Origin of the sequence: Corynebacterium occultum, assembly GCF_009734425.1 — a bacterium.
GTDB lineage: Bacteria > Actinomycetota > Actinomycetes > Mycobacteriales > Mycobacteriaceae > Corynebacterium > Corynebacterium occultum.
Genome location: NZ_CP046455.1, coordinates 686,766 through 743,700, shown reverse-complemented (window position 1 = coordinate 743,700; position 56,935 = coordinate 686,766). Strand labels below are relative to the sequence as shown.

Below are 56,935 nucleotides of genomic sequence, written 5' to 3'. Positions count from 1 at the left end.
GGCCGACCAGGAAGACGGCGTCCCATTCCAGGCCTTTGGCGGCGTGGAGGGAGGCCAGGGTGACGCCTTCCACGGTGGGTGGGTGTTTGGCGTCGGCTCTTTCGCGTAGTTGTTTGAGCAGCATGTTCAGGTTCAGGTCGGGGCTGGCCTGGCCGAGTTCTTCCACGAGTTCAACCAGGGCGTTGAGGGATTGCCAGCGTTCCCGGGCCTGGGCGCCCTCGGGTTCGGTGGGGGTCAGTCCCATGGGGGCGAGTATCGCCCGGACCAGGCGGTGCAGTTGGGGGCCCACGGCTTCCTGGGGCAGGTCGTCGCGGGCGGCGGCGCGTACCAGTTCGCTGATGGCCTGTTTGACTTCATTCCGGTTGAAGAAGCCTTCTCCGCCGCGGACCTGGAAGGTGATCCCGGCATCGGCGAGGGCTTGTTCGAAGACGGCGGATTGGGCGTTGATGCGGTAGAGCACGGCAATTTCGGAGGCTGGTGTCCCCTGGTCCAGGAGGTTGAGGATCTGCCCGGCCACTTCGCGGGCTTCGGTGGGTTCATCATCGTAGGCGTTGAAGGTCGGCTGGGGTCCGGGTGGGCGCATGCCGATGAGTTCGAGGCGGGTGCCGGCCACCCTGCCGGTGGCTTTGCCGATGACGGTGTTGGCCAGGTCGGTGATCTGTGGGGTGGAGCGGTAGTCGCGCTGCAGCTTGACGACGGTCGCGTTCTCGTAGGTACGGGAGAAGTTCAGCAGGTGGTCGGGGCTGGCGCCGGTGAAGGAGTAGATCGTCTGGTTGGCGTCCCCGACCACGGTGAGGTCATCACGTTCCCCCAGCCAGGCCTGGAGTACCCGCTGCTGCAGCGGGGTGACGTCCTGGTACTCATCGACGACGAAGGTGCGGTACTGTTCGCGGAATTCCTCGGCGACCGCCGGGGAGTGTTCCAGGGCACCGGCGGTGTGGATGAGCAGGTCATCGAAGTCGAGCATCATGCCGTCCGGGGTGGTTTTGGCCTGCTCATAACGACGGTAGACCTCGGCGACCTTCTCGGCTGGCACGGGTGGGGTCCGGTCGGTCCGAATGATCGCCTCGGGGTACTGGTCGGCGGAGATCAGGGAGGCCTTGGCCCATTCGATTTCGCTGAGCAGGTCCCGGATATTTTCCGTTTCACTGCCCACTCCCACGGCCCGGGCGGCCCGGCCGATGAGCGGGAATTTATTGTCCAGCAGTCGCCAGGGCAGATCCCCGGCCACCTGGGGCCAGAAGTAGCGAAGTTGGCGGCGGGCGGCGGCGTGGAAGGTACGGGCCTGTACTCCCCCGACCCCCATGAGGTTGAGGCGGTGGCGCATCTCCCCGGCCGCCCGGGAGGTGAAGGTGACGGCCAGTACCCGGTTGGGGCTGACGAAGCCCTGCTCGATGAGGTGGGCGATGCGGTAGGTGATGGTGCGGGTTTTGCCGGTTCCCGCGCCGGCGAGAATGCACACCGGGCCGCGCGGTGCGGTGGCCGCGACGCGCTGGTCGGAGTCCAGGTCCTCGAGGTTGAGCATGTGGTCCTTTCTAGTGACGGCCAAGCCAGTCGGTGATCATGTGGTGGGCAATGGAACCGGCGCTCGGCAGTGGCAGCTTCGCAATGTCCGACGGCCCCGCCCAGATGATCTCGGCGAGTTCCCCGTCGGTGGGTGCGGTGGCCTCAATGTCTGTGGTGGTGGCGTGGAAGCCGATCATCAGTGATCCGCTCGGGGGCCAGGGTTGGCTCCCCCAGTACTGGATCTTTTCCGCCCGCCGGCCGGTTTCCTCCATCACCTCGCGGGCAAAGGCCTGCTCGAGGCTCTCGCCGGGGTCGACGTAGCCGGCGATCAGGGAGAAAAAATCATGATGGACATTGCGCCCCAGCAGGATCTGGTTCTCCCCGGCCAATTCGACGATGCCGATCACGGCCGGATCAATGCGGGGGAAGAGCAGCTTGGTGGCCCCACCCCGGGCGACCACCCCATCCTCGTCATAGGTCAGTGGGGTGCCGTCGGCCGGGTCGAAGCGGAAATTATCGCGGTGCCGCAGGATCGCCGCCGCCCGGGCCAGTTTGGGGTTCCCGATGAATTCCAGCCCGTCGGCGATCTCCCCGCCGAATTCCTCGGCCTGGTGGTCGATGAAGCCTGGGCCGACCCGCACCGCCCAGGTCTCGGCGTCGATACGCACCGCCTCCCCACCGTGGGGGCGGCTGACCAGCAGGGGCGCACCCCCGGTGAGGACATAGCGGTTCCGGGCGTCGAGGCACAGGTAGCCGCTCATGACTGCCCCCCGCTGACCCGCCGGATATAGAGCAGCCGGTCCCCGGGTTCCACGCTTTCCGCCTCGGGGGAGTCAATACGGTAGAGCTCCCCGGAGCGGACCACGCCGAGCACGATATCGGCCAGGTGGCGGGGGTTGGCACCCACCTCATCCTCACCGATGGGGCGCTCCGCCACGGAGAAACCGTCATCCGGGGAAAGCAGGTCCTCCATCATCTCCACCACGGTGGGTGCCACGGTGGCCAGGCCCAGCAGGCGGCCGGCGGTCTCCGAGGAGATCACCACCGAATCCGCACCGGACTGTTCCAGCAGATGCTGGTTCTCGGATTCACGCACACTGGCCACAATCATTGCGGAGGGTGCCAATTCGCGTACCGAGAGGGTGACCAGGACGGCGGTGTCATCGAGGTTGGGGGCCACCACCACGGCACGTGCCCGGTTCACCCCGGCGATCTTGAGCACATCAGCTTTGGTGGCGGACCCCTGGACGGTGACCAGGCCCTGGTGTTCGGCGCGGGCGAGCACCGACCGGTCCTCGTCGATGACGACGATATTGCCGGGTTTCACGCCGTCGGCAAGCAACGCGGAGACCGCGGAGCGTCCCTTGGTGCCGTAGCCGACGACGATGGTGTGGTTGCGCACTTTCTTCCTCCAGCGCTGGATCTGCAGTGAGCGTCGGGATTCCTCGGTCAGCACCGCCAGGGTGGTGCCGACCAGCAGAACCACGAAGGCGATGCGGATCGGGGTGACGATGATGATGTTGATCAGCCGGGCTGATTGGGTGACCGGGGTGATGTCGCCATAACCGGTGGTGGACAGGGACACCGCCGAATAGTAGAGCGCATCAATGAAGGTCAGTTCCTCAGAGTAGCCCGCCTGGTCGACATAGACGATGATGGCGACGGCGAGCAGCAAGCCCAGGGCATAACCCAGCCGACGCAGGATCAGCCACCAGGGGCCGATCCGTCGGGGACCGGGAATCCGGATGACCTCCAGCAGGGCATGGTCCGGCAGGTCACTGAGTTCCCCTTCGCTGCGGAACCGTTCCCGGATTCTGGAACGCATCTTTAAGTTCTCCTTCTCGCCGGTTGCCCCTAAACTCTAGTGCTCCCCTGTTCGATCAGTGCCGCCAACTCGGCCGCATCCGGAATGACATCTGGTTCAAAGGTGTGGTTCTGCCCCACATAGTGGAAGGCGGCCCGCACCTGAGGCGCAGGTTCCCCCTCCCGGGTGCGCAGCTGCGCCCAGGCCAGACGGTAGACCGCCAGCTGGATGATCGCCGCCCGCATCTCCGGCCCGCTCGGGGGCTGACCGGTCTTCCAGTCCACCACCAGCCACTCATCACCCTGCCGGAAGACGGCATCCATCCGGCCCCGCACCACACGATCCCCGATGGACACCTCGAAGGGCTGCTCCACGAACTCCGGGGTGCGTTCCGCCCACTGGCTGTCCAGGAAGGCATCCTTGAGGTGCACCAGTTCCGCGGAACTGACCTCCTCCTCCCCCAGGCCCGGCAGCTGGTCCTCATCCAGCAGGGCGGTGGCCCCGAAACGGTCCTCCAGCCACTGGTGGAAGGCGGTACCCCGCTTGGCGTAGGTGTTGGGTTTGAAGGGCACCGGGCGGCGCATCCGCTTGGCGAACTGCTCCGGGTTATTCTTCAACGCCACCAGGTCCGTGGCCGTCAGCTCCCTGGTCAGCGGCACCTTGACCTCAGCGGCGGACAAGGCCTCATACTCCTCGATCAGGGCGCTGGTCTCCCGCTCCCAGAGGTCGAAGAGCCCCCCGTCACTGGTGTGCCGGGGAATATCACGCAAGGCCTCATGAACCAGCTCCGCACCCTCCGCCACCCCCGGGGACACCTCCAGGTCGGGGAAATAACCTTCCGCCGGGGCAGGCAACTGCGGTGCCTCCCCCTCAGCATCTGTCCCCTCCCCGAACCAGGTGGCGGGCGGCACGATCTGGCGCAGGATCTCCAGGTTCTCATAGGGGTGGCAGGTGGTGCCGGTGTCACTGAGCTCGGAGGCGGACACCATCAGGGCCGACTCCGCCCGGGTGATCGCGACATAGAAAAGACGGGTATTCTCCTCCGCCTGTGCCTGGCGCACCTGCCCCAGATACTCCTTGCAGGCGAGCTCAAATTCCTTCCGGTTCTCCGCCCCACCCTCCAGCTGCGGGGAGGAGTCCGCATCACCACGCAGGGCCGCGGGGATCTCCTCCACCCGGGTCAACCAGGTCTCCGCCTTCGCCGAATAGGTGCGGTCATCGGCGTGCATCACCGCGACATGCCCCCACTCCAGGCCCTTGGCCTTGTGGACGGTCATGATCTGCACGCGGTCACTACGCACCGTGACCTCACCCGGATCCAGCCCCTTGTCACTGGCCTTGGCCTGCTCGAAATAGGTGAGCAGGCCGCGCAGGGTCGCCCCGGGGATCATGCCGAAAGCGGCGACCTCCTCCGCCAGACGATCCAGGTGGGTGGTGCTCACCGCCCCGTCACTGCCCGGTTCCTGGCGGGCCAGAACCTCGGTACGCACCCCGATCACATCCTCAATCTCCGCGAAGAGATCAGAGAGCGAATGGGAGAGATTACGGGTACGCAGGTGACGCAGCTCCGCGGCCAGCTGACGGAGCCGGAAATAACCGACGGGACTATAACGTTCCGGCTCCCCCAGGTCAGCGACGGCATCGGCTAAGCCGACCACCTCCTCCGGGTCGGCGGGAAGCGTCTCGGCGATGACATCCGCCAGCAGCTCGAGGGGATCCTCGGAGGAGGTGCGTTCCAGCGGCTCCCGGGTGGCCCGCCCCGCCAGGTTCGCGGCGCGCCGGGAAAGCGCGAGGATGTCCTTGGCACCGAGCCCCACATGCGGCCCGGCGAGGATACGCAGTGCGGCGCTGGTGTCCTGGGGTTTGACCAGCATGGTGGCCACCGCCACCACATCCGCCACCTCCGGCACATAGAGCAGGCCGGACAGGCCGACGATCTCATTGGGGATGCCGAGTTTGGTGAGCTCCTCGGCGATCAGCGGGGAGGAGGCGTTCTTGCGCACCAGCACCGCGCCGGTGAACTTCTTCCCGGCCGACTGTTGGGCGTGGAAATGCTCCGCCAACCAGTCAGCCACCGATTCCCTTTCCTTCACGGCGGTGTCATGGAATTCCAGGCGCACCTCACCGGCATCTGCCCCCGGGCGGGGTTCCAGGGGTTGGACGGTCCGCTTCTCGCCTTCCCCCAGCACCTCCCGGGACACCGCATTGGCCAGCTCCAGCACCTCCGGGGGGTTACGCCAGGAGATGGTCAGTTCCTTCTTCGGGGAGGGTGAGCCATCCGGCAGCGGGAAATCATGGACGAAGGCCTCCAGGTTCGCGGAGGTGGCACCACGCCAGCCGTAGATGGACTGCATGGGATCCCCCACCGCGGTGACCGTGAGACCCTCCTCCCCCGTGCCGAAGAGGCTACGCAGCAGCACCCGCTGGGAATGTCCGGTGTCCTGGTACTCATCGAGCATGATCACCCGGAAGCGACGACGCTGGGAGGCACCGACCTGGGGGTGGTTTTCCGCCAACCCGGCGGCCAGGCTCATCTGTTCCCCGAAGGTGATGACATTGCGGGCCTTGAGTTCCTGCTTCAGCTCCCTGACCAGGGGCAGGAAATCCAGGCGGTGCTGCTGGACATCCAGGTAACTCTGCATTTTCTGGGTCGGTTTATCAGCCTGGCGCGGCGCCTTGGGAAGATTCAGGAAATTATCCGTGAAGGCCAGGGATTCCTCCCCCAGTTCCTCCCAGTCGACCATGTGGTTGTCCAGCTCCCCGCTGAACTGCAGGAGCTTATCGATGACCGTGGCCTCGGTGTTGCCGAGATCCAGGCGACCGCGGTACTCCCGGACCAGGCCGGCGGCGATCTGGTACTGCTCGGTGGCGGTGATCAGCCGGGCGGAGGGCTCCACCTGGGCGAGCAGACCATATTCCCGGATCAGTCTTCCGGCATAGGAGTCATAGGTGGACACCGTCGGGGTGATGGCCTGCAGATCGCGGGTGAGTTTGCCGCTGGGATCCAGGTCCCGAAGCTTGGGGATGCCGGCGAGCACCTCCAGGCGTTTGCGGATGCGCTGGCTCAGCCCCTGGGCTGCCTTTCTGGTGAAGGTCAGGCCAAGGATCTGGTCCGGGGTGGCAAAACCATTGGCCACCAGCCACACCACCCGGGCCGCCATGGTCTCGGTCTTGCCTGCCCCCGCCCCGGCGACCACCAGCAGGGGTCCCGGTTCAGCACCGATGATCTCCGCCTGCTGCGGGGTGGGGGCATGCTCCTGTCCCAGATACTTCGACAGCAGGACCGGGGAAATTAGCTCAGACATCGGTGCTCATCTTTCCTTCGCTCTGCACCGGGCAGATCGGTTTGAGGGGACAGTTCGGACAATTCGGGTTGATCCGGGCCAGCAACCGGGGTCCGCGGAGCTGATCCGCCAGGGCGGGCAGGGAGTCCGCAAGTTCCGCCAGTTCTTCCCTGGTCTTGGGGGCTTGTTGGCGCACCCCGGCTTTGCCATAGGCCGGGGCGGCGGGGAACACCAGCTCTGCCCCACCCACCGTTGCGGTGTCCTGGCCTGGGGCCGGGGCGGTGACACGGCCGTCGTTAAGCGCGCCCCGGCTCAGTGCCAGCTGGTAGACCGCCAGCTGGGCGTGATCCGCCATGGCCTTGTCGGAGGGTTTGTTCTTGCCGGTCTTGAAGTCGACGATGTGCAGCTCCCCGGCGGGATCCCGGTCGAGGCGGTCCATCCGCCCCCTGATCCTGACCTCATCGCTGATGGGCACATCCACCTCCACCTCCACCCCGAGGAGTTCATACCCCCCGGCGCGGGCCGCCACCCAGCGGGCGGTGGTGTCGATGAGCTGCTGCCAGGCCGCCAGTTCAAGTTCGCGTTGCCAGGCGGGCACCCGGATGAGGTTTTCATAGGCGGTGCTGACCAGTTCGGCGGCCCGATCCTGATCAGCTCCCCGTGCCAGGGCTTCCGCGAAGGCGTGGACGAGGCTGCCCTTGAGCATGTGGATGGGGGTTTCCTCCTCTTCCTCCACCCGGCTGAGCACGGCGTTGAGGGGGCAGTTCTGCAGTGCCTCTACCTTGGAGGGGGACAGTGGGATCTGTTCCCGGGTGTCCAGGAGTTCGTGTTCGGAGACCTCGGTGGTGGACCACCAGTGTTCGGGGGTGGCTCCCGGTACCCCGGCCGCAGCCAGGCGTGCCAGTTGGCGGGCGGCCTGGGAGCGGAAATCCTCACGCAGGTCGGGGTTGCTGACCGCGCGGCGGAGTTCCGCGATGAGCGAGGAGGTGGAGAGCACCCGCACCGCCGCGGAAATCTCATCATCGTCGGCGTTTTCCTCCGCCACGAGGGAGATGTGGTGGTGTTCCTCGGGTGGTTCAATCTCATCGAGGAAGCGGGAAGGTTCCAGCTCGGTGTCGGAGTCACTGGATTCCACGGCGGTGATCAGCAGTTCCCCGGTGGCCCGGGTGGCGGACATGTGGAAGAGGCGTCGTTCCTCCGCCAGCCGGTCCGCGGCGTGGGAGATGGGCAGGCCGGGGTCAATGTCGAGGTCGGCCAGGTCCACCAGTTCCTCCTGCCCGAAAAGGCTGCCGGTCTCCCCCAGTGAGGGCCAGGTGCCCTCCTGCACTCCGGCGATGACCACGGTGTGCCATTCCTGGCCGCCGGCCCCGTGGGCGGTCAGCAGATTCACCGCATCAGGTTCCACGCCGCGACGGTCCCGCACACCGGTGGGCAGTTCCTGCTCGGCGATGTGCCGGATGAAGGAGTCGATGCCGGCGGTGGGGCGGCGTTCGGCGTAGTCGCCGGCGGCGTCGAAAAGCGTCATCATGGCGTCCAGGTCACGGTCCGCCTGGGAGCCGGCGGCGCCCCCGCGCAGGCTGGCGGCCATGAGGCGGTCCGACAGGCCGGTGGCATCCCACAATGCCCAGAGCACCTCCTCCACCGACTGTCCCTCCGCCCGGGCGTGGTGTCCGGCCTGGAGGACCGTGCGGATCCGCTCCAGGATGTCCAGTTCACGTTCGGTGAGTTTCCCGCCCAGCTCACCCCGGTCGAAGGGGTAGTCCACGGCGATCATCTCCCGCAGCACATCAATGGCACGGCGGGAGAAGTCGAATTGGCGCAGGCCACGCAGGAGGCGACGCAGGGTGACCGGGTCGGCACCACCGATGGGGCCCAGCAGCAGGGATTCCAGGTCGGCAGCCGAAAGCTCGGTGGACAGGGCCCGGACACCCAGAATCATGCCGGCGACAATGGGTTGTTCCGAGAGCACCACATCGGTGGGGTTGAGGTGCACCGGTACCCCGGCGTTGAGCAGGGCGCGGCGGACCGGGCCGATCATGCCGGAGGAGCGCACGATCACCGCGATATCGCACCACTCCACGCCCTCCAGCAGGTGGGCGCGGCGGATGGTGTCAGCCACCAGGGCCTGCTGGCTGGCGCTGGTGTCGGTGATGGCGATTTTCCGGGTGGGCTCCCGGAAGGACTCCGCCAGCACCACCTCATGATCCACCGGAAATTTCTGCAGGAACTCAGGGTTCGCCCCGCGGAAGTGGAAGACGGACTGGGCGGGATCCCCACCGATGATGCTGAGCTGGGTCTGTTCCATCAGTCGGGCCAGCAGCTCCGCGGATTTGGGGTCCAGGTGTTGGGCATCATCAATGATCAGGGCCTTGATGCCCAGGTCCTGGGCCGGCAGTCGGAGGGCCGCGGTCACCAGTTCGGAAGCGCTGTAGCTCTGGGTGCCGGCCAGGGAGCTGACCTGCTCATACTCGCGGAGGAAATCCCCGGCCGCCGCCCAGACGGGACGGTCGAAACGCCGCCCCCACTCAATGAGCTCCTCAGGTCCCAGGCCGCGTTCAATGGAACGCAAGAGAAAGTCACGCAACTGGCGGGCGAAACCCACCATCTTCAACGCCGGGCGGTGCTCAGGGGGCCAGGTACCCCGCCCCTCCTCAGCATGCCCCTCCAGCAGTTCCCGGATCACCGCATCCTGCTCCGCGCCGGTGATCAGGCGGGCGGGGCGGTCCTGCCGCAGGAGGGCGAAAGCCAGGGAGTGGATGGAACGCACCAGGGAACCCTCGGACACATAATTGCCGTCCAACTGGGCGATCAGTTCGCGGCGCAGCCGAGAGGCGGACTCCTTGGCCGGGGTGATCACCATGATCTCAGCGGGATCCATCCCATCCCGGATCAGCTGGACCGTGGTGTCCACCAGCAGGCTGGACACCCCGGCACCCGCCACCCCGGTGACCCGCCACTTCCCGCGGGGTCCATCCAGGAGTGCCGCGGCGGGGCCGGACCATTCCCGCACCTTGGGTTGCTCAACCGTGGAAACCAGCCTGACCTGTAGTTTCGGTGGCGGGGCAAATCTTTCAGAAGGTGCGAAATCACTCATGCCCTACATTGTGGCAGACACCCGGGACATGAGAATCTCCGCGACCCGCGTCAGATCCGCAGACATGTTCGGTACCGCCTCCGGGTGGTACTCATGCACCAGCACCCGGTAGGTCAGGGCCCGCAGCAACAGTTGATCCAGGGCCGGGAGATGATCAAAACGGTCGATGATCCCACCATCCACCGCGCCGGCCAACAGACCGTCCACCATCACCAGGGCCGCGGAATAACCATGGGGGTGCGCCACCGCCACCAGATCAGTCACCGCCGGGGCCTGATAACCGGAGAAAATCGTGGTGGCCAGCAGATCAGCATGACAGACCTGGTCAGGGGCATCCACCGGATCCATCAGGGAGATCAACCGGGAGGCCAGATCATTGGGCCCGGGATACATGGCCCAGGCCTCCCGATCCGCCCGGGTGAAGGGATCCGTGCCACCACCCCGGGTGAAAGCCGGAATCTCCACCTCACTGAGCGCATCATCAAGCCGCAGGGCAGCATGAACCACCTCATCCACCCGGCGCGCCGGGGCACCGTCGATGTGGTTGGAGGCCCGCCAACCGGAGATCACATAGCGACCGTCGGTGGCGCGGATGGGGCGGGCCACCCGAAGTCCGGGGATCCGGAGTTTCTCCCGGGTCTTGGCGGACCAGGCGGCGGCATCAGCGGAGACGGCCCGGGAGAAAACGACATTTCCCACCAGCCAACCGTGATCCCAGGGGGCGCCGGCGGGATGGGGTGTTTCGGGCTCCACGTGGAAGCCCGACTGCACATGATCGGGCAGCTGCGGATTTTCACTCATGGCACCAGATTAGGGTAAGGCCAGGCATTCGCGATACAGCTCTGCCCATCATCCGGATAAACCTCCCCGGAATCCACCGCGAAAAGCTCCGAGTTATTCAGGCTCAGGGTCTGCTGCATCATGATCGGGGCAAGCTCCCCATCCGCACTGCAGGGCTCATGCCCGTAATAGCCCAGGCCGTGACCGACCTCATGGTTGATCAGGTACTGGCGGTAGGTGCCCAGATCCCCTTCAAAAGGTGCGGCACCCCGAACCCAACGGGACTCGTTGATCACCACCCGCTCACCGAAGGAGGTGTAGCAGCTGGTCTCCATGGCCAGGTCATGGCCACAGAGTTCATGGGTGGTGCCCACCGAAGTCAACTGGATCCTCATGGTGGGGTCCTGATCGGGTGCGACATGCTCGAAACGATAACGCGGATCAGCGGCCCAACCCATCGGATGGGCAAGCGTCGCATCGATGATGGCGGCCAACGCGTCATCACCGCCGATACCGGCGGTGTCCACCCCGTCCTCCACCTCGATGACGAAACGAACCACCTTCTCACTGCCTTCCCCCGCCACCATTCCCGGGTTACCGATCAGCCGGTAGGTGCCCGCACCTTCTTCGGTGAAGGAGCCACCCGGCGGCAACTCGGTGGGAGCAACCACCGGGGGATCACTCTCCGCCGGATCGGGCCCCTTCAACCGGGTCTCCGAAACACCCACCGGGTTCTTGTCCTCGGCGGAAGGGGTGACATCGGGGGTGCTGAAAATGTCGATCAACACCCAGACGGTGATCACCGCCAGGATCGGAATGGCGTAAGCCCGCCACCCCAGTTCACGGGTGTAGCGGACCCACAGGGCTTCTTCTGCCATCGCTAATTAAGACACCCTCAGTTTAAGCGCCGGCGAAGCCGACGGTGCGCGGAGTGGTGGTACCCACCTCGACATGGGCGATCTGGCCGACGTTGATGACGAACTTCGAGCCGTTGGTGTCCTCCAGCTCCAGGATGCCTTCCTCGGAAGCGAGGGCTGCCTTGACCTTCGAGGTCACCGCGTCCTGGGTCTCCTGGGTGCTGATGACCAGTTCGCGGGGGGACTGGGTGAAGCTGATCTTGATGTCCACGGGTATTCCTCTTTCACTATCGGTTAAGGGGGCGGCACCCATCATAGTGCCGAGCGGTTAGTATCAAGGTTGTGTCTGTACAAAGCTCTGGTCCCACCTTCGCTGAACTGGGGGTCGCCGTCGAGATCACCGAGGCGCTCGCGGATGTCGGCATCACCCATACCTTCGCCATTCAGGAGCTCACGCTCCCGATCGCCCTGGACGGAAAAGACCTGATCGGTCAGGCCCGCACCGGCATGGGAAAAACCCTCGGGTTCGGGGTGCCACTGCTGGACCGCGTCTTCGATGCGGCGGATGTCGCCGAACTCGACGGCACCCCACGCGCCCTGGTGATCGTCCCCACCCGCGAACTGGCGGTGCAGGTCGGCGAGGACCTCAGCATCGCAGCCAAGCAGCTGGCGGTCCGGATCACCACCATCTACGGCGGCCGCCCCTATGAGGAACAGATCAACGCCCTCGAAACCGGGGTCGACGTGGTCGTGGGAACCCCAGGGCGCCTGATCGACCTGCACCAACGGGGTGCCCTCCAACTCGACCAGGTCGCCGTCCTCGTCCTCGATGAGGCCGATGAAATGCTGGACCTGGGTTTCCTGCCCGACATCGAGAAATTGATGAAGGCCCTGACCCACAAACACCAGACCATGCTCTTCTCCGCGACGATGCCCGGGCCGATCCTGACCCTGGCACGCAGCTTCCTGGACAAACCGGTGCACATCCGCGCCGAGGCCGTCGGCTCCAACCAGACCCACGCCACCACCCGCCAGGTCGTCTTCCAGGCGCACCGCATGGACAAGTCAGCCATCACCGCCCGCATCCTCCAGGCCGCAGGCCGCGGCAAGACCATCGTCTTCGCCCGCACCAAACGCACCGCCGCAGAGGTCGCCGATGACCTGGCCGCCCGGGGCTTCGCAGTCGGCGCAGTCCACGGCGACATGGGGCAACCCGCCCGGGAAAAGTCCCTGCACTCCTTCCGCAGCGGACTGGTGGACATCCTGGTGGCCACCGATGTCGCCGCCCGCGGCATCGACATCGACGATGTCACCCACGTGATCAACTACCAGACCCCCGATGAACCCATGACCTATGTGCACCGCATCGGACGCACCGGGCGCGCCGGGCACACCGGCACCGCCGTCACCCTGGTCGGTTATGATGAGCTGCTGAAATGGCAGTCGATCAATGAGGAGCTGGGGTTGGAGCAGCCGAACCCGCCGCAGTGGTTCTCCACCTCCCCGGAGCTTTTCGACGCCCTCGCCATCCCGGCCGGTGCTGGGGACACCGTCGGCACACCCCGCAAGGTCGCGGGCAAGCCGCTGCCCGGAAGGAGACGCACCCGTTGAGTGCACCGCTTCAACGCACCCCGAGGGATCTGATCGCCACCGGGGTGGTTTCCGCGGTTTCTCTGCTGGCCGTCGTCGGGGTGTGGGCCACCGCCCCGATCCGCAGCGCCGAGCTGACTCCCGCGGCTGAGGAGGTCAGCGTGGATGAGCAGTTGCTTGAGGTTCCGGCTGGCCTGGTCAAATCCTTCACCCTGGACAGCAGCACGTTGCCGGGGCAGCACCGCCCCCTGGTTGCCGGTGGGTTGCTCATCAGCAATGACGGCCACAATGTCTTCGCCCATGATCCGGCCGGGGAAGAAGTCTGGCGTTATGAACGGGATCGTGAGATCTGCGGGATCGGCACCGCCTGGCAGGCGGTGACCATCGCCTACCGCAATAATGCGGGTTGTGGGGATGCTGTCTCGATCACGGCGAGCAGCGGTGAGTACAAATCCACCCGCAGTGCCCCCGCCCCGGATGAAGTGGTGATGACCACGTCCAATGACCGGGTGGGTATCGCCAATGAGGAGCGGGTGGAGCTCTGGCGTTCGGATCTGGTGCGCACCGTCGAGTACGGCGATGTGCCGGCCCCTCAGGAGGCCGATCAGCAGCCCCATGCGGACTGCACCATCACCTCAGCGTTGACCCGCACCGAGCTGTTGGCGGTGACTGAGCAATGCCCGGACGGGACCTGGCTGCGTCTGCAGGACACCACCCCGGAAGATGCCCGGAAGCCGGAGATCACCCAGAATATTCAGCTTGAAGATCCCGCGTCCCGACTGGTGGCCATCGGACAGTCGGATGTTGCGGTGCACACCGGCTCCCAGATCCTCGCCATCAACGGGGAGGGTGAGACCACCCAGCGACTGATCTCCCCGAAGCTGGATGTGGCGGGCTTCTACTCCCCCGCCACTGCGGATCTGCCGAACCACATGAGCTGGTTTGAGGGGAACCGGCTCTACCTCTTCGACCCGGCCGGGTTGAAGGTGACCCAGGTGTTCATGGACGCCATCGGCACCGGAATTGTCGTGGGGGACAAACTTCTCTATCCGGTGGAAAACGGCATCTCGGTGACTGACCCGATTTCCGGGGTGCAGGAAAAAATCCTCCCGGTGCAGCGGGGGGCGCACACCGGGGAGGTGTCGCTGGCACTGGCGGGAGGAACGATCGTCGAGAAGCGGGGCGAGCAGCTGGTGGGCCTGGTTCAGGCCCCGTAGCGCTGGGAGGCCCAGCTGGTTGAGGTGGGGTTGAAGAGCAGGATCAGGCCGAGCAGCGCGGAGACCGCGGTGGCCACGGCAAAGAAGTAGAGTCCGCCCTGGAACATGTAGAAGGCGACGGGCAGCAGGAACATCTGCAGCATCGCCACCGGGCCACGGCCCCACCGCCCACCCCGGAGGGTGATGATGGCGCCGGCGAGCACGGTGCCGAAGATGATGAGGAAGAAAACCGCGGTGCCGATGCCCACCCACTCCATGTTGGCCTGGGTCGTCACCACCGAGGGATCTTCATATCCGATGATGTTTCGGACGATCAGCAGGCCTGCGTAGCCGATGCCGATCGCTGATTGGAGGATGGCGATGATGCCGGCCCACATTACGGGGGCAGGGGGTCGGTTGTCAGTCACAGCTTGCCATTCTAGATGATTGAGTCCAAGGGTGTGCTGGGGGTTTAGTGGTCATAGGCGATCAGTGATCGCAGGGCAGGTTGGCCGGTGGCGTGGTTATGCCAGATCGCTGCGGTTAATGCCAGCAGGCGTTTAACGACCTGGCAGACCAACCCACCGGCAGTGCGGCTGCCGTGTTGTTCAAGATGGAGCTGGCTTTTCATCGTGTTGAACACCGACTCGATAGTCTGCCGCAATGGTTTCAAGAATTGTTTTCCTGGCCTGGGTTTTTCCCCTTTCCGGGCCGGGCGAAGCAACTCAACACCACCAGTTGTCAGCTCGTCTTCCAGCCAGGCACCGTTATAGCCCTTATCCGCCATGATGACCTGCCCGGTCGGCACAATCACCGGAACTGTCTCCAGTATCGCCAGCAGTGTGGCGCGTTCATCGGCTTTGGCACCAGTGAGTGCGTAGCCAACCGGCAGCCCATGCAAAGTACTAATCAGGTGGAGTCGGCATCCCCAGAAAAACCGGGAATGCGAGGCGCAGTAACCGTACTCGGCGTAGCCGGCCAGGTCGGATCGTTTCACTGTTTCCCGGGACCGGCCACATTCAACCGGAGTGGAGTCCACGACCCAGACATCATCATTGAGCAGGCCAGTCGAGGTGGCCAGGTGGGTCATCACGTGCTGCATCACGGTGGTGAGTTTCCGGAGTCGTTTGTTGTAACCGGATTGCTGTGGGATGTAGGGAAATGTGCTGGTGAAGCGTTTTCTGGTGTGGCGGATGAAGTGGCGTTGGGAGGTGTATCCCTGAAGGGATTCCATCACGGCCAGGGTGATGATTTCAGCATCGGTGATCTGTGGTTGGATCCCGATTTTCGGGCGTGGTGGGAGGAGTTCGAGATGGGCGTTGAGGTAGTCATCGCAGGTGGTATAAAGTGCTGTTGCGAGAGTGTCTATGTTGTTTTCCACAAATTCAATCATGGGCACTCTCGCCCTTTTTTAGCGGTAGCCACGCACCGGGGACCCCTTGGACTCAATCACCTAGTCATGGGCTCGGCGACACCCCCCTCTGGCATATGATTTGACCTCATGCTTTCTGTCTTGCTCATCACATTTTTCCATTTCCGCAGGTGAGAGCATCGCACATTCTGAATGAAATGTGACGGACCATACATTTCGCCCTTGCTAACTTTTTAAATTCTGTGATACTCATCACAATTTCCACTGCAACCCTAGCCAACATTTGGAATACGTGTCATTATCTTCAGGTAGCAAAAACGACCAGCGCATGACCTGGTTGAGAACTCTGGAACATCGAAGAGTTAACGCCAGATGAACCGTGGCCCAGTTTAAAGACTCGCCCAGTTCCCATGGCGCTCATGCATTTAAACCGCAGCCGAAACTCATACCGACTTCGGCATGCCAACTTTCACGTAATGACTTTTACTATCTAAAGGAGAATTAATCATGGATTGGCGCGACGAAGCTGTTTGCCGTAACGAAGACCCCGAGCTGTTCTTCCCGGTCGGTAACTCCGGCCCCGCACTTGCCCAGATCGCAAAGGCCAAGGTTGTCTGCAACCGCTGCCCCGTCACCTCCATGTGCCTGAAGTGGGCCCTGGAATCCGGTCAGGATGCCGGCGTCTGGGGTGGCATGAGCGAGGACGAGCGCCGCGCACTCAAGCGCCGCAAGAACCGCGGTCGTGGCCGCGCCCGCGTCGTCACCGCCTAAGCCACACCCCTTCTGCAACCAGAAGCGGCAACCCTGATTTCCTCCCTTCCAAAGTCAAGCGCTACAGTTGTCCCGAGTATCTACAACTGCCAGCAACAAGGAGAACACCATGAGCAAGCGTGGTCGTAAGCGTAAGGATCGCCGCAAGAAGGGCGCCAACCACGGTAAGCGCCCCAACTCTTAAGTCATTTAAGAGCTGAGCACGTCCGGAGCCCCCAGGGAATCATTCCCTGGGGGCTCCGGACTTTTCTGCCTCAGGCCAGCTAACCCCGCTCAATGCGGATGCTGAGGCTGATCCGCTCCACCAGGGTGGGGGGCGCCTGATCCTGGCAGCACTTCTTCACCAGGGCGCGGATCTTCTGCTCTGCGGTGAGCCTGCTGTAACACTCAGGGCAATCCTTGATGTGCTCGCGGAGGGCATCGCACTCACCCGGAGACAATTCATCATCGAGTAGGGCGAAGAGTGACTGATACTTCTCATCACACCCGCAGCCGCAGGGATCGTAGTTGTAGGTCATCGTCGGGTCACCTTTTCGAGCTTGTCTGTGCCGGGTTCTTCTCATTGTCAGGGTGGTCAAGACCAATTCCCTGCTCATGTGCCACTTCCTTCAACATGGAACGCAGCTGTTTTCTTCCCCGGTGCAGCCGGGACATCACGGTACCCAAGGGGGTTCCCATGATTTCGGCGATTTCCTTGTAGGCCAGACCCTCCACATCGGCGTAGTAGACCACCATGCGGTAGTCCTCGCTGAGGTGGTTCATGGCGTCCACGATCTTGCCGTTGGGCAGCCGCTCCAGAGCCTGCACCTCCGCGGACTGCAGACCGGTGGAGTCATGTGAGGAGGTGGTGTAGAGCTGCCGGTCGGTGACATCCTCCGCGGAGGTCTGCAAGGGCTGACGCTGCCGCTTGCGGTAGACGTTGATGTAGGTGTTCGTCATGATGCGGTACAGCCAGGCCTTGAGATTCGTGCCCGGCTTGAAACTGTCGAAGGCCTGGTAGGCCTTCATGTACGTCTCCTGCACCAGGTCTTCCGCATCCGTGGGGTTGCGTGTCATACGCAGCGCTCCGCCGTAGAGCTGATCTATCAACGGCATCGCTTCTTCCTCGAAGCGCTTCGTGAGCTCTTCTTCAACCATGAGGGCCCAACCCTTTCTGTGGTGCCATTCACCTCATTGTAGAAGCCCCGGGCCTTTCGGGGATAATGCTGCCATGGCGAAGGCACCCACCAGGGCGGTACAGACACTCATCGACGCAGCTCTCCCCCACGCACTGCAACGCTTCCAGGCTTCCCGTGAACATTTCGGCGAGCATGCCGCGGCAGAACTCGGCGTGGACCCCGACCTGATACTCAAGACCCTGGTGATCAGCACCGATCAGGGGCTGGCGGTCTGCTGCGTCCCGGTCAGCGCCCAGTTGAACCTGAAGAAGGCGGCGGCCGCCCTGGGCGCCCGGAAAGCGGGGATGGCAGACCCCCGACAGGCCGAGCGCGCCACCGGCTATGTCACCGGCGGGATCTCGCCCCTCGGGCAGAAAACCCCGCTGCCCACCCTGATCGACGCCACGGTGGAGCATGCCGCACAGATCTATGTCTCCGGGGGCCGCCGGGGCCTGGACATCCGGCTCTCCCCCACCCACCTCGCCCAACTCTGTGGGGCCCGCTTCACTGATCTGCGGCGATGAGCTCCGGGTAGTCATTGCGGACATTACCCACCTCCCGGGCTGCCGGCCGGACCACGAAACGGGAGAGCAGCTCCGGTGGGGTCAGGGAACCCGCCATATCCTCCCCTGCCAGCCAGGCCGGGATCTCCTCATCGCTGAGGAAGCGCGGCATCCGGTCATGGAGCCACTCAATGGGCGGAGCCGAGTCGGTGGTGAGCATCGTCGCCGAAAGTTTGCCCAGCCCGGTGGCATATAACCCGGCCGCCCACATGAGCTCGCTGTCATCCCCACCGAGGGAGACGAACTGAGGTTTCTTCTCATGCCACTCGTAATAGCCGTTCATGGGGATGAGACAGCGGTGATGGCGGTAGGCGTCCCGGAAGGAGGGTTTGGTGGCCACGGTTTCGGAACGGGCATTGAACAGGGGTGGCCCGGTTTCATCCTTCTTCCAATGGGGCAGCAGACCCCAGCGTGCGGGCTCGATCACCCCTTCCCGAAGGATTGGTATCACCTGGGTGGGGGCAAGATTGTAGCGCGGGCCGGGGGTGCCCTGCGGCGCCGACACCTGAGCAAAGTGGACCCCCGCGGCGTCGATAAGCGCCTCGGCGGTGGTGAATAGAACAAAGCGACCACACATGGCATCTATTATGGGGGTGTGAATACCCCTGTGTCATCCTCCGCCAGTGTCTGGAACGCCCCGCGAGCCCGCGGCCCCATCAACTGGGTGCAGCAGGTCCCCGGTTCCAAGTCCATCACCAACCGTGCTTTCGTCCTTGCCTCCATCGCCGATTCCCCCTCCACCATCGACGGTGCCCTCCGCAGCCGTGACACCGACCTCATGGCTGAGGCACTGCGTGCCTTAGGTGTCGGAGTCAGCGGCGAGGACAGCATCCGCATCACCCCCAATGAGTTCCATGGTGCCCAGGTCAACTGTGGTCTGGCCGGTACCATCATGCGTTTCCTGCCACCGATCGCCACCCTGGCGCGCGGCACCGTCCTCTTCGACGGGGACCCCCAGGCCCGGATCCGCCCCATGTCGACCATCCTCGATGCCCTCCGCACCCTGGGGGCCTCCATCGAGGGTGACCGCCTGCCCTTCACCGTCTACGGCCAGGGCGCACCGGAGGGCGGCACCGTGGAGATCGACGCCTCCGGTTCCTCCCAGTTCGTCTCCGGGCTGCTGCTCGCCGGGGCCCGCTTCCGCCGTGGTATCACCGTCCGCCACACCGGGGACACCCTCCCCTCCCTCCCCCACATCGAGATGACCGTGGACATGCTCCGCCAGGCCCGGGTGCGGGTCGAGGTCACCCAGAATGAGTGGACCGTCTACCCCGGTGCGGTGGAGGGCAAGCGTTGGGTGGTGGAACCTGACCTGTCCAATGCCACGCCTTTCCTCGCGGCGGCGGCCCTCACCGGTGGCACGGTGCGGATCCCGAATTGGCCGATTGAGACGACCCAGCCGGGTGATGTCATCCGCACCATCCTGGAGAAGATGGGGTGCACTGTGGAGCTCATCGCCGAGGGTGACCATCATGACCTTGAGGTCACCGGCCCGGTCGCCCCGCTGCGCGGCATTTCCCTGGACATGTCCGACATCGGTGAACTGACCCCCACGGTCGCTGCCTTGGCCGCCCTGGCGGGCAGTGAATCCCGGCTCACCGGCATCGCCCATCTGCGCGGCCATGAGACGGACCGGTTGGCTGCTCTGACCAGCGAGATCAACCGCCTGGGTGGTAATTGCCGGGAGCTTAACGACGGCCTTCTCATCCAGCCGGCGCCGCTGCACGGCGGGCTCTGGCGCTCCTATGCCGACCATCGCATGGCCACCGCCGGCGCGATCATCGGTCTGGCGGTGGAGGGGGTTCAGGTGGAGGATATCCAGACCACCTCGAAGACCCTGCCCGGTTTTGCGGATATGTGGGAGGCGATGGTTTCCGATAATGGCTAGATCCTGGGATGAATCCGATATCCGTGTCCGCCCCGGCAGGGGCACCCGCCCCCGCACCAAGGACCGCCCCGCGCATGAGGATGCCGAATTCGGCATGGTCGTGACCAAGGACCGCGGCCGGTGGGGCGTCGTACTGGACGGCAGAACTGATGCCGTCGTCACCATGCGGGCCCGCGAACTCGGCCGCACCCCCATTGAGGTCGGGGACCGGGTGGGGGTGGTCGGGGACACCTCCGGACAGCCGGGCACCCTGAGCCGGATCGTGAAGCTGGAGGAAAGAACCTCGGTGCTGCGGCGCACCGCGGATGACACCGACCCCTATGAGCGGATCGTGGTGGCTAATGCGGGGCAGCTGCTGATCGTCTGCGCGGTGGCGGATCCCCCTCCCCGGTCCGGTTTCGTGGAGCGTTCCCTGATCGCCGCCTTCGTCGGAAATATCAGGCCCATCATCTGCCTGACCAAGTCTGATCTGGCGGACCCCTCGGAGTTTGCTGCGGAATTCGCGGACCTGGACGTCCAGGTCATCGTCTGTGGTGTGGAGGACCCCATTGAGCCCCTGATGGAGCTGGTGGAAGGGCAGGTCACCGCCTTGATCGGTCATTCCGGGGTGGGCAAGTCCACCCTGGTCAACCGCATCGTCCCGGATGCCCACCGGGAGACCGGTGTGGTGTCCGGGGTGGGCAAGGGCCGTCACACCTCCACCCAGTCGGTGGCGCTTCCCGTCAAGGACGGCTGGATCATCGACACCCCGGGTATCCGTTCCTTCGGTCTGGCACATGTCGATGCCGACACGGTGGTGGGTGTCTTCGGCGACCTTGCTGAGGCTGTGGAGAACTGTCCCCGGGGTTGTACCCACATGGGCCCGCCAGCGGACCCTGAGTGCGCCCTGGATGAGCTGGAGGGTGCCAGTGGGCGCCGGGCCACCGCGGTGCGTGGTCTGCTCGCTGCACTGCGCACCAATGAGGACTGGGAGTAGATGCCTAAACCACCGTTGACCCAGGTCCCCCTGAACCGGCTGGCCGTACTCGGCGCGATCATCGGCATTCTGACCGGTTTATTCATCGCCGCCCTGAACTGGTCGGTGCTCGGGGTGGAAAGGCTGGTCTACGGTACTGATCATCTCCACAACGCCAACCCGGCTGCCTCGGTGTCGCCCCTGCGTCAGGCCATCACCCTGGTGGTGCTCGGGGTCCTGACCTCCTGGGCCTGGTATATCGTGCACCGTTACGGTCGCCGGGAGGTGTCCGTGGTCGGTGCGATGCGCGGGGAGAAGGTCCCCATCCCGGAGACCATTGCTTCCGCGTTTCTGCAGGTCACCACCGTGGCGGCCGGCGCCCCGGTCGGCCAGGAGAATGCCCCACGCATCGCCGGCAGCCTGGTGGGTGAGCGCTTCAGTCGCTGGCTGGAGCTGGATATCGACGCCAAGCGCATTCTGGTGGCCGCTGCCGCAGGCGCGGGTCTGGGTGCCAGCTTCCACCTGCCGTTGGCAGGGGTGCTCTTCGCCCTGGAGGTGCTGCTGGTGGAGATGTCCACCCGCACCGTGGTGATCACCATCATCACCACGAGTACGGCGGTGGCCACCACCGGGCTTTTTGTCCCCACCCCGGATGTCTTCAGCACCGTCCCGTTGACGGAGAGTCCCTGGATGTATGTGGCGGCCATCATCGCCGGAATTGTGGCGGGGCTCTGCGGCCACTGGTTCAGCCAGGCAGCCAACAAGGCAGCCCTGGCGGCCCCCAAGCAGGGCAGGAAAATTCTCTGGCAGCTGCCCCTGGGCTTCCTGCTGATCGCGGTGATCGCCTACTTCGTGCCCGGGGCAGTCGCCAACGCCCGCTGGACCTCTGACACCGTGCTCGCTGATGGATTAACGCTCCAGGCACTGCTGTTGCTGGGGGTGCTGCGTCTGGTGGTGCTGCTGCTGGCCTTCCGGGTGGGAACGGTGGGCGGCACCCTGATCCCCGCCTTCGCACTGGGCGCGATGATCGGCGCGATCGTCGGCACGCTGTTGGAACCCCTGCTCGGGGTCCCACCCGCAGCCTTCGCACTCCTGGGGGCCGCAGCTTTTCTCTCCACGACCATGGCGGCTCCCCTATTCGGCATGATCGCCGCGGTGGAGTTCACCGACATGGAACCCCAGGGCTATCTGCCGGTGTTCCTGGCGGTGGCCTCAGCGGTGCTCACGGTCCGGGTGTGGGCCGTGATCACCGACCGGGAACAGCGCACCTTCCCGGTCACCTACGCCAGCTGGACCGGCGAACTGCGTTAGGCCAGGGTGCGCTGCGGGGTGCGGCCACTGAAGTGCTGGATGGACTGCACCACGGTGGGACGCAGCTTCTTCAGCAGCTTCAGGCCGGTGCGCAGACCAGCCCGCTCGCCCTTCTCATCGGCACCGACGTGCAGCTGGTTCTCCACCTCGGGGTACTTGGTGAAGGCACGGTTGGAACGCACCTCGGGGGCATTGTCCCGGTCGGCGGCCAGAAGCTTATTCGGCAGGGTCAGCTTCAGCAGGGTCTTCTGGACCTTGAACAGCTGCGCCGGGAAGGAATCGGTGTTGTAGGGCAGGTCGTATTCCTTACAGATCTGCTCCACGCGCTTGCCGATCTCCGACAACCGGTTGGAGGGCATGTCGGGGAAGATGTGATGCTCGACCTGGTAGTTCAGGTTGCCGGAGAGGATCGTGAGGATCTTGCCGCCCCGGAAGTTCGCGGAGCCCAGCATCTGGCGCAGATACCACTCATCGTGGGTCTCGTTCTTGTACTGCTCCTTGGTGAAGGTCTCCGCCTCATCCGGGAAGTGGCCGCAGAAGATCACCGCATACGCCCAGACACTGCGGATGAAGTTCGCGGTGGCGTTGGCGGTGATGGTGCTCTTGTAGTTGGGGCCGGACAGCGCCGGGAAGAGCACGTAGTCACGCAGGTTCTGCTTGCCGGCCTTACGCGCGGTCTCCCAGAACTTCGGGGCGGTCTCCTTCCAGGTGGCACGGCCGGCGGCCAGCTTGCCCAGCTCCACATCGTAGAAGCCCACGGCCCACTGGAAGAGGGAGGCCAGCGTGGCGTTGACGATCGGCTGGAAGGCGTGCATCGTGGTCCACTTACGGTCACGGGTGACACGCAGGATGCCGTAGCCCACGTCGGTGTCCATGCCGAGGATGTTGGTGTACTTGTGGTGGACCGCGTTGTGGGTGTGCATCCACTGGGAACCCGGGCAGATATTGTCCCACTCCCAGGTGGTGGAGTGGATCTCCGGATCATTCATCCAGTCCCACTGACCGTGCATGACATTGTGGCCGATCTCCAGGTTCTCGAGGATCTTGGAGAGGCTGAGCAGGGTCACCCCGGCGAACCAGAAGGGCTTCCTGCCGGAGAAGAGGAGTGCCGCACGTCCCGCGACCTCCATGTAACGCTGGGTGCGGATCAGTCCTTTGATGTAGCGGACGTCCTTTTCACCGAGGTCCGCCTCGAACTCTTCGCGGATGGCGTCAAGTCGGGCGCCGATCTCCCGGATGTCTTCATCGGAGAGGTGGGAATATGCCTGAATATTGTCAATGGCCATGTGTAGTGTTCCTGACTTCTTACGTGGATGTGCGTTTAGACATCGATGGTGACGTCACCGGCGGCGACGCACACACAGGTGCGGATGCGGGATCCGGGCTCATGGGTCTGGCCGGAACGCAGATCATGGACGTGGCCCTCATCGAGCTGGCGGACACAGGTCTGGCAGATGCCCATGCGGCAGCCGAAGGGCATCTGGATGCCGATGGATTCACCAGCCTCCAGGATGGTGGTGGCGCCGTCAACCTCGATGGAACCGCGCTCCCCGAAGGTGACGGTGCCGCCCTTGGCCTCGGAGGCACGGTCAATGGTGAAACGCTCCGTACGGATCTCCATGTCGTGGGCTTCCGCCCACTCCTCAACCTGGTCAAGCATCAGGGCCGGGCCACAGGCGTAGACCACGCGCTCGGCGAAGTCCGGCACCATCTTCTTGATCTCCTTCGGACCCACGCGGCCCGATTCGGAGGTGTAGTTCACGGTGGCGTCCACACCCTCAAGCACATCCCCGAAGACGAGATCTTCGCGACGACGCACGGAATGCACGACTCGGACATCGCTCTGGAGGTTGCGGTCCTTCATGGTGCGCAGCATGGAGATCACCGGGGTGATACCGGAGCCGGCGGTGATGAAGAGCAGCTTCTCTGGGATCGGGTTGGTCAGGTGGAAGTCACCTGCCGGGGCTGCCAGACGAACGGTGTCCCCCGCCTTGGCGGTGCCCACCAGGTGGTTGGAGAGGCGACCCCGCTCCACCGCGCGGACGGTGATGGAGAAGTGTCCCGCCGTGGTGTCGGGGGTGTTGGTCAGTGAATAGCTGCGCCAAGTGTAACGTCCGTCTATCTGTACGCCGATACCAATATACTGGCCTGCTTCGAAATCGACCGGAACACCCCAGCCCGGTGAAATCACCAGATGGATAGTGTCATCGGCCGCGGTTTCAACCACTTCGATCTTGCCGCGCAGTTCCCTGGTGGACCAGAGCGGGTTGATCAGCTGAGTGTAGTCATCGGGCAGCAATGGCGTGGTGAAACGACGGAGCACGTCACGTGCCCGTCCAAGACCATCGCGGGTGGTGGATGCCATGTAGAACCGTTCTTTCCTAATCCGCTTACCTTACGAGACCGTAGCCTACGGCAACGTAGGTTCCTTTGTCCACAGCAAAGCCCCATTTTCAAAAAGGTGGTTCCGGCTCAGTTTTCCGCTCCTCCACGATCACGCGCGTGGCTTCCTCGCGGGCCCGCTTTCGGCGCTGCTCACGGCGTTGCCCCACCGTCTGCACCCAGCGCGCGCCCTCCGGGGCGATCGGTCCCTGTGGCATGGTGGAGATCACGGTGCCGTCCAGGAAGTTGAAGAGGGCTTCCCCGGTTTCGGGGTGCAGTTCATAGCTGAAACGCCCATCGGTCTTCATGTTGTGGTGGTGCTGGCAGAACATGGCGCAGTTGGCGGCTGAGGTGGCCCCACCCTTGGCGTAGTCCGCACAATGTTCCACCTGGGAGCGTTGCGCCGGCACCGTGCAGCCCGGGAACCGGCAGTAACCGTCCCGGCCGATCAGGAAGGCCCGTAACTTCGGGGATGCCTGGTAGGCGGTGCCCACCTCCTGCGCCGCCCCATCCAGATCCCGGATCTGCTCGGCACGCTCCCGCAGCTCCGCGGAGACGGTGGCATCCTGCCAGCCCACCCCCGGCACATAAACCGGCGCCTCAGGCACATCCTTGGCGGTGTAGACATTGAGCACCACTCTCACTTGGCCGACACCCCGGATCAGCTCCAGCAGGGCATCCGCCCGGTTCAACCCGGTCTCCTCCACCTTCTTCCGGATCAGCTGGTCGATCTCGGAGACGATCTCCGCCGAATAGGTGGCATTGAGCTCCCCGATGCCATCCGGACGCAGGTGGGTGGTGGCCTCGGGACAATCCCGGGTGGACTTCTCCCTGGTGGATATCTCCGGGTCCAGCTCATCGAGCATGGCCTTGATTCGGTTCATGATCGCATTCCGACCCAGCAGCTCCTGCTGGGGCCGGGTCGGGGTGAGCAGCTCCACCAGGAGGCCGTCGATCTCCGGCAGGAGCTCATCCTTGGCCACCTGCAGCACCCGCCAGATCCCCTCCAGGCGGTACATGTCCAGATGGAAGAGTTCCAGCTGCAGGGCCCGCAACCTGGGCAGGCGGCGAAGGAAGGCGACGACATCACCCAGCCTTTCGGCGCGATGCGCTGAGATACCCAGCGCCGAGGCGATGATCGCGGCACTGGCGTCCGCATCAACCCCCTCCCCCGGACTGATGTGATCCCAGAGCAGGAATTCCCGCTGCACCTGTTCCCGCCCGTACCTGGCGAGTGGACTCCCCTGATCATTGACCGTGAAGAAGGCTTCCTCGGCCATCATGCTTCCCTCCCTGACCCACTAGCTCATGTGTTCGAAATCGAACGCTAGCAGGGGCCCCGGACACGGACCTCCCCCACAAAGCCGAAAAGACCCCCAAAAGCGGGAGCCCATTCAGACTAATTCAGCAGATATAACTGCTGCTCAGAGCAATTCGATGAGGAAGGGAAGTTCACTCGGGTCATACCAGGCCATGAGGTTGTCCTGGGCATCACCCACAGTCAGTTCCGCATCGGTGTCACCCAGGTCAGAAGCGTCGATGACGGCGATGGCGGCCTTGGTCTGCTCCTCAGCCTCGGCCAGATCCACATGCAGGGCGGCAACCTGATCCAGCTGGATCTGCGCCGGGGAGAGCTTCACCACGGATTCGCCGTTCTCCGGCTCCAGGCTCACCTGCTCATCGGGCAGATCAACGGTGACCACGATGCGACGGTGCGGGAATTTCTCCTCATCACCGATGGCCAGCAGACGCAGGGAGGCCTCGGCGGCGTCCTGGAAGGCGGCGTCCGCGATCTCCTCCTCATCACCGGAGGTGTAGAACTCTACCAGGGCCGGGGTCAGCGCGAAACCCCAGCCGGAGCGGGCGGTGAACACGGAGTTTTCGCTCAGCTCAGTGAGCATGGCGAAGGTGGCGGGGATGTAGACACGCATACGCTCTAGAACTCTCCTTCGATGTCGAAGAGGTTCTGGATCTCCACGATCGCCCGGTCGAACTGCTGGTAGTAGACACCCACCAGCCCGGCCTCGACGGCGGCGCGGATGTTGAGGATGGAATCATCCACCAGCACGCAGTCATTCATCGGCAGCTCCATGGAGTCCGCCGCGATCTGGAAAGCCTCGGTCTCGGGCTTCTCGACGCCGATCTCCCCGGAGAGCAGGACGGCGTCGACAATGCCGCGCAGCTCCCACTCATGGATCGGCTCAGCTGCGGGGCCACCCGGGTCATTGGAGAGGATGGCGGTCCCCACACCGTTTTTCCGGGCGGCCGCGAAGAGGTTGCGCCAGCGACGCTGGTCCTCCTCGGTGCCGTCCAGGACACCTGCATAATCCACAATCAGTCCACGCACATTTACTCCTTCATTCACCGCGTTGTTGTGCCACAATGATACCCAGCCCATTGTCGCTCTGCCCTGTCCGAAAATACAGGGAGATGTTTTGTTGGTTCCGCTTCCAGGTCTCAGTCACCTGAAAATTCTTCATTCCGCTCCAGCTCGCCCGAAGGAAACCCTGCCGCCGCACAGCACGGCGGAGGAGATTCAGGGCACCGCCAGGCAGTTGACCATGATCGCCCTGGAGACGGCCTTCGGGATCCGTCCGCCACAGCATCTGAGCCGGAAACGTTTCGACGTGGGCGTCAGAGCCCACGTCACCGCCCGCCGCGCACTGCCTGGCCCCCGAGGGCCGGTCCGGTTGGACTCCCTGCATCTGCGTGGCGAGGAAATTTTCGGCAGTGCCACCGTGGCGGGCCAGCCGCACGGTTTCACCGCCAGTCTGACACGGTTGGGACGCAGTCATTGGCGGCTGCGCACCTTCCGTGTCATCTGAAGGTCAGGCCTCCACGGTCTCTTCCTTCGGCGCGAACTGCTTGCGCAGCAGGAAGAGCTGGCGGACGGTCTCCTCCTTGATGCCGTCCTTCATGGCGTTGAACATGTCGCCACCCTCCTTCTGGTACTCCACCAGGGGATCGCGCTGAGCCATGGCACGCAGGCCGATGCCCTCCTTGAGGTAGTCCATCTCATAGAGGTGCTCGCGCCACTTCTGATCGATCACCGGGAGGATGATCTGACGCTCGATATTGCGCATCTGACGCTCCCCGCCGATGGCGGAGACATTGGTGGTGAGTTCATCGTATTCACGGTGGGCATCCGCCAGGATGGCCTTCTTGAGATCTGCGGCGCTGAGTTCGCCTGCAGAGCCGTACTCCGTGCCGTCGAGAAGCGACTGCCAGGTGAAGGTGGGGCCGTAGAGACCATCCAGGGCATTCCACAGTTCATCGAGATCCCAGTCCTCCACATAACCCGTGGCGGTGGCACCGTCGATGTAGGCGGAGATCGTGTCATCGATCATGAACTGGATGTTCTCGCCCAGGTCCTTGGCTTCGAGGATTTCACGACGCTCGGCGTAGATGACCTTGCGCTGCTCATTGAGCACCTCATCGTACTTCAGGACGTTCTTACGCATCTCGAAGTTCTGGTTCTCTACCTGCGCCTGGGCACCCCTGATGGAGTTGGTCACCATCTTCGCCTCGATCGGGACATCATCGGGGACGTTGAGGCGGTTCATCATGTTCTCCATGGACTGACCGACCATGCGGACCATGAGCTCATCACGCATCGAGAGGTAGAAACGGGTGGTACCCGGATCACCCTGACGACCGGAACGACCACGCAGCTGGTTATCGATGCGGCGCGATTCATGACGCTCAGTACCCAGCACGTAGAGGCCACCTGCCTCGCGGACCTTCTCGGCCCGCTCGGCGGTGCGCTCCTTGATGCGGGGCAGCTCCTCATCCCAGGCCGCCTGGTAGGCCTCCTCATCCTCGAAGGGATCCAGGCTGCGCTCCCGCAGCTTCATGTCCAGGAGGATCTCGGGGTTACCACCCAGCACGATATCGGTGCCTCGACCAGCCATGTTGGTGGCCACGGTGACATTGCCCGGCAGGCCCGCCTGGGCGATGATCTGGGCTTCCTGCTCATGATGCTTGGCGTTGAGCACATTGTGCTTGACACCCCTGGCCTGCAGCAGATTGGAGAGGTACTCGGAACGCTCCACCGAGGTGGTGCCCACCAGGATCGGCTGACCGGCCTCGATACGCTCCGCAATGTCATCGACCACGGCGGCGAACTTCGCCTCCTGGGTCTTGTACACCCGGTCCACGAGATCCTCACGCTGGTTGTCCCGGTTCGTCGGGATCGGCACCACATCCAGGCCGTAGATGGAGTGCAGCTCGGCGGCCTCGGTCTCGGCGGTACCGGTCATGCCGGAAAGCTTGGAGTAGAGACGGAAGTAGTTCTGGAGGGTGATGGTGGCCAGGGTCTGGTTCTCATTCTTGATCTCCACCCCCTCCTTGGCCTCGATCGCCTGGTGCATGCCCTCGTTGTAGCGGCGGCCACCGAGCACACGGCCGGTGAAGCCGTCCACGATCATGACCTCACCATTGCGGACGATGTAGTCCTTATCGCGTTCGAAGAGCTCCTTGGCCTTGATCGCGTTGTTGAGGTAGCTGACCAGCTGGGAGTTCTCCGGGGCATAAAGGTTGCCGATACCGAGCTGGTCCTCGACGTACTCCACACCATCCTCGAGCACGCCGATGGTGCGCTTGCGCACATCCACCTCATAGTGGATGTCCTTGGTCATGCGCGGGGCCAGCTGCGAGAAGACCGAGAAGAAGCGGGAGGAACCATCCACCGGACCGGAGATGATCAACGGGGTGCGGGCCTCATCGATGAGGATGGAGTCCACCTCATCGACGATGGCGAAGTGGTGACCACGCTGCACCAGGTCACGCAGGCTACGGGCCATGTTATCGCGCAGGTAATCGAAGCCCAGCTCATTGTTGGTGCCGTAGGTGATGTCGGCGGCGTAGGCCTTCTTACGCTCCGGGGGACGCATCTCGGAGAGGATCACCCCGACCTCAAGGCCGAGCCAGCGGTGGACACGACCCATCATCTCGGCGTCACGCTTGGCCAGGTAATCATTCACCGTGACCACGTGGACACCCTTTTCCTCGAGGGCGTTGAGGTAGGCCGGCAGCACCGAAGTCAGGGTCTTACCCTCACCGGTGCGCATCTCAGCGACGTTGCCGAAGTGGAGGGCGGCACCACCCATGATCTGCACCGGGTAGTGCTTCTGGCCCAGCACCCGCCAGGAAGCTTCGCGTGCGGTGGCGAAAGACTCGAGGAGAAGGTCATCAACGCTCTCCCCCTCGCCGAGACGCCTCTTGAATTCGGCGGTCTTGGCCTTGAGTTCTTCATCACTGAGCGCGGCATAATCATCTTCGAGGGCGATGACCTCGTCAGCGATCTTACGGAGACGCTTGACGGTGCGCCCCTCACCGGCCCGAAGGAGCTTGGACAATCCAAACACTGTGCAGTCGTCCTTAATATGTTTCCGACATCTTCTTTATGGGAAGAAACCTAGCCTATCGGGGATATTCTACGCACCTGATCCCAAATGCAACTGAACCGCTCCCCTGGGGGAACGGTTCAGTGGTAAATCTCACTCAAATACTACTGCTCTGCAGCGAGAGAAATCAGACCGTAGTCGAAAGCGTGGCGACGGTACACCACGGAAGGACGGCTGGTCTCCTCATCAATGAAGAGGTAGAAGTCGTGGCCGACCAGCTCCATCTCGGAGAGGGCATCATCCACGGACATCGGCTGGGCGGGGTGCTCCTTGGTACGCACGATCTGGCCCGGGACAACATCCTCGACCTTATCGGCGTAGGGATCCGGGTTCTTCTCCTCAGCGCGTGCGGCCTGTGCCTCCTGGGCGAGCTCAGCGGCGACCTCGCCAGCACCCGCGGGGGCACGGTGGCCTGAACGGGAGATGGAACGACGTGCCTTGACCTTGCGCAGGGAACGCTCCAGCTTGGCCAGTGCGGTTTCCAGGGCAGCGTAGAAGCTGTCCTCCTTGGCCTCGGCGCGGGCGATGTGGCCCTTACCGGTGGCGGTGATCTGGAGACGATCGCTGGCATCCGAGCGGCGCGGGTTCGGCTCGTGCTGCAGCTCCACGTGGAAGAAGGTCAGGGTGGGGTCGAGGCGCTCGATCTTCGCCAGCTTGCTGTTGACCCGCTCCGCGAAGTGCTCCGGAACTTCAACATTGCGGCCGGTGATGGACACCTGGGTATCCGGGCTCAGGACATTGTTCTCAGCAGGTGTAGTCACTTGCTTCTCCTCCGTGTCGACGGGACTGTCTGTGCCCCCAGTGTACATCCGGTCATAACCTGAGCATCAATTGGAGGTGGATTTCATGCAGCCGCCAGAGTGAGGGCCGCCACAACCTGAGCCCTCGCGGAGAAAAGCACCTCGGCGGATGCCGCGATGGTCGCCCCGGTGGTCATAACATCATCCACCAGCAGGATCGGTCCAGCCGGAACCTGACTCAACCCCACCCCACCGGCGAGATTCCGGCGGCGGGAGCGGGCATCCAGGCCCGCGGAATCCCGAACCCGGCCATGATGCAGGGCACCCACAACCGGCAGCCCCGTGGCCCGGCAACAGTCGGCGACGGGATCACCGCCCCGCAATCTGGCGTTGGCCCGCCGGGTCGGTGCCGGCACCAGAGTCATCCGTTCGGGTAACTCCCCCCTGGCGCGGAGCGTATCGACGCCCGCCTTCAGTACCGCCCCCAGATACTTCCGGACCTCCCGGTTATTGCGCTCCTTCATCGCCACGATCACCGCCCGTCGGCGCTCATCATAGGGTCCCAGCGCGAAGGCCGGCACATGCGTATCGACGCCCGTGAACACCCTTTCGGGTGGGCGTCGAAAAGCTTCCCGGCAGGCCGGGCAGAGCACCGTGCCAGGATCACCGCAGGCGGCACAGCGCCGCGGCAGCAACAACTCCATGGCTAATTGGCCACCACCGGGGATGAACGCATGCCCTGCAGGCCCGGCACCTCCCGCCAGAAGGCGGAATCCCCACCATTGACCGGCATCTGCAGCACTGCCCGGGCATCGGTGACATAAAGGGTGCTTGAGGAAGCCGCCACCGCGACCACCGGGGCGGTGATATTGCCGGAGGGCAGGGAGGCCACGGCTGAGCCGTCCTTCTCCACCCGCCAGATCGGGGATTCCGGGCTGGAGGTGCCCACCAGGAGCGAACCATCCGGCTGCCAGTCCAGGGCCAGTGCGGAACCCGCCAGCTGGGGTGCCATCTCCTGCACATTCACGATGCGGCGTTGCCCCGTTCCGGGGCGGTTGACCACTCCGGTATAGACGCGGCCACCGATGATCATCGCCACCCTGGCCCCGTCACGGGAAAGGCGCAGCACCGAGATTTCCCCGTCCATCTCGTTCAGGAAGGAGGTGTCGACCTCACTCTGCACCACCTCACCGGTGGCGGTGGAACGAACCACCCGGGTCACCCTGTTGCCGTCGACGGCCACCCACACCGCGGCATGATCCGGTTCAAAGGAGGGGCGGGAGATGCTGTCCGCCCGCAACACCTCGCCCAGGGGCTCATTCACCCCGCCCAGAGCCAACACCGACTCATCCCCACGGCGACGTACCACCGCCCCGGTGCGGTCCGAGGTGATGTCGGCGGACTCGATGTCACTGATCTCCCGCAGATCACCCTCCACCGGGTTGGCCTGGTTCGCACCCACCCGCAGCAGCCTGCCCTCATTCAGGGCGTACAGCGGGGCCGGTGTGCCCACATTCGCACGGGGATTGAACTCGGCGAAATCATCGGTGCTCAACACCGGGAAGTTCTCACTGATCGGCAGTCCGTCCACCTCCACCGCATAGGGGCCCGGGATATTCGCCATCGCCAGGGTCCACACCAGTTGCGCCGCGAAACTCTGCCGCTCCGAGGTGTCCAGGCCGGCCAGTCCGGAGAATTTATAGATGCCATCCTGCACCCCGCTGAAGACCGCCTCAGCGGGCAGACTGAAATCAACGGCCGGAGCAATATTGGCGCCGGGACCCTCCATCATCAGGGAGATCAGCACCGAGTCCAGGGTCTCCTGACCGGCGTAGACCCAGCGGCGGTCCGAGACCAGCAGCCTTCCACCCGGCTCAAAGAAGTAGAGGTTATGCGGCTCGTACTGGTTGCGCAGCTCGGTGCGTTCCAGAACGACACCTTCCGGCAGGGAGGAGATACGCCACTCCCCGTCCTCCTTCTCCATCTCGATCTGGGCCTCATAGACCCCGTTCTCCACCTGATAGGCCCCACCTTCCGCCAACTGGCCTATCACATTGCCACGCACCGCGAAGGTCCGCTCCGCAGCGGTGGCACCGGCCTGGGTGATCAGGTCCACACGGTCCACGATCAGGGTGGAGGCCTGCGGATTCCACACCTGATTCGCTTCCTCGGCAAGGAAGGAACGGGCGGCCTCATAATCCATGCTGGGCCGGGCGGAGGCAGTGAAGAAATCACGCAGCAAAAGGTCTGGTTCCGCCCCCGGGGTCGGCTGGATTTCAGCGTCAACCGGCTCCCCCGGGGAGAAGGGCCGCAGGGCCTGAGGTTCAGTGTCGGAGGGAAGGGAGGTGCAACCGGCGAGAAGGGCACCACTGAGCAGGATTCCCAGCGCGCTCCGCAGGAACTTATTCATCTTCGGCCTCCGGTACCTGCAGCGGCAGGGCCGCCTTGACGTAGGTCTTTCCCGGTTCGCGCGGCAGCGTCAACCGGAACTGCGAACCCACCCCGGTCTCACCGACCGCGTCCAGGTCACCCCCGTGCAGCAGGGCATCCTCCCGGGCGATCGCCAGCCCCAGGCCGGTGCCACCGGAGTGGCGGACCCGGGAGGCGTCGGCACGCCAGAAACGGTTGAACACCAGTTCCTCCTGGCCGGGCTTGAGGCCCACCCCGTGGTCGGTGACGGTGATGGACACCGCCTCCTCATTCGCCCCGATATCCAGGTCCACCGACCGTCCCTCGGAGTGGTCGATGGCATTGGCCAGCAGGTTACGCAGCACCCGCTCAATCCGACGGGGGTCACCGGTCAGGTAGACCGCCTCATCCGGCAGGTTGATGTTGACCGGCACGTTCAGTTCCTTCGCCAGGTGCTCCACCTGCTGCCAGGCGGCGGTGACACAGGTGCGCGCATCCAGGCGGGTGGCGGAAAGATCCGCCACCCCGGCGTCATGGCGGGAGATCTCGAGGAGATCGGCCAGCAGGGACTCGAAGCGGTCCAATTCGCGGATCATCAACTCGGTGGCACGTTTGGTGTGTGGTTCAAAGTCCTCGGAGCTGGCGTCGATCAGGTCGGCCGCCATCCGCACCGTGGTCAGCGGGGTCCGCAACTCATGGGAGACATCGGAGGTGAACTGGCGTTGCAGATTGCCGTACTCCTCCAGCTGGTGGATCTGTTTGGACAGGGACTCCGCCATCGCGTTGAAGCTCATCGCCAGACGTGCCATCTCGTCTTCCCCGTCCACCACCATGCGTTCCCGCAGGTGGCCGGCCGCCAGTCGCTGGGCGATCCGGCTGGCGGAACGCACTGGGGCGGTGACCTGCTGGGCCATCAGCCAGGCGATGCCGACCAGCAGCACCACCACGACCACGCCGGCCGCGGAGAGCAGCCCCCGCATCAGTGCCATGGTGGACTCATCCGACTCCATGGACAGCACCAGGTAGACCTGCAGGTTGGGGATGTCCGAATCGGTGGGGGTCCCGATGACCAGCGCATTGTAGGCGGAACCATCAGCCCGGTTGACCATGGCGAACTGGTAGGACACCTGACCCTGGCTGACGAAGTGCATCAGCCGGGTCGGTATCTGGTAACCCTCTGGGGAAGCTGTGGTGGAGCCGTCATGATTGACCACCAGCAGCACCGGTTCATAGGTGGCCGCCGTCTCCCCCGAACTTAAGTTTGTCAGCGAGGCCCGGGCAGCATTGATCCGCGCCTGGGTGGAGGTGTTCGAGCCGGTGGCGTCGATCTGCTGTTCCACCGCCACCCGGGCGCGATCAATTTCCGCGTCGGCGATATCCAGCTTGGAGTCAACCAGGCGTTGCGCGACCAAACTGATCATGGTCATCGCGAGGATGGTCATCACCACCGCGGCGGCGACGAAGATGGAGCCGATGACCCGCATCTGGAGCGACGTGCGCCACTGCTCCGAGAGGCGGTACCGGATCCGTTTCAGACGTTCGAGAATGACAGGTCCCTTTTAATTGAGCAATCCGGTCTTGTAGCCTACACCACGCACGGTGAGGACTATCTGCGGATTCTCAGGATCCTTCTCGATCTTGGCGCGCAGCCGCTGGACGTGCACATTGACCAGCCTGGTGTCAGAGGCGTGACGGTAACCCCACACCTTCTCCAGCAGTTCCTCACGGCTGAACACCTGGCGTGGCTTACGTGCCAGCTCCAACAGCAGATCGAACTCCAGGGGGGTCAGCGGAATCTCCTCCCCTCCCCGCTTCACAGTGTGCTCGGGAACGTCGATCACCAGGTCACCGACCTCGATGACCTCCGCCGGGACGTCATCGGTGCGACGCAGCCGCGCCCGGATCCGGGCCACCAGCTCCTTCGGTTTGAAAGGCTTGGTGATGTAGTCATCGGCACCGGTCTCCAGCCCGAGCACCACATCCACGGTGTCGGTCTTGGCGGTGAGCATGACGATCGGCACGGTGGATTCCTGACGGATGAGGCGGCAGATGTCCACCCCGTTCATTCCGGGCAGCATCAGGTCGAGCAGGATCAGGTCCGGCTGCTCCCGTTGGAAAGTTCCCACAGCTTCATTGCCGTCCATCACTGGGATGGGATGGAAACCCTCCGCCTCCAGCACGATGGTCAGCATCTCGGAGATCGCGGGGTCATCATCGACGACGAGAATTTTGGCAGACAAGGTTACTCCTACCTCTTCAGGGTGATTGCTTTGAGAATATCTGTCTGTTCAGCGGAAATCAGCCAATCTCCCGCCCAGTTCTCCGCGGCGAGACGTTCATAGGCCGCATAGGTACGTTTCTGTAGACCTCCGTCCCGCTCATAGCGGTCCCTTTCCCGGCTCTGGTCCTGCTCCGCCCTGGCGATGGCGCGTTGCGACGCCGTCTCCGGGGAGGTCGCCAACAGCACCTGCAGATCAGGCTTGGGCAGGCCCAGTCGGTTGAATTCCAGGTCGTGGACCCACCCGATCACCCCCTCATCGGCGGTGCGGGCGAAGGAATACGCCGCATTGGAGGCGACATAGCGATCCAGGATCAGCAGCTCATCGGAATCGACGAAGCGTTCCAGGGTGGGCAACGCCCCATGGCGGTCCAGGGCGAAGAGGGTGGCCATGGCGTAGGCGGAATCGGTGAGATCCCCCATCCTTCCGTGCAGGGCCTCGGCGGCCAGCTGGGCGTGGATGGACTCCTCGTAGCGGGGGAAGGCCAGGGCCTGCGCTCCGGTCTCCCGCTGGATGGCACGGACCAGGGTGTTCTTCCCTGCCCCGTCAATTCCTTCGATGCTGATGATCATCAGTAGCGGTAGTGCTCCGGCTTGAAGGGGCCTGCGACATCGACGCCGATGTACTCCGCCTGCTCCTTGCTCAGCTCGGTGAGGGTGCCACCGAGTGCCTCCACGTGGATGCGGGCGACCTTCTCATCGAGGATCTTCGGCAGACGGTAGACCTCATTGCCGTACTTGTCCGGGTTCTGGAAAAGCTCGATCTGGGCGATGGTCTGATCCGCGAAGGAGGTGGACATCACGAAGGAGGGGTGGCCGGTGGCGTTGCCCAGGTTGAGCAGGCGGCCCTCGGAAAGCACGATGATGGACTTGCCGTTGGGCAGGGTGAACTCATCGACCTGGGGCTTGATGTTGACCCGGGTGACATCATCGCGGTGCAGCAGGGAGGCCATGTCGATCTCATTGTCGAAGTGGCCGATATTGCCCAGGACTGCGTGGTCCTTCATGTTCAGCATGTGATCGAAGGTGATGATGCCGAAGTTGCCGGTGGCGGTGATGACGATATCCGCCTCTCCGATGGCCTCCTCGACGGTGACCACTGAGTAGCCGTCCATCAGGGCCTGCAGCGCATTGATCGGGTCAGCCTCGGTGACCTTGACGCGGGCGCCCTGACCCTTGAAGGCCTCAGCGGAACCCTTGCCCACATCGCCGTAGCCGCAGACCAGGACGTTCTTGCCGCCGATGAGCATGTCGGTGCCGCGGTTGATGCCGTCGATCAGGGAGTGGCGGGTGCCGTACTTGTTGTCGAACTTGGACTTGGTGACGGCGTCGTTGACGTTCATGGCGGGGAAGGGCAGCACGCCCTCCTCAGCGAAGTGGTAGAGGCGGTGGACACCGGTGGTGGTTTCCTCGGTGACACCCTGCACGGCCTCGGCGATGCGGGTCCACTTCTGCTTGTCCTCCTCCAGGGTGGTGCGCAACATTCCCAGGAAGGCCTGGTACTCATCGGAGTCACCATCCTCCACCGGCGGAACAACCCCGGCCTCCTCGAACTGGCGGCCACGGATGACAGCCATGGTGGCGTCGCCGCCATCATCGAGGATCATGTTGGGCTCAATGCCCTCGCCCCAGCTGAAGATCTCCTTGAGGCAGTCCCAGTACTCCTCCAGGGTCTCCCCCTTCCAGGCGAAGACGGGAACGCCCTGGGGGTTCTCCGGGGTGCCCTCACCGACGACGATCGCGGCGGCGGCCTCATCCTGGGTGGAGAAGATGTTGCAGGAGGCCCAGCGGACCTCGGCACCCAGCACGGTCAGGGTCTCGATGAGCACGGCGGTCTGGACCGTCATGTGGATGGAGCCGGCGATGCGGGCACCCTTCAACGGCTGCTCCTCGCCATACTCACGGCGCAGCTCCATCAGGCCCGGCATTTCATGCTCGGCAAGACGGATCTGGTGGCGGCCGGACTCAGCGAGGCTGAGGTCCGCGACCTTGAAATCAGTGACCGTGGTCATAGGGGGTGACATCTCCTGTCGTTGTGCAATCTGCGATACCACAACCACTCTACCGAGGTGCCCCACAAGCGGAGCACCAAGATCACGAAGAGGTCACTAAACCCTTAAGCCAGGGCCTCCAGGTAAGCCTCGAGATCTTCTTCGGTGTCGGCGTTCTCCAGAAGTTCCCCGGCGATCTCATGGAGCTTCTCCGAGCCCCGGCCGATCAACCCCCGGAGGAAGGGGTAGCTCTCCGCGACATCCCCTGCGGAGAAGGGTGCGCCTGCCCAGATCGCCGCGATGGTGGCGGCGGCCAATCCGTTGAGCTCCTCATCTTCGCTGACACCGGCGGGTTGAGCTGCCAGCAGGCAGGCGTCCTTGACCGCCTCCACGATCTCCTCACCATCCAGAGCTGCCAGCTCATCGAGGAAGTCGACATTTACTTCCTCCGCGAAAATCGCAATGTCCCAAGCTCCCATGAAACTCTCCTCTAGTTTTGTCCTCGAACGGTTTTAAGCTATCGCTAATCCCGGGGATCTGCTATGTTATCGAGTTGTTACCAATGACCGTAATGGTGAAAGGGTCAGAGATTGCTAGCTGAGACTCGGAGAGTCCTGATTTTTATGGGCATCGGCCTGTTGGTCGCTGCCGCAATCGGGCTCAGCGTCTGGCGGGCAAGTCTGCCCACCACCCTTTCCGCAACCGATACTGCCATGTCCGCCACCACCGGCACCACAGCAGCCGCGGTTAGCTCGGAAACCCTGGCGCCGGAAGTCACCGAGGAAACCCCGGAAGAGCAGAAACCCCAGGATGCGGCCGCGGTTCTCACCGATGATCCCTACCTCGCCCCGAATGCTTATATTCCCGAGGCAGCCACCAGGGCCACCCCCACCCAGACGTTCAGCCCCGCGAACCCCTTCGAAAGCAGCGAGACAGCACCCCCCAGCGCCGAGCCTTTCCTGACGCTGACCGAGGAACCCACCTCCCCCACTTCGGAGGTACCCGTCAGCCCCAGCGAGGTCCTACCCACTGAAGTGCTGCCCAGCGAGGTCCCGCCCAGCACCCCGGTGGAGAGCCCGGAGCCCAGCAGCAGCCCCGCGGCAACCCCGAGCGCTGAGCCATCTGTGGCACCGGAGCTTCCCTCGGTGACCCCTGAGGCCCCGGCAGCGGAAACACCAGCGGCAGTTCAAACACCAGAAGCAGTGGAAACACCAGAATTTGAGGCTCCCCCAGCAGAAACTCCGACCCAGGAGGCTGCGGCACCGGGATCCAACTTCCTCTGGAGCTCCTGGCGCCTCTTCCCCTGGCTCAGCTAACCCCGGGCGAGGAAGAGCTCTCCCCCACCGCTGACGGTGATGGCGGGGTCACTGGCCGGGATCCAGGCAGCCTCACCGGGGTTCAGCTCCAACACGTCCACCTCCGAGGTTCCACCCAGCTGCAGTCTGCCATTGGTGCACAGCACAATCGCCGGCCCATCATGGTCAATGAGATAGTCCTCCGCGGCCGCCACCCGGGTCAGCTTGAACTCCTCCGCCGGGACGGTGTAGGTTCCGCCCTCCGGGACCACCACGGGGTCCGCCAGGGAGTTGAACTTGAGCACCCTCACCAGCTCGGGGACATCCACGTACTTCGAGGTCAATCCACCCCGCAGCACATTGTCTGAGTTCGCCATGATCTCCACGCCCATGCCCCGGATATAGGCGTGCAACTGCCCCGCCCCCAGGTAGATCGCCTCCCCCGGAATCAGGTGGATGTGGTTGAGCAGCAGGGCACCGAGCACCCCCACATCACCGGGATAGCGCTCATTGAGGTCGAAGACATTACGCAGCGTCAACCCGATCCAGTCAGTGCGCTCCCGGTGCGGCTCGATCGACGCCATGAGGGAGTTGATCACTTCGCCCCGAACCTTGGCCGGAATGGTGATCCAGGTGGTGAACAGCGCCCTGAGGTTGGATTCCTCTTCCGCCGGATCATCGACCAGCATGCTGGCGTAGCGGTCCAGGGCCGGGCAGTTCAGTTCCCGGAACAGCTCGAGGGTGCGATCCAGCGGACGAAAACCGGCCATCGCATCAAAGTTGGTGAGCGCGACGATCAGCTCCGGCTTGTGGTTGACGTCCTTGTAATCCCGGTGCGGGGCATTCAGTGGCACCCCTTCCTCATTCTCCCGGGCATAACCTTCTCGGGCCTGCTCGACAGAGGGGTGGGCCTGCAGGGAGAGCGGCTCATCGGCGGCCAGCAGCTTCATCAGGAAGGGCAGGGTGGGGCCGTATTCCGCACACACCCGATCTCCCAGTGCGGCCCTGGGATCCTCGGCGATGATCTCGGTGAGATCCTTATCCCCCACGGTGGAGGGATTGGCCGGGTGGGCCCCGAACCAGAGTTCTGCCTCGGGGCTTTCACTGGGGACCTTCTTGCCCCGCAGTCCGGCGATCAGGGAACGCGAACCCCAGGGGTAGGCGCGGATCTTACCGGTGAGCAGGTGCATCTAGAAGTCCTCCGGGTCATTCTGATAGGTCGTCGCGGCATAGCCACGGGTGATCAGGGTCAGCGCCTCAGCCAGGGGGCCGGGCGTGATTTCGGCGCATTTCTGCTCCAGGGCGCCAGGAACCCCCTGCAGCTCCGCCGCCCAGATAACAGCCTTCAACGGTACCACCGCGGCCGGACCGTCCAGGAAGGGGTCGTGGAAAGGATCCGGTTCGGGAATCAGTCCATCGAGCTCCGCAACGTCGGCCGCTGCGGCGGGCAGTCCCTTGAGGGTCCAGAGGGTGGCCACCACCTCGGCGATGGCCCGGTTACCGGTGTGGATGATCCGGGCGCCGGAGACGTGTTCCCGCAGCTGGCGGCCCGGGTTGACGCTGAGATCACGCTCCGGGGCAAGGGTCTCCACCTCGACGTCGATCACATCTGCGGTGGATTCCAACCGCTGGACCACCAGCCTGGAATCCTCCTCCAGCAGGTCAAGGACGGTGGCGACGGCCGTGATGGTGCGGGCCGGAGAGGTTCCCAATGCGGTGGGCAGCACGGGGAAGACCACGGTGTTCCTGGGGGCGTCATCGGCCACCGGGCCCTCAGCGCCGGCCAGGACAGTCACTGCGCCCCGGGAATCTGCGGCATGCAGCGCCTGGTGGGCAATGTCACTGTTGCGCTCCCCCACCACGATCAGCACATCCAGGGCACCGAAATAATGCGGCAGGGAGTCGGTGACCAGCAGGGGTCGACGCAGCGGGCTGCGCAGGGTGCAGACGGCCTGAGCCGCGGCCCGGGACACCTGATCGGTGGCCAGTACGACCACCGACCGGGGATTCATGCCATAAAGCTGGTCGAGGGCGCCGGAGGCGACCACACCAGCGGTGGAACGAACCTGGGCGCCCTCGTGGGCTACATCGAAGAAACGGATCTGCTCGGCATCATGCTGCTGGAAGGACTCGGTCATGCCTACCAGGATAGCTATCAGGCGCGGATGATCCCGAGGATCTCCGCGAGGAGCGCATCCACTTCACCCCTGGTGGGTGCCTCGACATTCAGGCGCAGCAGGGGCTCAGTGTTGGAGGCGCGGACATTGAACCAGGCCGGAGTGTCCTTGAGTTCCACGGTGACCCCGTCCAGGCGATCCACGGATTCGATCCGCTCGGCGAAGGCCTCAAGAACGGCTTCGGTGCTGGCCGCCTGGTCGACCACGGTGGAGTTGATCTCCCCGGAGGCTTCATAACGGCTGTAGGAGGACATCATCTCCGAGAGGGGACGTTCCTGGGATCCCAGTGCCGCCAGGACATGCATGGCCGCCAGGAGGCCGGAGTCGGCGTTGAAGAATTCGGTGAAGTAGTAGTGGGCGGAGTGTTCCCCACCGAAGATGGCGCCGGTCTCTGCCATGCGGGACTTGATGAAGGAATGCCCCACCCGGGTGCGGACGGCGGTGCCACCCTGTTCCGCGATGATCTCCGGCACCGCCTTGGAGGTGATCAGGTTGTGGATGACGGTGGCACCGGGGTTCTCCTGCAGGGCGCGTTCAGCGATGATGCCGCAGATGGCGGAGGGACTGACCGGGTCGCCCTTCTCATCGACGACGAAGCAGCGGTCCGCATCGCCATCAAAGGCCAGGCCGATGTCGGCGCCGGTCTCCTTGACGAAGTTCTGCAGATCCACCAGGTTGGCCGGCTCCAGGGGGTTGGCTTCGTGGTTGGGGAAGGTGCCGTCGAGTTCGAAGTAGAGCGGCTCAATCTCCAGGGGCAGCCCCTCGAACACGGCCGGGACGGTGAGTCCACCCATGCCGTTGGCGGCGTCCACGGCCACCTTCAGGGGGCGGATCTCCCGCAGATCGACCAGTTCGCGCAGGTACTTGGCATAATCTTCGAGGACATCCTTGCGGGAGACCACGCCATGCGGGCCATCGTATTCGGGGATGGTTCCGGCAACCAGGTCATCGATGATGAACTTCAGGCCGGTGTCCTGGCCGACAGGCCGGGCCCCCGAGCGGCAGAGCTTGATGCCGTTGTACTTGGCCGGGTTGTGGCTGGCGGTGAACATGGCGCCAGCGCAATCCCGGCGACCGGAGGCGTAGTAGAGCTCATCGGTGGAGGTCAGGCCGAGCATGACCACGTTCAGGCCCTGGGCGGTCACACCATCAGCGAAGGCGGAGGCCAGCGTCGGGGAGGATTCACGCATGTCGTGGCCCACGGCCACCGCGGTCTCCCCCTCCATGCGGAGCAGCCGGGCGAAGGAGGCCCCGATCTCGCGGATGAAGTCGGTGTCGATGTCTTCCCCGACAACTCCCCGGACGTCATAGGCCTTGATCACCGAGGTGACGGATTCCCGACTTCTGCCAACAGACATGCAGCTCTCCAAAAATACTTGTTGGATCTTAAAGGACTAGCTCCACAGCTTAGCCTTCATCATCCTGCACCAGACGGAGGTGTCCACGCCGAATGGTTTTATGCTCTTCAACGCGCTTCGGGCGGTAAATGGGGTGCTGGGGCACCTCCGGGTCTGCCTCGCGGTAGTCATCGGACAGGCCACTGGTGGTGCGGCCGGCTTCGCGCACCGCATTGGCCAGCGCGGTCAGGTCATCATCATCGTCGTCCTCGATGTGGTCCACGCGCAGCATCTCCCAGCCCAGGGGCGCGGTGATGCGCTCTGCGTGGTTAGCGCAGAGGTCCCAGCTGTGCGGCTCAGCGGCGGGCGCCAGCGGCCCGACCACTGCGGTGGACTCGGCGTAGGCGTAGGTCAACGTGGCCACGGCGGGCTTACCACAACCGGGGCGGGAACAACGACGGTATCGACTCACGCACCAAAGTCTAGACTCCAACTTGAGATTTGCCACCCTCGGCGAGTCTTGCCAGCTCTTCGCCCCCACTCAAACTAGTCTCTTGAGATATGCACACCAGGACCTTCCGCAACCGCCACGGGAGGGGTCTGCGGGGTCCGATACTTCCCCCTGAGGCCCCGCGGCAACGCAGCCGCCGTCAGCATTTCGACGTGGCGGTGCTGGAGGCCTATGCACCCATCCAGCAGGCTTTCGGGGAGGAGCTCCTCGGCCTGGACCTGGCGGTGGACACCATCCCCCGGATGCGGCTGCGGGCCGATATGACGGTGCTGCCGGATGAAATCATCGCCGATGGCCCGGTTCCCCTGGGCAGGGTGATTCCGGCGGGGGTGGACCCTTCCGGAAACCCGACCCGCGCCAGGATCGTCATCTTCCGGATGCCGGTGGAGCAGCGCACCACCACCGTGATGGAACGCCAGGAACTCCTGGCCACCATCCTCACCGCCCTGGTGGCGAATTACCTGAACCTGGACCCCCGGGATGTGGATCCCCGCTTCCAGTGGTGATGGGGGAATGAAAAAAGCGGGCCCCATCAAAGGAACCCGCTCAATATTTTCAGCTAAATTATCTGCTTTTTCAGGCGGCGACGCTCCCGGTCGGAGAGCCCGCCCCAGATCCCGAAACGCTCATCATGCTCGAGCGCATATTCCAGACATTCATCACGGACGGCACAGGCCAGACAAATGCGCTTGGCTTCCCGGGTGGAGCCGCCCTTCTCGGGAAAGAAGGCCTCCGGATCAGTTTGCGCGCAGAGCGCCTGATCCTGCCATTCCTGCTCCACAGCACCGAAGAGCTCATCTATGCTCATCTCGCGCACTGTTCTGCCCCGAAGGATGGCGTCATTAGCCATGTCTTCCACGCCATGTTCCTTCCTCCGTAGGTATGTCAATATCTTTCACTGATGTGATTACACACGGATCACTAAATATCGTCAACCTAAAACGGGGGACTTAGGGCCGGACAGAGCATTAGTGCTGGTCGTTAATCACTCAGGTCACAAGATTAACAGGCCAGCAGCATAAGGGGGATAGTCCGGGGGTACTACATATAGTGGTCGGGAATAGAAAACCACACAAATCGCAGAAAAAACCGGCGTGTCTCTGCAGGAATACCTCCACCCAGGTGATAAGAGAGGGCTAAATTGCCCCTTAAACCAGGGGCAAACCGGGGTGGAACTAGGCGTCGGAGGAGAAGCGGATACCGGTGTCCGGCACCACCACTCCCGGCCAGATACGCATCCCACCGGCCAGCTCACAACGCGCGCCGATCACCGCGCCCTCCCCGATCACGGCATCACTGATCCGGGTGTTGGCACCGATCCGGGCACCCGAGGCGATGATGGAATTCTCGATCACCGCGCCCGGCTCAATGGTCACCCCGTTGAAGATGACGGTGCCGTCCAGGCGGCAACCGGCCCCGATCTCGGAACCACGCCCCACGGCGGTGCCACCCAGCAGCAGCGCACCCCCGGCCACACCGGCGGTCGGGTCAACATAGCTCTCGCCGTGTTTTCCGGCCAGCAGCGGGGAGGGCACCACGCCACGAACCAGGTCGGAGGAGCCCCGGACGAAGTCAGTCGGGCGGCCCATGTCCCGCCAGTAGGAGTTATCCACATGGCCGTAGACCTTGCGATTATTGTTCAGCATCATCGGGAAGGTCTCACGCTCCACGGAGACATTGCGCCCGGTGGGGATGTCCTCCTCGATCACGGAACGGCGGAAGACATAGCAGCCGGCGTTGATCTGGTCGGTCGGCGGATCCTCGGTCTTCTCCAGGAATTCCAGGACGCGACCATCCGCGTCGGTGGGCACGCAACCGAAGGCGGAGGGGTCCGCCACCCGCAGCAGGTGCATGGTCAGGTCGGCATCGCGATCCTCATGGGTCTGCAGGATGCCACCCAGGTCGGTTCCGGAAAGCACATCGCCGTTGAAGACCATGACGGTCTCATGGCGTAGTTTGTCCAGGACATTGCGGATACCACCCCCGGTGCCCAGGGCCTCCTCCTCGAAGACGTACTCGATCTCCAGTCCCATCTGTGAGCCATCCCCGAAGTAGTTGGAGAAGACCTCGGCCTTGAAGGAGGTGGAGAGAACGACATGCTTGATGCCGGCGGCCTCGATGCGTGCCAGGAGGTGCTGCAGGAAAGGGAACCCGGCGGTGGGCAGCATCGGCTTCGGGGTATTCATGGTCAGGGGGCGCAGGCGGGTGCCCTTGCCACCGACCAGGATTACGGCATCAGTGTTCTCAGGATGAGACATATCATCTCCACTTTCTTATCGACGTCGAAGGCGTGCATTGGCAACAGCTATCAGAGAGCGTAGTTTGAGGCCCACCCACAGCGCCCCTCGAATCGGCGCGAACACCGGGCCGGCCAGACGATCAGCCTGGAACCGATAGGCGCTGTCATGGTGGGCGGGCAACATGGTTTCGGGGTGCTCCCCCGCCGAATGCCCCTTGGCATGGGTGATCTCGGCGGAGGGGACGAAGATATTGGAATATCCGGCGCGTCCGAAACGGTCCCCCAGATCCACATCCTCCATGTACATGAAATAGCGCTCATCGAAGCCCCCGACCTTGTCGAAGGCCTCCCAGCGAACCAGTAGGCAGGACCCGGAGAGCCAGCCCGCGGCACGCTCCGTGCTCATGTCGGAGTCCGCCCGGTAGGAGGCGGACCAGGGGTTCTTCGGCCAGATGCCGCCAAATAACGCATGGCCGATGCCATTGCGCAGGGTGGGCACCGCGCGTGCTGAAGGGTAGGCGCTGCCGTCCGCCTCCCGGATGAAGGGCCCCAGGGAGGCGGCACCGGGGTGACGGGCCGCGGCGTCGATAAGCGCGTCGATGGAGGCGGGGTCGAAGACGACATCCGGGTTGGAGATCACGAAGAACTCATCGTTGATCTCACCCGCTTCACGACGCCCCCGCAGGGCCCGCGCCGCGGCATTGATGGCGCTGCCGTAGCCGAGGTTGCCGCCGGTGTGCAACAGCTCGACCCCCTGCCCCACCGCGGCCTCCGGGGATCCGTCGGTGGAGCCGTTGTCGGCCATGATAACGGTGGTGGGCAGCCCCGTGGCTTCGGGAACCGAATCCAGGAAGGCCTTGAGATAAGGCCCCGGGGAATAGGTCACGGTGATGACCGCGAGGGATGCCGGGTTAGTACTCACAAGGATCAGAGTTTAGCTGCCAACGCCCGCCGCAGGGCACTGCGCCACTCCGGGAGGGCATAGTCCGAGGCCAGAACGGACCATTCCGGGCGTGGCGCACGTGCCGGATACTCCGCACTCGTCACCGGCGTGATGCGCCGGGGATCTGCACCGATCTCCGCGAAGATGGCCTGGGCCAGCTCGAACCAGGTGGTCTGCCCCTCCCCCACCGCATGCTGTACTACACCGGGCTGCTGCTGCGCGGCCTCCCAGACCGCCCGTGCCAGATCGATGGCGTAGGTCGGGCAACCATGCTGGTCAGCCACCACGGTGACCGTCTCATGGGTTTTCTCCAGACGCAGCATGGTGGAGACGAAATCCCGGTGCTCGGGCAAGGTGTTGGCCGAATAAACCCAGGCGGTGCGCAGGATGGTCGAGTTTTCCCCCGCGAGCTGCTCTCCGCGCAGTTTGCTGCGCCCGTAGACCGTGTCCGGGTTGGTGGGATCGGCGGGGGTGAGGGGACGATGCGGTACCCCGGGGCCAAACACATAGTCAGTGGAGAGCTGCACCAGGTGGGCACCCTCCTCCCGGCAACGCTCGGCCAGGTGTCCGGGGGCCTCCCCGTTGAGCAACAGTGCCGCAGCTTCATCATCTTCGGCCGCATCCACCGCGGTATATGCGGCGGTGTTGATCAGCACATCAATGCCCTTGAGACTCGCGGTGTGGGCAACCGCCTCCGGATCAGTGATGTCCAGGTCTGCCCGCCCCAGCCAGATCGCCTCCACCTCAGGGGGTGTTGTCAGTCTCATTGCGGAGCCCAGCTGACCACCGGCTCCCGTGATTGCCACCCTCATGGAATACACTCCATCCCTAGACATCTATATCGGAACCCCGGAGAATACCCCTGTGAACGAGAAGTACCGCCCCGTGCGCGATATCCAGCCCTCGCCGGAATGGGGCACGAAGGTCCGCCAGGCAGGCCCCGCCGCCCTGCGCGGCACCATCGCGTTCCTCTCCGTGCTGGTGCTGATGGTCTCCGCCATCGGCTACTTCACCGTGGGTCGACTCGGCAGTGAAATCTCCTCCGCCGGCAACCTCTCCCTCGGCGGTGGTGCCGGCGACGCACCGGATGGTGCCGTGGACATCCTGCTGGTGGGCTCAGATTCACGTACCGACGCTCAGGGCAACCCCCTGAGCGAAGAAGAATCCGCCATGCTCTACGCCGGCGATGAGGAGGAGGCCGAGAACACCGACACCCTCATGCTGATCCGTGTGCCCAATGACGGCAGCTCCGCCACGGCGGTCTCCATCCCACGCGACACCTACATCAGCACCCCGGAGCAGGGGAACCTGAAGATCAACGGTGTCTATGGGGTGCACAAATTCGCCGCCAAGCAGGAAATGATCGCCGAGGCGGAGGCCGCGGGCGACACCGTCGATGAGAAGAAATTCGATGAGAAGGCCAAGGACGTGGGGCGTAGCGCCCTGATCTCCGCGGTTGCCACCCTCACCGGCATCGAGGTCGACCACTACGCGGAGGTCGGACTACTCGGCTTCGTGCTGCTTACCGACGCCGTGGGCGGCGTGGACGTCTGTCTCAATGAGGCCACCCAGGACATCTACTCCGGCGCTGACTTCCCCGCCGGGGTGCAGACCCTTGAAGGTGCCCAGGCACTCTCCTTCGTCCGCCAACGCCATGGTCTCCCCCGCGGCGACCTGGACCGCATCGTGCGTCAGCAGGCCTACATGGCCTCCCTGGTGAACAATGTGCTCAACGCCGGCACCCTGACCAACCCGGCCAAGCTGGCCAGCATGGGTGCCGCGGTGGAACGCTCCGTGGTGCTCGACGAAGGCTGGGACGTGCTCTCCTTCGCCACACAGCTGTCCAACCTGGCAGGCGGCAACGTCACCTTCACCACCATCCCGGTGACCTCCATCGACGGCATCGGCGACTACGGAGAATCCGTGGTCACCGTCGACCAGAACCAGGTCCATGACTTCATCGATGAACTCCTCGTACCCCCGGCTCCGGCAGAGGAAAAGGAAGCACCTGCAGAAGAAGAGGAATCAGTCCCCGACGTGGCCATCCTGGTGCTCAACGCCGGTTCCACCAGCGGCCTGGCCGGTGGGGTGGGTTCCCACCTGAAGCAGAACGGCTGGAACGTCACCGAGGTGAGCAACGCCCAACCCGGCATTTACTGGGAATCCCAGGTCGTGACCGCCGACCCCACTGACCCGGCCGCTATTGAACTGGCAGAAGCCCTGGGTGGACTGCCCATCACCATCAACGAGGGCCTGGAACCTGGCACCGTCGTGGTGGTCACCCACGATGAATACGCCGGCCCCATGGACCAGGAAGCCGTGCAGGAGGAGACCCCCACCACTGTTGGCCAGCCCGGAGCCGACTTCGGTGAAGACACCGAAGTGGCCCCCGAGATCGACGCCGGTGGCAGCGGCCCGCGCTGCGTGAACTAACTCAGTGTGAACTAGCGGTTCATCCAGGCGATAGAGGTGCTCAGCGCCGTGGCGAAAGAAGTCCAGGCGGCGTAGGGAGACAGTGCGAGTCCACGTGCCGGTGAGGACTGCCAGGCGCGGCGGGTCAGATCAATGGAACTACCCGCCAGCACTGCGGCACCCACCGCCGCCAACCAGGGCTGCCTGGAGCGGAAGAAAAGACCCGTCCAACCGGCATTGAGCACCAGGTTGGCGGACAGAGCCAGCTGATAAGGCGAAGAGGAGTTCTCCTTCTTCGCCTCTTCTGCGGAAATCACTGAGGCTGAAACCACCGCGATATCGGTGTAGAGCGCCGTCCAGGCGATGGGGAAAGCAGCCTTCGGGGGCTGCCAGGAGGGCTTGGCCAGACTCTTGTACCAACGGTTCTCCGGATCCGTGAGGATCGTGCCGATGGTGGCTGCGGTGGTGACTGCAGCACCGGTCTTGAGCAGTGCGCCTCGGAAACCCGGGGCGGTGTTGTTGTGTTCCATGATTCCCTTTCCGTTGTAAGGCCCAGTGTAGGGATTTTGGTGGGGGTGGGAATGCATGGACGGGACAGGGTTCAGCGGAAATTTCCCCGAGGAACTGAGAGTGTTCTCGGGGGCCGCATTCACGACAGGGGCATCGGTGAGATAGGTGGTGGAGACAATGTGATTGATCGCGCCCCCGGTGGTTTCGACCACGGCTCGTAGATTCTGAACCGGAGGCGACCATCCCTGGGATATGGAGGGTACCGCCAGCTCGCAGTCCATAGGAATAGACAGTGAGCTTCGCTGGTCCGGCGGGTAGCTGGGATGGCATCCCAGCAGAGATAGGGATGGTCAGAGGACAACTCATTGCGGGAGTTCTTTCTGGGTAAGTGAGGGAAAGACTGTGGCGATCCAACACAAAAAGATCCAAAGAGAAACCCTGCGGGGTTTAACCCGAAGGGACGGACGACGTTTTACCCTGGAAACCTGACTTATCTCGCGGAGCTGGAGCTTGTTTATCTAGAAACAGCTGTAACCCAGGGCCAGAAGCTGTGCCCCTCTGGTCAGGACGATCAACAGCATTCAGGGTGTTATCCCGAACAGGTCCGGTGCCACCTCGCAGTAATAACTCTGGAGGGTCGTCACATGGCGATGGCCTGAGGAGCCTGTCGCAGACTCTCTACCCAGGTGACCAGTTGCACGCGGGAGGTGAAGTTGAGTTTGGTGAAAATTCGCTCAACGTGTCCATCCACCGTGCGATGCGAAAGCACCAACTTGCCCGCAATCTGCCGGTTGGTCAAACCCTGAGAAACAAGCTCGGCGATCTCCATCTCTCGCTTGGTCAGCGGGTTATTCTCCACACCACGGTCGAGATTTTGTGTAACCCGTGGCTTTTTACCCAGAGCGACCGCAATGGCCTCAGCTTTGCTCAACCGCTGTTTTCCTACTGTTTTTGGCGAGTTCTTTGCACCGAGAGCCTTCTGGAATTTGGCTGCTGAGCCAGCTGCCGCCTTCGCGATATGGGGGCCGAAAGCAGAGATCTCCGTGCCCAGACCCTGCCAGACAGACTCTGCAGCCTCAGCAAGTTCTTTGCCACGTTCAAAGTCCGATGTGGAGACTGCCACCCAGGACAGCAGCTCAATACTCATCGCGGTACAGATAGCGTCCTGGAAGTCCTGCTGAATACGCAACGCGCGGAAAGCGGCCTCACGGGCCGCCGGGAAATCACCGAGCTGCCAGTGACACAGTCCAACGATCCACCACAGATAGGCGCAGTTCCACCGTTCACCATCCCGTTCGGAGATTTTCAGGGCAGAGACGCTGATCCTGAGGCCTTCCTCTGACTGACCATTGAATGACCGCGCCATGCCCAGCTGAAATATGGCAGTGAGTTGATCAGCGGGTCGATCGTGTTTCCCATGGTCGGCGACCACCTCTGTGAAAAGACCAATCGCCCCCTCCAGATCTCCGGTGAACAGAAGGTGCAGCGCCTGCCAATGCTGAGCAAACACCGCCATCTCCGAATCTTCCAACGACTGTCCCGCAGCAAGCGAAACCTCGAGATGTTTCGCGGCATCCTCATGATCCCCCTGGATTAATGCCACCCACCCGGCCACCCAGGAGGCGTTGCCTCGGGCAGGCAACGATAGTTCAGATTGGCGCAGAATACGTTCCAACCAAGCACGACCATCACTTAAAAAGCCGCCCGCAATCCAGTGATAGCGCAACGCCACCGCAAGTCGGGCCGCAGTATCATATTCGCATTCACTACCAAGTGACCATTCAAGCGCAGCAATCAGATTGGGCCGCTCAGCTCGAGTGATGTTAAGGCTTTCTGCCTGGAGGGGACCCCACCAAGCTGCAACACGTTCTTCAGCCCGATTCAGGTAATGGTCGCGGTGACGTCGGCGTAGTTCATGTTCTTCGCCGTCATCGGTGAGCAATAGAGTGCCATACTCCCGAACGGTCATCAGCTGGCGGTAGCGGACCTGATTTGCCGCCCGGTCGGTCTGCAGAATGGACTTCGAGACAAGCTGATCAAGTAAGTCTAAAACCTCTCCTCGCCCCAGCTCACCGAAACCACAGACATACTCAGCGGCATCAAGATCAAAGACATCAGGGAAGATCGCCAGGCGGCGCCAGAGTAGTTGTTCAGGTTTAGAGCACAGCCCATAGCTCCAGTCGATCAACGCCTGAAGTGTCTGCTGGCGCGGCAACACCGCCCGATCCCCACGGTTAAGCAATTGAAAGCGCTGATCCAGGCGATCTAATAATTGATCGGGCGAGAGAGTCCGTAGCCGGGCGACCGCCAACTCAATGGCTAGCGGGATGCCGTCTAATCGGATACATAACTGTGCAATGACCTCCTGGTTATCGGGGGTCACGGAAAAGTCCGGCACCAGCTGCCGGGCACGGTCCACCAGAAGGGATACCGCCTCAAAATGCTCAATCCCTCCAGCTTCCAGTTCGTCCCATGGCGGGGTGGTCAGTGGCGGCACCACGCACACATGCTCAGCAGCAATGTGCAGTGGTTCCCGACTGGTAGCCAGGATCCGTATCTTTGGCGCCGCAGTCAATAACGCATCCGCCACCTCCGCCGCGTCCTGAAGCACATGCTCACAGTTATCCAACACCAGCAGGATCTCTTTATCGCGTAGATAATCCATCACACGATCTAGGGCAACACGGTTGGTCTGGTCTGGCACGCTAAGGGTAGTTGCCACAGCTGAAGCCACCCGGTCACCAGTACTGAGACTGTCAAGCTCAATTAGCCAAACTCCGTCTTTGAAGGCTTTCTTCACACGGTCAGCTAGTTCCAAGGCTATGCGGGTCTTTCCCACCCCACCGGGCCCAGTCAGGGTCACCAATCGGGACGCGACCAGTTTCGCCTTGGCCTCGCTCAATTCACGGCGTCGGCCAACGAAACTGGTCAGCGCCGCGCGGCCCAGCGCAGACCCCCGGTTGAGCGAGCCAATGCTTCTAGACACAGCGCGTTTTCCTTTCTGAATACGATCTGGAACGGGACGGACAGTCAGCGGATGTAACCAGCTTTTCCTACCTGCTTTTAGGAACCGGACGGGGTAACGCAGAGGTTATGAACATCACTTTCTCCTCGGTACCCGGGTAGTTCACGAAAGTTCCAGATTATGAGCCGCAAATCGGGAACAGGTAGAACATGGGGCAATTCTACCCATGACTTAGGTCACAAGAAATCTTATCTTGTTAAGGCAGGCACAAACCACCGAGCTCAAAGGAGCACGATATGTCACAACCGCAGACCTATGATGCGATTATCATCGGGGCCGGATTTGCCGGCATCTACGCAGTGCACAAGCTTCGTGATGAAATGGGGCTCAACGTCCGGGCTTTCGAGGCTGGATCGAATGTCGGCGGCACCTGGTTCTGGAACCGCTATCCCGGGGCCCGCTGCGACATCGAGAGCGTGCATTACTCCTATTCTTTTGATGAGGATCTTCAACAGGAGTGGCAATGGTCAGAAAAGTTCGCTGGCCAACCGGAGATCCTGAAGTATCTCAATCATGTGGCCGACCGCTTCGATATTCGCCGCAGCGTGGAGTTCAACACCCGGGTCACCTCGGTGGTCTGGGATGATGAGTCGTCGCTGTGGCAAGTGGGCACCGATGACGGCCGCACCGCCATCGCCCGCTTCATCATCTCTGGAGCCGGTAACCTCTCGGTTCCGAAAAAACCTGAGTTCTCCGGTGTGGATGACTTCGCCGGCGAAGTCTATCTGACCGGCAACTGGCCACATGAGCCTGTGGATTTCAAGGGCAAGCGTGTCGGCGTGATCGGTACTGGCGCCTCCGGTATCCAGGTGATCACCGAAATCGCCAAGGATGCGGCGCAGCTCACCGTCTTCCAGCGCACACCGAACTTCGCCACCCCGATCGGCAATCACCCCACCGACCTGGTTGAGGAGGCCGAGCAGAAGGAGCGCTACCCGGAGATCCGGGATGCCTCACGCAATCACTTCCTGGGCGTCCCCTACAACCAGGTACAACCCTCTGCCCTGGCAGTCAGCGAACAAGAGCGGCGCAAGGTTTTCGATGAGCGCTGGAACGCTGGCGGCTTCCGGTTGTTCATTGACAGCTTCCAGGACATCCTCGTGGATAAGAAAGCCAATGATACCGCCGCGGAGTACATCCGTAACCGCATCAAGGAGCGGGTGAAGGATCCGGTCACCGCCGAAAAGCTCGCCCCAAAGGATCACCCTTACGCCACCAAGCGTCCCCCACTGGAGACCAACTACTACGAAGTCTACAACCAAGACAATGTAGAACTCGTGGACGTCAAGGCTCACCCGATCGAGCGCATCACCCCTACCGGAGCCCGCACCAGTGAAGGCGAGTACGAGTTCGACGTCCTGGTCTTAGCCACCGGGTTCGATGCCATGACCGGCCCGCTGCTGTCCATGAACATTCGTGGCAAGGGCGGACAGCGCCTAGAAGACAAGTGGTCCGATGGCCCCCACACCTACCTGGGCACCACGATCAGCGGTTTCCCAAACTTGTTCCTAATCACTGGACCACAAAGCCCCTCAGTGCTCTACAACATGCCGCTAGCTATCGAAGATCACGTGGACTTCGCAGCTGACGCTATTGCTCATCTGCATACTCATGATCTCCACGTCATCGAGGCCACGGAAGACGCAGAAGACAACTGGGTACAACATTCTAACGAGGTTGCCGAAGCAACTCTTCTGCCGGGCGCGAACTCCTGGTACATGGGCACCAACATTCCCGGCAAACCGCGAAAGTGCCTGGTCTACCTGGGTGGAGCTCCAACCTATCGGAAAATTTGCCAGGAGATCGTAGACGAGGGTTACAGAGGTTTCGACCTCAGCGCGGCCCGGAAATTTTCCGTCCTCTGACCTTGTACGTATCGACGCCCAGTAAATCCGTCACCGATCCCCACCGGTATCAGCAGAAAAGGAAGAGAAGAACCATGGCATTAGACAGTGCAGTACAGGACCTTCTTGATGGGTTGCAGCAGCAGGGTTTGAAGTCCTTCGAGCAGTTGAGCACTGAGGAGAGCCGCGCGGTCGTTGATTCCTTCAAGGGGCTTCAGTTGCCCACCCGTGAAGTGGCTGAGGTCATCGATGAGACCTTCGACGGCCCCGCAGGGAAGCAGCAGGTTCGCATCTACATTCCCGAGGCATCCCATCCCCTGCCGGTGGTCTTTTACATACATGGTGGTGGCTTCATAGCCGGCAGCATAGATGTTGCGGAGGAACCGAACCGTGCGTTGGCCAATGATGCCGGGGTCATCGTGGTAGCGACAAGTTATCGGCTCGCTCCCGAGTCGAAGTTCCCTGCAGCCACCGACGATACTTTTGCAGCCCTGAAATGGACCGCTGAAAACATTTCCCGCTTCGGTGGTGACCCCACCAGGTTGGCCGTCATGGGCGACAGTGCCGGCGGCAATCTTGCTGCGGTTGCCGCGTTGCGGTCTCGCGATGAAAACGGCCCTCAGATCAGTGCACAAGTACTGGTGTATCCAGCGATCGACGCCAATGCGGAGACCGCTTCTAAGCGTGAATTCCAGGAGGGTTATGTCATCACGAGTGCGGGCATGGATCACTTCTGGGAGAGCTACCTTTCCTCCCCGGAAGATGCTGATCATCCACACGCCACCCCCTCCAATGCCTCATCCTTGACGGGCTTACCACCCGCGTTGGTGCTGACCAATGAATACGAGGTTCTCCGGGATGAAGGCGAAGACTACGCTGCACAGCTCTCAGCTGCCGGGGTGGATACCACCCATCAACGCTTCGATGGACTCGTTCACGGTGTTTACTGGATGTCTGGTGCGGTCCCACGAAGTCATGAGCTTCACGACGCCGTCGTGGCTTTCCTCCGAGACAAGTTGAAGGTGCAGGAATGAGGATCGCAGTCCTTGGTAATCCTTCCCCCTATTACTTCAAACGTAGTAGAGTGTCGTGACTAATGTTCCGGGCACAAATGACGGAGTTTAATGCGGGCATCCTCGGTAGTGAACTGCCAGCTCACGGGTCGTTGCTCGGTGTTGACGACCTCTTGCCAGGCCTGAAGTTCCCGGTTCAGCGTGTCGATATCGGGTATCCGCCGCGAGAGACACTGACGTGACAATGCCGAGAGTTCAATCTCTTCCGATGTTGAGCCAGGAGCCATGTTTCGGGGTGTAGTGGATCTCCAGTCGGGCGGCCAACTCCCTGGCCTTGACGGCAGGAAAGGCCTCATAGAGCGAGCCCACTGTATGGGTGTTGAGGGTTATCCATGACCAGCACAACCTTGTCCGCATCCAGGTAGTCCACGGTCAGCAGTGTCTCGATCTCATGTGCCCAGTCCACCCGGGTACGTCGCGGCCGGGCATGGACCCGACGCCGGCCAGCCAGGGGCTCGGCCCACACGAAGATGGAACACACTTCCTTGCGGGAGTACTCGTAATCTTCTTTGCGGACACGCCCGGGTGTCGCGTCAATGCAGTCCCGGGTGTAGTCGAGTAGCTGGTAGGGCTTTTCATCCATGCACACCACCGGGATGTCGGGGTCATACGGGCGTGCGTAGACCTCGAGGGCGTCCCTTCCATCCGGGCGACGAACTAGCCGTTGGCTTTCGGTGGGATCGCCCAGTACTGCTTCAGGTGAGGTTGCAGTGTCGTTTTTTAACACCCGACCGATGGTGGAATGATCCAACGCCGGGAGCCCGTCGGTGAGCAGGACATGTTTTTCCAGCAGTCGCAGACTCCACCGGGCATGTCCTTCCGGTGGGTTGCTGCAGGCCAGGGCGATCAGGCGGGCTTCGACCTCGCCGGTGACCGTCGGGGCAACCGGTGGGGTCAGGCGCTTTTTCCGGGTGACGGTGTCTTCCACATCACCACCACGCTCGGCGTAGGCCTTGGAAACCTTGAGCACGGTGTCGGTGCACACCCCAGCCAGTTCCGCGACCTGGGCCTGAGTGGGTACCGGTTCACCACGGCGTCGCCGTTCGGGGTGGTGTTCGTCCAATTCCAGGAGGATCCGGGCTCGGCGTACCTGCTGGGCCGGGAAGGATCTGGTGCGGACTCTGGTGGTCAACCACTCTCGGTCGGTGTCGTTGAGTGTGACCGGTCGGGATTTTGCTCGTGTCATCACTACCCTCGCTTGTGGCGGGTGTTGGGGAAAGAGCCCACCAGGATTATCATCCCTCAACCAAGACTGTTAGTCACGACACCCTACTAGGCGGATAAAGGGCAGAAATTCTTAGCGGCAGACAGTTCAGCACGCACACTCAGCCCCTTTTTGACCCCTAAATTCTGCCATGATCAGGTCAGAAAGCTCACCTCTGATAACGTTTTCCATGAAAGGCGACCCCGACAGGCTTCTCACTGCACTTTCAGTAAAGACACGCCTCCATGTCGCACGGTTAACCGTGCCCTGGAGAAGACTCAAAAGTGACTCTGCTGAGAATGTCAGCTCGTGAGCTGGCTCAGATAAGTGAATCCTCTGATTCACTCGTTGAACGACTACTCGCTCAAATGCTGTATACGATGCATACCAGGCCGAGTGAGCCTGAGAAACGCTCATGGAAAGCCAGCCTTCCGGTGCTGGCCGCCGACCTCATGGAAGCCGGACTCGGCAATGTCGAAGTTCTCATCGAATATGCACTCCCCCTGACCTCTAAGCGGGTAGACGCAATCCTCGCTGGCACCCACCCAGAAACTGGCGCACCCTCCTACATCATCATTGAGTTGAAGCAATGGTCAGAGGCCCGCCTATACGAGGATGATCCGGAGCTCGTCTCGGTTCCAGGTGTTGCAGGTCCCCGTACCCATCCTGTTCGACAGGTTTCCGGATATCGTAGGTATCTCGCTAATTATCTTCGTGTCCTTGAGGGAAAAGAAGAGTGGATCCGAGCTGCAGCGTATCTTCATAACGCAACCAGTCCCCATGCAATTGAGGAGTTGGAGAGCCTTGCTTTTGAAGAGAACTGTCGCCTGTTCAGCGCTGCCTCACGTGGCAGATTCCACGATTTCCTGCGCGAGAATTTGAGTGGAGAAACCTCCGGGGTCCAGTCCGCTGATACTCTGCTTGGCTCTGCAGTTGCACCATCCACCCAGTTGCTCAAAGTTGCAGCGGATGAGATCAAACATCAGGAACAGTTTGTGCTGCTGGGGGAACAGCAGCTGGCCGTGGACATGG

At 63.0% G+C, this 56,935-nt stretch carries 53 protein-coding genes (2 of these 53 only partly in view); 15 read left to right on the top strand and 38 right to left on the bottom strand.

Features of this window, described 5'->3' with window-relative positions; all coding sequences use genetic code 11:
- The 8 genes in view from COCCU_RS03510 to COCCU_RS03475 are tightly spaced (at most 29 nt apart) and all read right to left on the bottom strand, a layout consistent with a single transcriptional unit that may run on beyond the window.
- On the bottom strand, positions 1–1,525 hold the 5' portion of the coding sequence (locus COCCU_RS03510) for an ATP-dependent DNA helicase UvrD2 (protein WP_156230246.1). It extends 536 nt beyond the left edge of the window; 1,525 of the gene's 2,061 nt are visible here — the first part of the coding sequence; it begins with the start codon at positions 1,523–1,525; its stop codon lies off the left edge, out of view.
- 10 nt (positions 1,526–1,535) lie between these two features.
- Entirely contained in the window at positions 1,536–2,267 is a 732-nt protein-coding gene (locus COCCU_RS03505; RefSeq protein ID WP_156230245.1) for an NAD(+) diphosphatase, read from the bottom strand.
- Complete coding sequence (locus COCCU_RS03500) at positions 2,264–3,331, bottom strand: potassium channel family protein (protein ID WP_156230244.1); 1,068 nt, start codon at positions 3,329–3,331, stop codon at positions 2,264–2,266. Before COCCU_RS03500 ends, COCCU_RS03505 begins: the two co-directional genes overlap by 4 nt.
- A 29-nt stretch (positions 3,332–3,360) precedes the next feature.
- A complete protein-coding gene (locus COCCU_RS03495; protein WP_156230243.1) occupies positions 3,361–6,615 on the bottom strand; it encodes an ATP-dependent helicase in 3,255 nt (1,084 codons plus the stop codon).
- Entirely contained in the window at positions 6,608–9,688 is a 3,081-nt protein-coding gene (locus COCCU_RS03490; protein ID WP_156230242.1) for an ATP-dependent helicase, read from the bottom strand. The genes COCCU_RS03495 and COCCU_RS03490 overlap by 8 nt, the downstream gene beginning before the upstream one ends.
- Positions 9,689–9,691: 3 nt before the next feature.
- Entirely contained in the window at positions 9,692–10,489 is a 798-nt protein-coding gene (locus COCCU_RS03485) for a TIGR02569 family protein (RefSeq protein WP_156230241.1), read from the bottom strand.
- Positions 10,486–11,346 (bottom strand): DUF3152 domain-containing protein, encoded by an 861-nt coding sequence (locus COCCU_RS03480; RefSeq protein ID WP_156230240.1) that lies wholly within the window; start codon positions 11,344–11,346, stop codon positions 10,486–10,488. Before COCCU_RS03480 ends, COCCU_RS03485 begins: the two co-directional genes overlap by 4 nt.
- A gap of 22 nt (positions 11,347–11,368) precedes the next feature.
- A complete protein-coding gene (locus tag COCCU_RS03475; RefSeq protein ID WP_156230239.1) occupies positions 11,369–11,596 on the bottom strand; it encodes a DUF3107 domain-containing protein in 228 nt (75 codons plus the stop codon).
- Between the two features lie 71 nt (positions 11,597–11,667).
- Between COCCU_RS03475 and COCCU_RS03470 the strand changes: the two genes are divergently transcribed.
- Entirely contained in the window at positions 11,668–12,936 is a 1,269-nt protein-coding gene (locus COCCU_RS03470; protein ID WP_156230238.1) for a DEAD/DEAH box helicase, read from the top strand.
- Positions 12,933–14,132: an Rv3212 family protein gene (locus COCCU_RS03465; RefSeq protein WP_156230237.1), complete on the top strand. Its 1,200-nt coding sequence runs from the start codon at positions 12,933–12,935 to the stop codon at positions 14,130–14,132. The genes COCCU_RS03470 and COCCU_RS03465 overlap by 4 nt, the downstream gene beginning before the upstream one ends.
- Here the strand turns inward: COCCU_RS03465 and COCCU_RS03460 are convergent.
- A complete protein-coding gene (locus tag COCCU_RS03460) occupies positions 14,120–14,509 on the bottom strand; it encodes a hypothetical protein (protein ID WP_156232546.1) in 390 nt (129 codons plus the stop codon). The two genes, COCCU_RS03465 and COCCU_RS03460, sit on opposite strands and share 13 nt — an antisense overlap.
- A 74-nt stretch (positions 14,510–14,583) precedes the next feature.
- Positions 14,584–15,492: an IS982 family transposase gene (locus COCCU_RS03455; protein WP_197088475.1), complete on the bottom strand. Its 909-nt coding sequence runs from the start codon at positions 15,490–15,492 to the stop codon at positions 14,584–14,586.
- Positions 15,493–15,990: 498 nt separating this feature from the next.
- Between COCCU_RS03455 and COCCU_RS03450 the strand changes: the two genes are divergently transcribed.
- Positions 15,991–16,254 (top strand): WhiB family transcriptional regulator, encoded by a 264-nt coding sequence (locus tag COCCU_RS03450; protein WP_156230235.1) that lies wholly within the window; start codon positions 15,991–15,993, stop codon positions 16,252–16,254.
- Positions 16,255–16,363: 109 nt separating this feature from the next.
- Positions 16,364–16,438: a 50S ribosomal protein bL37 gene (locus tag COCCU_RS14915; RefSeq protein ID WP_096877815.1), complete on the top strand. Its 75-nt coding sequence runs from the start codon at positions 16,364–16,366 to the stop codon at positions 16,436–16,438.
- Between the two features lie 79 nt (positions 16,439–16,517).
- Here COCCU_RS14915 and rsrA read toward each other — a convergent pair whose 3' ends face one another.
- Both rsrA and COCCU_RS03440 read right to left on the bottom strand, forming a co-directional pair.
- A complete protein-coding gene (gene rsrA, locus COCCU_RS03445) occupies positions 16,518–16,772 on the bottom strand; it encodes a mycothiol system anti-sigma-R factor (protein ID WP_156230234.1) in 255 nt (84 codons plus the stop codon).
- Positions 16,773–16,779: 7 nt separating this feature from the next.
- The gene (locus tag COCCU_RS03440; protein ID WP_156230233.1) at positions 16,780–17,391 is read right to left on the bottom strand and encodes a sigma-70 family RNA polymerase sigma factor; all 612 of its coding nucleotides are present in this window, start codon (positions 17,389–17,391) and stop codon (positions 16,780–16,782) included.
- A gap of 73 nt (positions 17,392–17,464) precedes the next feature.
- On the opposite strand from COCCU_RS03440, the gene ybaK reads away from it, so the two are divergent.
- Positions 17,465–17,935, top strand: coding sequence for a Cys-tRNA(Pro) deacylase (gene ybaK / locus COCCU_RS03435; protein WP_156230232.1), 471 nt, complete (start codon positions 17,465–17,467; stop codon positions 17,933–17,935).
- On the opposite strand, the gene COCCU_RS03430 is transcribed toward ybaK, so the two are convergent.
- The gene (locus tag COCCU_RS03430; protein WP_156230231.1) at positions 17,916–18,551 is read right to left on the bottom strand and encodes an SOS response-associated peptidase; all 636 of its coding nucleotides are present in this window, start codon (positions 18,549–18,551) and stop codon (positions 17,916–17,918) included. The genes ybaK and COCCU_RS03430 overlap by 20 nt on opposite strands.
- Before the next feature lie 18 nt (positions 18,552–18,569).
- Between COCCU_RS03430 and aroA the strand changes: the two genes are divergently transcribed.
- The 3 genes from aroA to COCCU_RS03415 are packed head-to-tail and all read left to right on the top strand — an operon-like array spanning position 18,570 to position 22,128.
- Positions 18,570–19,862 (top strand): 3-phosphoshikimate 1-carboxyvinyltransferase, encoded by a 1,293-nt coding sequence (aroA, locus tag COCCU_RS03425; protein ID WP_231598845.1) that lies wholly within the window; start codon positions 18,570–18,572, stop codon positions 19,860–19,862.
- Entirely contained in the window at positions 19,855–20,838 is a 984-nt protein-coding gene (gene rsgA, locus COCCU_RS03420) for a ribosome small subunit-dependent GTPase A (protein ID WP_156230230.1), read from the top strand. Before aroA ends, rsgA begins: the two co-directional genes overlap by 8 nt.
- Positions 20,839–22,128, top strand: coding sequence for a chloride channel protein (locus COCCU_RS03415; protein WP_156230229.1), 1,290 nt, complete (start codon positions 20,839–20,841; stop codon positions 22,126–22,128). It begins immediately after the preceding gene.
- Here the strand turns inward: COCCU_RS03415 and COCCU_RS03410 are convergent.
- The 5 genes from COCCU_RS03410 to COCCU_RS03390 form a co-directional block, all read right to left on the bottom strand.
- Positions 22,125–23,414, bottom strand: coding sequence for a fatty acid desaturase family protein (locus COCCU_RS03410; protein WP_156230228.1), 1,290 nt, complete (start codon positions 23,412–23,414; stop codon positions 22,125–22,127). The two genes, COCCU_RS03415 and COCCU_RS03410, sit on opposite strands and share 4 nt — an antisense overlap.
- A 35-nt stretch (positions 23,415–23,449) precedes the next feature.
- Entirely contained in the window at positions 23,450–24,493 is a 1,044-nt protein-coding gene (locus tag COCCU_RS03405; RefSeq protein ID WP_156230227.1) for a ferredoxin reductase, read from the bottom strand.
- A gap of 88 nt (positions 24,494–24,581) precedes the next feature.
- Positions 24,582–25,793, bottom strand: coding sequence for an HNH endonuclease signature motif containing protein (locus COCCU_RS03400; protein WP_156230226.1), 1,212 nt, complete (start codon positions 25,791–25,793; stop codon positions 24,582–24,584).
- Between the two features lie 141 nt (positions 25,794–25,934).
- Positions 25,935–26,441, bottom strand: a complete 507-nt coding sequence (locus COCCU_RS03395) for a DUF6912 family protein (RefSeq protein WP_156230225.1) — start codon at positions 26,439–26,441, stop codon at positions 25,935–25,937.
- 5 nt (positions 26,442–26,446) lie between these two features.
- Entirely contained in the window at positions 26,447–26,857 is a 411-nt protein-coding gene (locus tag COCCU_RS03390; RefSeq protein ID WP_156230224.1) for an HAD family hydrolase, read from the bottom strand.
- A 91-nt stretch (positions 26,858–26,948) separates the two neighbouring features.
- Here COCCU_RS03390 and COCCU_RS03385 point away from each other — a divergent pair, with 91 nt between their 5' ends.
- Positions 26,949–27,335, top strand: a complete 387-nt coding sequence (locus COCCU_RS03385) for a hypothetical protein (RefSeq protein ID WP_156230223.1) — start codon at positions 26,949–26,951, stop codon at positions 27,333–27,335.
- A 3-nt stretch (positions 27,336–27,338) separates the two neighbouring features.
- Here COCCU_RS03385 and secA read toward each other — a convergent pair whose 3' ends face one another.
- The 9 genes from secA to COCCU_RS03340 form a co-directional block, all read right to left on the bottom strand.
- A complete protein-coding gene (secA, locus tag COCCU_RS03380) occupies positions 27,339–29,876 on the bottom strand; it encodes a preprotein translocase subunit SecA (protein WP_156230222.1) in 2,538 nt (845 codons plus the stop codon).
- Between the two features lie 143 nt (positions 29,877–30,019).
- Entirely contained in the window at positions 30,020–30,676 is a 657-nt protein-coding gene (gene hpf / locus COCCU_RS03375) for a ribosome hibernation-promoting factor, HPF/YfiA family (protein WP_156230221.1), read from the bottom strand.
- A gap of 83 nt (positions 30,677–30,759) precedes the next feature.
- Complete coding sequence (locus COCCU_RS03370; RefSeq protein WP_156230220.1) at positions 30,760–31,359, bottom strand: ComF family protein; 600 nt, start codon at positions 31,357–31,359, stop codon at positions 30,760–30,762.
- Between the two features lie 2 nt (positions 31,360–31,361).
- Complete coding sequence (gene lpqB / locus COCCU_RS03365; RefSeq protein WP_156230219.1) at positions 31,362–33,065, bottom strand: MtrAB system accessory lipoprotein LpqB; 1,704 nt, start codon at positions 33,063–33,065, stop codon at positions 31,362–31,364.
- The gene (gene mtrB, locus COCCU_RS03360; RefSeq protein WP_156230218.1) at positions 33,058–34,548 is read right to left on the bottom strand and encodes an MtrAB system histidine kinase MtrB; all 1,491 of its coding nucleotides are present in this window, start codon (positions 34,546–34,548) and stop codon (positions 33,058–33,060) included. Before mtrB ends, lpqB begins: the two co-directional genes overlap by 8 nt.
- A gap of 75 nt (positions 34,549–34,623) precedes the next feature.
- The gene (gene mtrA / locus COCCU_RS03355) at positions 34,624–35,304 is read right to left on the bottom strand and encodes an MtrAB system response regulator MtrA (protein ID WP_156230217.1); all 681 of its coding nucleotides are present in this window, start codon (positions 35,302–35,304) and stop codon (positions 34,624–34,626) included.
- A gap of 8 nt (positions 35,305–35,312) precedes the next feature.
- The gene (locus COCCU_RS03350) at positions 35,313–35,915 is read right to left on the bottom strand and encodes a dTMP kinase (RefSeq protein WP_156230216.1); all 603 of its coding nucleotides are present in this window, start codon (positions 35,913–35,915) and stop codon (positions 35,313–35,315) included.
- A complete protein-coding gene (gene ahcY / locus COCCU_RS03345) occupies positions 35,915–37,354 on the bottom strand; it encodes an adenosylhomocysteinase (protein ID WP_156230215.1) in 1,440 nt (479 codons plus the stop codon). The genes COCCU_RS03350 and ahcY overlap by 1 nt, the downstream gene beginning before the upstream one ends.
- A gap of 104 nt (positions 37,355–37,458) precedes the next feature.
- The gene (locus tag COCCU_RS03340) at positions 37,459–37,812 is read right to left on the bottom strand and encodes a DUF4259 domain-containing protein (protein WP_156230214.1); all 354 of its coding nucleotides are present in this window, start codon (positions 37,810–37,812) and stop codon (positions 37,459–37,461) included.
- A gap of 144 nt (positions 37,813–37,956) precedes the next feature.
- Between COCCU_RS03340 and COCCU_RS03335 the strand changes: the two genes are divergently transcribed.
- Complete coding sequence (locus tag COCCU_RS03335; protein ID WP_197088424.1) at positions 37,957–38,649, top strand: hypothetical protein; 693 nt, start codon at positions 37,957–37,959, stop codon at positions 38,647–38,649.
- Here COCCU_RS03335 and manA read toward each other — a convergent pair.
- Genes manA through COCCU_RS03315 form a run of 4 tightly spaced genes read right to left on the bottom strand, consistent with a single transcriptional unit; the run spans position 38,646 to position 42,614 of the window.
- Positions 38,646–39,818, bottom strand: a complete 1,173-nt coding sequence (gene manA, locus COCCU_RS03330) for a mannose-6-phosphate isomerase, class I (protein ID WP_156230212.1) — start codon at positions 39,816–39,818, stop codon at positions 38,646–38,648. The two genes, COCCU_RS03335 and manA, sit on opposite strands and share 4 nt — an antisense overlap.
- On the bottom strand, positions 39,819–40,766 hold the full coding sequence (locus COCCU_RS03325; protein WP_156230211.1) for a hypothetical protein: 948 nt from the start codon (positions 40,764–40,766) through the stop codon (positions 39,819–39,821).
- Positions 40,767–40,783: 17 nt separating this feature from the next.
- Positions 40,784–42,163, bottom strand: coding sequence for a phosphomannomutase/phosphoglucomutase (locus COCCU_RS03320; RefSeq protein WP_156230210.1), 1,380 nt, complete (start codon positions 42,161–42,163; stop codon positions 40,784–40,786).
- A 49-nt stretch (positions 42,164–42,212) separates the two neighbouring features.
- Positions 42,213–42,614: a DUF3499 domain-containing protein gene (locus COCCU_RS03315; protein WP_156230209.1), complete on the bottom strand. Its 402-nt coding sequence runs from the start codon at positions 42,612–42,614 to the stop codon at positions 42,213–42,215.
- Positions 42,615–42,703: 89 nt separating this feature from the next.
- Between COCCU_RS03315 and COCCU_RS03310 the strand changes: the two genes are divergently transcribed.
- Positions 42,704–43,159, top strand: coding sequence for a metallopeptidase family protein (locus tag COCCU_RS03310; RefSeq protein ID WP_156230208.1), 456 nt, complete (start codon positions 42,704–42,706; stop codon positions 43,157–43,159).
- A 53-nt stretch (positions 43,160–43,212) separates the two neighbouring features.
- Here COCCU_RS03310 and COCCU_RS03305 read toward each other — a convergent pair whose 3' ends face one another.
- The 4 genes from COCCU_RS03305 to rfbD form a co-directional block, all read right to left on the bottom strand.
- Positions 43,213–43,503, bottom strand: a complete 291-nt coding sequence (locus tag COCCU_RS03305) for a WhiB family transcriptional regulator (RefSeq protein ID WP_407924159.1) — start codon at positions 43,501–43,503, stop codon at positions 43,213–43,215.
- 325 nt (positions 43,504–43,828) lie between these two features.
- Positions 43,829–44,911 carry a mannose-1-phosphate guanylyltransferase gene (manB, locus tag COCCU_RS03300; protein ID WP_156230206.1) on the bottom strand — a complete coding sequence of 361 codons (1,083 nt, stop codon included), beginning with the start codon at positions 44,909–44,911 and terminating at the stop codon, positions 43,829–43,831.
- 15 nt (positions 44,912–44,926) lie between these two features.
- Entirely contained in the window at positions 44,927–45,814 is an 888-nt protein-coding gene (locus COCCU_RS03295; RefSeq protein ID WP_156230205.1) for a glycosyltransferase family 2 protein, read from the bottom strand.
- 5 nt (positions 45,815–45,819) lie between these two features.
- Positions 45,820–46,647, bottom strand: coding sequence for a dTDP-4-dehydrorhamnose reductase (rfbD, locus tag COCCU_RS03290; RefSeq protein ID WP_156230204.1), 828 nt, complete (start codon positions 46,645–46,647; stop codon positions 45,820–45,822).
- 52 nt (positions 46,648–46,699) lie between these two features.
- Between rfbD and COCCU_RS03285 the strand changes: the two genes are divergently transcribed.
- The gene (locus COCCU_RS03285; RefSeq protein ID WP_156230203.1) at positions 46,700–48,268 is read left to right on the top strand and encodes an LCP family protein; all 1,569 of its coding nucleotides are present in this window, start codon (positions 46,700–46,702) and stop codon (positions 48,266–48,268) included.
- Between the two features lie 11 nt (positions 48,269–48,279).
- Here the strand turns inward: COCCU_RS03285 and COCCU_RS03280 are convergent, their stop codons facing one another.
- Together COCCU_RS03280 and COCCU_RS03270 are read right to left on the bottom strand one after the other, a co-directional pair.
- Positions 48,280–48,777 carry a TspO/MBR family protein gene (locus COCCU_RS03280; RefSeq protein ID WP_156232542.1) on the bottom strand — a complete coding sequence of 166 codons (498 nt, stop codon included), beginning with the start codon at positions 48,775–48,777 and terminating at the stop codon, positions 48,280–48,282.
- Positions 48,778–49,397: 620 nt separating this feature from the next.
- Positions 49,398–51,743, bottom strand: coding sequence for a LuxR C-terminal-related transcriptional regulator (locus COCCU_RS03270; RefSeq protein ID WP_231598844.1), 2,346 nt, complete (start codon positions 51,741–51,743; stop codon positions 49,398–49,400).
- A gap of 275 nt (positions 51,744–52,018) precedes the next feature.
- On the opposite strand from COCCU_RS03270, the gene COCCU_RS03265 reads away from it, so the two are divergent.
- On the top strand, positions 52,019–53,647 hold the full coding sequence (locus COCCU_RS03265; RefSeq protein WP_156230202.1) for a flavin-containing monooxygenase: 1,629 nt from the start codon (positions 52,019–52,021) through the stop codon (positions 53,645–53,647).
- A 74-nt stretch (positions 53,648–53,721) separates the two neighbouring features.
- Positions 53,722–54,660 carry an alpha/beta hydrolase gene (locus tag COCCU_RS03260; protein ID WP_156230201.1) on the top strand — a complete coding sequence of 313 codons (939 nt, stop codon included), beginning with the start codon at positions 53,722–53,724 and terminating at the stop codon, positions 54,658–54,660.
- 331 nt (positions 54,661–54,991) lie between these two features.
- Here the strand turns inward: COCCU_RS03260 and COCCU_RS03255 are convergent, their stop codons facing one another.
- The gene (locus COCCU_RS03255; protein ID WP_197088422.1) at positions 54,992–55,885 is read right to left on the bottom strand and encodes a helix-turn-helix domain-containing protein; all 894 of its coding nucleotides are present in this window, start codon (positions 55,883–55,885) and stop codon (positions 54,992–54,994) included.
- Positions 55,886–56,202: 317 nt separating this feature from the next.
- On the opposite strand from COCCU_RS03255, the gene COCCU_RS03250 reads away from it, so the two are divergent.
- Positions 56,203–56,935, top strand: the 5' end (the start) of a protein-coding gene (locus COCCU_RS03250) for a DUF2075 domain-containing protein (RefSeq protein ID WP_231598842.1). It continues 1,139 nt past the right edge of the window; 733 of the gene's 1,872 nt are visible here — the first part of the coding sequence; the start codon lies at positions 56,203–56,205; its stop codon lies off the right edge, out of view.

What these genes read in the sequence shown, in the direction of transcription:
- COCCU_RS03505 (WP_156230245.1), bottom strand. Translation starts at nt 2,267, where the DNA reads ATGAGCGGCTACCTGTGCCTCGACGCCCGGAACCGCTATGTCCTCACC.
- COCCU_RS03500 (WP_156230244.1), bottom strand. Translation starts at nt 3,331, where the DNA reads ATGCGTTCCAGAATCCGGGAACGGTTCCGCAGCGAAGGGGAACTCAGT.
- COCCU_RS03495 (WP_156230243.1), bottom strand. Translation starts at nt 6,615, where the DNA reads ATGTCTGAGCTAATTTCCCCGGTCCTGCTGTCGAAGTATCTGGGACAG.
- COCCU_RS03490 (WP_156230242.1), bottom strand. Translation starts at nt 9,688, where the DNA reads ATGAGTGATTTCGCACCTTCTGAAAGATTTGCCCCGCCACCGAAACTA.
- COCCU_RS03485 (WP_156230241.1), bottom strand. Translation starts at nt 10,489, where the DNA reads ATGAGTGAAAATCCGCAGCTGCCCGATCATGTGCAGTCGGGCTTCCAC.
- COCCU_RS03480 (WP_156230240.1), bottom strand. Translation starts at nt 11,346, where the DNA reads ATGGCAGAAGAAGCCCTGTGGGTCCGCTACACCCGTGAACTGGGGTGG.
- COCCU_RS03460 (WP_156232546.1), bottom strand. Translation starts at nt 14,509, where the DNA reads ATGTGGGCCGGCATCATCGCCATCCTCCAATCAGCGATCGGCATCGGC.
- COCCU_RS03450 (WP_156230235.1), top strand. Translation starts at nt 15,991, where the DNA reads ATGGATTGGCGCGACGAAGCTGTTTGCCGTAACGAAGACCCCGAGCTG.
- rsrA (WP_156230234.1), bottom strand. Translation starts at nt 16,772, where the DNA reads ATGACCTACAACTACGATCCCTGCGGCTGCGGGTGTGATGAGAAGTAT.
- COCCU_RS03440 (WP_156230233.1), bottom strand. Translation starts at nt 17,391, where the DNA reads ATGGTTGAAGAAGAGCTCACGAAGCGCTTCGAGGAAGAAGCGATGCCG.
- ybaK (WP_156230232.1), top strand. Translation starts at nt 17,465, where the DNA reads ATGGCGAAGGCACCCACCAGGGCGGTACAGACACTCATCGACGCAGCT.
- COCCU_RS03430 (WP_156230231.1), bottom strand. Translation starts at nt 18,551, where the DNA reads ATGTGTGGTCGCTTTGTTCTATTCACCACCGCCGAGGCGCTTATCGAC.
- rsgA (WP_156230230.1), top strand. Translation starts at nt 19,855, where the DNA reads ATGGCTAGATCCTGGGATGAATCCGATATCCGTGTCCGCCCCGGCAGG.
- COCCU_RS03415 (WP_156230229.1), top strand. Translation starts at nt 20,839, where the DNA reads ATGCCTAAACCACCGTTGACCCAGGTCCCCCTGAACCGGCTGGCCGTA.
- COCCU_RS03410 (WP_156230228.1), bottom strand. Translation starts at nt 23,414, where the DNA reads ATGGCCATTGACAATATTCAGGCATATTCCCACCTCTCCGATGAAGAC.
- COCCU_RS03405 (WP_156230227.1), bottom strand. Translation starts at nt 24,493, where the DNA reads ATGGCATCCACCACCCGCGATGGTCTTGGACGGGCACGTGACGTGCTC.
- COCCU_RS03400 (WP_156230226.1), bottom strand. Translation starts at nt 25,793, where the DNA reads ATGATGGCCGAGGAAGCCTTCTTCACGGTCAATGATCAGGGGAGTCCA.
- COCCU_RS03395 (WP_156230225.1), bottom strand. Translation starts at nt 26,441, where the DNA reads ATGCGTGTCTACATCCCCGCCACCTTCGCCATGCTCACTGAGCTGAGC.
- COCCU_RS03370 (WP_156230220.1), bottom strand. Translation starts at nt 31,359, where the DNA reads ATGGAGTTGTTGCTGCCGCGGCGCTGTGCCGCCTGCGGTGATCCTGGC.
- lpqB (WP_156230219.1), bottom strand. Translation starts at nt 33,065, where the DNA reads ATGAATAAGTTCCTGCGGAGCGCGCTGGGAATCCTGCTCAGTGGTGCC.
- mtrB (WP_156230218.1), bottom strand. Translation starts at nt 34,548, where the DNA reads ATGCGGGTCATCGGCTCCATCTTCGTCGCCGCCGCGGTGGTGATGACC.
- COCCU_RS03350 (WP_156230216.1), bottom strand. Translation starts at nt 35,915, where the DNA reads ATGATCATCAGCATCGAAGGAATTGACGGGGCAGGGAAGAACACCCTG.
- ahcY (WP_156230215.1), bottom strand. Translation starts at nt 37,354, where the DNA reads ATGACCACGGTCACTGATTTCAAGGTCGCGGACCTCAGCCTCGCTGAG.
- COCCU_RS03340 (WP_156230214.1), bottom strand. Translation starts at nt 37,812, where the DNA reads ATGGGAGCTTGGGACATTGCGATTTTCGCGGAGGAAGTAAATGTCGAC.
- COCCU_RS03335 (WP_197088424.1), top strand. Translation starts at nt 37,957, where the DNA reads ATGGGCATCGGCCTGTTGGTCGCTGCCGCAATCGGGCTCAGCGTCTGG.
- manA (WP_156230212.1), bottom strand. Translation starts at nt 39,818, where the DNA reads ATGCACCTGCTCACCGGTAAGATCCGCGCCTACCCCTGGGGTTCGCGT.
- COCCU_RS03325 (WP_156230211.1), bottom strand. Translation starts at nt 40,766, where the DNA reads ATGACCGAGTCCTTCCAGCAGCATGATGCCGAGCAGATCCGTTTCTTC.
- COCCU_RS03320 (WP_156230210.1), bottom strand. Translation starts at nt 42,163, where the DNA reads ATGTCTGTTGGCAGAAGTCGGGAATCCGTCACCTCGGTGATCAAGGCC.
- COCCU_RS03310 (WP_156230208.1), top strand. Translation starts at nt 42,704, where the DNA reads ATGCACACCAGGACCTTCCGCAACCGCCACGGGAGGGGTCTGCGGGGT.
- COCCU_RS03305 (WP_407924159.1), bottom strand. Translation starts at nt 43,503, where the DNA reads ATGGCTAATGACGCCATCCTTCGGGGCAGAACAGTGCGCGAGATGAGC.
- manB (WP_156230206.1), bottom strand. Translation starts at nt 44,911, where the DNA reads ATGTCTCATCCTGAGAACACTGATGCCGTAATCCTGGTCGGTGGCAAG.
- rfbD (WP_156230204.1), bottom strand. Translation starts at nt 46,647, where the DNA reads ATGAGGGTGGCAATCACGGGAGCCGGTGGTCAGCTGGGCTCCGCAATG.
- COCCU_RS03280 (WP_156232542.1), bottom strand. Translation starts at nt 48,777, where the DNA reads ATGGAACACAACAACACCGCCCCGGGTTTCCGAGGCGCACTGCTCAAG.
- COCCU_RS03265 (WP_156230202.1), top strand. Translation starts at nt 52,019, where the DNA reads ATGTCACAACCGCAGACCTATGATGCGATTATCATCGGGGCCGGATTT.
- COCCU_RS03260 (WP_156230201.1), top strand. Translation starts at nt 53,722, where the DNA reads ATGGCATTAGACAGTGCAGTACAGGACCTTCTTGATGGGTTGCAGCAG.
- COCCU_RS03255 (WP_197088422.1), bottom strand. Translation starts at nt 55,885, where the DNA reads ATGACACGAGCAAAATCCCGACCGGTCACACTCAACGACACCGACCGA.